The organism is Microbulbifer harenosus (assembly GCF_005771435.1).
Classification (GTDB): domain Bacteria; phylum Pseudomonadota; class Gammaproteobacteria; order Pseudomonadales; family Cellvibrionaceae; genus Microbulbifer; species Microbulbifer harenosus.
Genome location: NZ_VANI01000009.1, coordinates 227763 through 285433, shown reverse-complemented (window position 1 = coordinate 285433; position 57671 = coordinate 227763). Strand labels below are relative to the sequence as shown.

General features: G+C 58.6%; 52 protein-coding genes (2 of these 52 cut by a window edge). 17 read left to right on the top strand and 35 right to left on the bottom strand.

Translation table 11 applies throughout. The features are described from left to right. The 3 genes in view from FDY93_RS09325 to FDY93_RS09315 are tightly spaced (each overlapping or abutting the next) and all read right to left on the bottom strand, a layout consistent with a single transcriptional unit that may run on beyond the window. Positions 1–548, bottom strand: partial view of an efflux RND transporter permease subunit gene (locus FDY93_RS09325; RefSeq protein ID WP_138235452.1) — the 5' portion only. 2617 nt of this gene lie to the left of the window's left edge; the window shows 548 of its 3165 coding nt (coding positions 1–548); it begins with the start codon at positions 546–548; its stop codon lies off the left edge, out of view. After that, positions 545–1861 (bottom strand): efflux RND transporter periplasmic adaptor subunit, encoded by a 1317-nt coding sequence (locus FDY93_RS09320; protein ID WP_240914224.1) that lies wholly within the window; start codon positions 1859–1861, stop codon positions 545–547. The genes FDY93_RS09325 and FDY93_RS09320 overlap by 4 nt, the downstream gene beginning before the upstream one ends. Beyond that, on the bottom strand, positions 1861–3294 hold the full coding sequence (locus tag FDY93_RS09315; protein ID WP_240914342.1) for an efflux transporter outer membrane subunit: 1434 nt from the start codon (positions 3292–3294) through the stop codon (positions 1861–1863). The genes FDY93_RS09320 and FDY93_RS09315 overlap by 1 nt, the downstream gene beginning before the upstream one ends. A 377-nt stretch (positions 3295–3671) precedes the next feature. On the opposite strand from FDY93_RS09315, the gene FDY93_RS09310 reads away from it, so the two are divergent. The 4 genes from FDY93_RS09310 (at position 3672) to FDY93_RS09295 (ending at position 8468) form a co-directional block, all read left to right on the top strand. Continuing rightward, entirely contained in the window at positions 3672–4859 is a 1188-nt protein-coding gene (locus tag FDY93_RS09310; protein WP_138235450.1) for an acyl-CoA dehydrogenase, read from the top strand. Positions 4860–5157: 298 nt separating this feature from the next. Next, positions 5158–5784: a trimeric intracellular cation channel family protein gene (locus FDY93_RS09305; RefSeq protein ID WP_138235449.1), complete on the top strand. Its 627-nt coding sequence runs from the start codon at positions 5158–5160 to the stop codon at positions 5782–5784. 35 nt (positions 5785–5819) lie between these two features. Next, entirely contained in the window at positions 5820–7544 is a 1725-nt protein-coding gene (locus FDY93_RS09300; protein ID WP_246068528.1) for an alpha/beta fold hydrolase, read from the top strand. A 63-nt stretch (positions 7545–7607) separates the two neighbouring features. Beyond that, positions 7608–8468 carry a sulfurtransferase gene (locus tag FDY93_RS09295; RefSeq protein WP_138235448.1) on the top strand — a complete coding sequence of 287 codons (861 nt, stop codon included), beginning with the start codon at positions 7608–7610 and terminating at the stop codon, positions 8466–8468. On the opposite strand, the gene msrA is transcribed toward FDY93_RS09295, so the two are convergent. Both msrA and FDY93_RS09285 read right to left on the bottom strand, forming a co-directional pair. Continuing rightward, positions 8469–9098, bottom strand: coding sequence for a peptide-methionine (S)-S-oxide reductase MsrA (gene msrA / locus FDY93_RS09290; protein WP_138235447.1), 630 nt, complete (start codon positions 9096–9098; stop codon positions 8469–8471). A gap of 93 nt (positions 9099–9191) precedes the next feature. Beyond that, entirely contained in the window at positions 9192–9809 is a 618-nt protein-coding gene (locus tag FDY93_RS09285) for a class I SAM-dependent methyltransferase (protein ID WP_138235446.1), read from the bottom strand. 266 nt (positions 9810–10075) lie between these two features. Here FDY93_RS09285 and FDY93_RS09280 point away from each other — a divergent pair, with 266 nt between their 5' ends. Then, complete coding sequence (locus tag FDY93_RS09280) at positions 10076–11341, top strand: porin (protein ID WP_138235445.1); 1266 nt, start codon at positions 10076–10078, stop codon at positions 11339–11341. Between the two features lie 55 nt (positions 11342–11396). Then, positions 11397–11918, top strand: coding sequence for a J domain-containing protein (locus tag FDY93_RS09275; RefSeq protein WP_246068530.1), 522 nt, complete (start codon positions 11397–11399; stop codon positions 11916–11918). 10 nt (positions 11919–11928) lie between these two features. On the opposite strand, the gene FDY93_RS09270 is transcribed toward FDY93_RS09275, so the two are convergent. Further along, a complete protein-coding gene (locus FDY93_RS09270) occupies positions 11929–12705 on the bottom strand; it encodes a methyltransferase (protein WP_138235443.1) in 777 nt (258 codons plus the stop codon). Between the two features lie 42 nt (positions 12706–12747). Continuing rightward, a complete protein-coding gene (locus FDY93_RS09265) occupies positions 12748–13452 on the bottom strand; it encodes a DUF599 domain-containing protein (RefSeq protein WP_138235521.1) in 705 nt (234 codons plus the stop codon). Positions 13453–13631: 179 nt separating this feature from the next. Between FDY93_RS09265 and FDY93_RS09260 the strand changes: the two genes are divergently transcribed. The 4 genes from FDY93_RS09260 to FDY93_RS09245 all read left to right on the top strand — a co-directional run bounded on the left by FDY93_RS09260 (position 13632) and on the right by FDY93_RS09245 (position 19985). After that, positions 13632–16607, top strand: a complete 2976-nt coding sequence (locus FDY93_RS09260; RefSeq protein ID WP_138235442.1) for an insulinase family protein — start codon at positions 13632–13634, stop codon at positions 16605–16607. A gap of 10 nt (positions 16608–16617) precedes the next feature. Continuing rightward, the gene (cmoA, locus tag FDY93_RS09255; RefSeq protein ID WP_138235441.1) at positions 16618–17358 is read left to right on the top strand and encodes a carboxy-S-adenosyl-L-methionine synthase CmoA; all 741 of its coding nucleotides are present in this window, start codon (positions 16618–16620) and stop codon (positions 17356–17358) included. Positions 17359–17374: 16 nt separating this feature from the next. Next, positions 17375–18352, top strand: a complete 978-nt coding sequence (gene cmoB / locus FDY93_RS09250; protein WP_138235440.1) for a tRNA 5-methoxyuridine(34)/uridine 5-oxyacetic acid(34) synthase CmoB — start codon at positions 17375–17377, stop codon at positions 18350–18352. 247 nt (positions 18353–18599) lie between these two features. Continuing rightward, positions 18600–19985 carry an L-serine ammonia-lyase gene (locus FDY93_RS09245; RefSeq protein ID WP_138235439.1) on the top strand — a complete coding sequence of 462 codons (1386 nt, stop codon included), beginning with the start codon at positions 18600–18602 and terminating at the stop codon, positions 19983–19985. Positions 19986–20003: 18 nt separating this feature from the next. On the opposite strand, the gene FDY93_RS09240 is transcribed toward FDY93_RS09245, so the two are convergent. The 8 genes from FDY93_RS09240 to FDY93_RS09205 form a co-directional block, all read right to left on the bottom strand. Next, positions 20004–20801: a class I SAM-dependent methyltransferase gene (locus FDY93_RS09240; protein ID WP_138235438.1), complete on the bottom strand. Its 798-nt coding sequence runs from the start codon at positions 20799–20801 to the stop codon at positions 20004–20006. A 32-nt stretch (positions 20802–20833) separates the two neighbouring features. Further along, positions 20834–21202: a SpoIIAA family protein gene (locus FDY93_RS09235; RefSeq protein ID WP_138235437.1), complete on the bottom strand. Its 369-nt coding sequence runs from the start codon at positions 21200–21202 to the stop codon at positions 20834–20836. A 122-nt stretch (positions 21203–21324) separates the two neighbouring features. Beyond that, a complete protein-coding gene (locus FDY93_RS09230; RefSeq protein WP_138235436.1) occupies positions 21325–21789 on the bottom strand; it encodes a hypothetical protein in 465 nt (154 codons plus the stop codon). 322 nt (positions 21790–22111) lie between these two features. Continuing rightward, entirely contained in the window at positions 22112–22603 is a 492-nt protein-coding gene (locus tag FDY93_RS09225) for a hypothetical protein (RefSeq protein ID WP_138235435.1), read from the bottom strand. Between the two features lie 156 nt (positions 22604–22759). Continuing rightward, positions 22760–23410 (bottom strand): YiaD family glycine zipper/OmpA-like lipoprotein, encoded by a 651-nt coding sequence (locus FDY93_RS09220; RefSeq protein ID WP_138235434.1) that lies wholly within the window; start codon positions 23408–23410, stop codon positions 22760–22762. A 692-nt stretch (positions 23411–24102) separates the two neighbouring features. Next, positions 24103–24330, bottom strand: a complete 228-nt coding sequence (locus tag FDY93_RS09215; protein ID WP_138235433.1) for a SlyX family protein — start codon at positions 24328–24330, stop codon at positions 24103–24105. A 57-nt stretch (positions 24331–24387) separates the two neighbouring features. Then, the gene (locus FDY93_RS09210) at positions 24388–25533 is read right to left on the bottom strand and encodes a serine hydrolase domain-containing protein (protein WP_138235432.1); all 1146 of its coding nucleotides are present in this window, start codon (positions 25531–25533) and stop codon (positions 24388–24390) included. A gap of 146 nt (positions 25534–25679) precedes the next feature. Beyond that, complete coding sequence (locus FDY93_RS09205; protein ID WP_138235431.1) at positions 25680–26513, bottom strand: ion transporter; 834 nt, start codon at positions 26511–26513, stop codon at positions 25680–25682. A 155-nt stretch (positions 26514–26668) separates the two neighbouring features. Here FDY93_RS09205 and yciH point away from each other — a divergent pair, with 155 nt between their 5' ends. Further along, entirely contained in the window at positions 26669–26992 is a 324-nt protein-coding gene (yciH, locus tag FDY93_RS09200; protein WP_138235430.1) for a stress response translation initiation inhibitor YciH, read from the top strand. A 16-nt stretch (positions 26993–27008) separates the two neighbouring features. Here the strand turns inward: yciH and FDY93_RS09195 are convergent, their stop codons facing one another. Both FDY93_RS09195 and FDY93_RS09190 read right to left on the bottom strand, forming a co-directional pair. After that, complete coding sequence (locus tag FDY93_RS09195; RefSeq protein WP_138235429.1) at positions 27009–29627, bottom strand: hypothetical protein; 2619 nt, start codon at positions 29625–29627, stop codon at positions 27009–27011. A gap of 217 nt (positions 29628–29844) precedes the next feature. Beyond that, positions 29845–31326 (bottom strand): alanine/glycine:cation symporter family protein, encoded by a 1482-nt coding sequence (locus tag FDY93_RS09190; RefSeq protein WP_138235428.1) that lies wholly within the window; start codon positions 31324–31326, stop codon positions 29845–29847. A 218-nt stretch (positions 31327–31544) separates the two neighbouring features. Between FDY93_RS09190 and FDY93_RS09185 the strand changes: the two genes are divergently transcribed. Next, positions 31545–33518 (top strand): S9 family peptidase, encoded by a 1974-nt coding sequence (locus tag FDY93_RS09185; RefSeq protein ID WP_138235427.1) that lies wholly within the window; start codon positions 31545–31547, stop codon positions 33516–33518. Further along, entirely contained in the window at positions 33518–34030 is a 513-nt protein-coding gene (greB, locus tag FDY93_RS09180; RefSeq protein ID WP_138235426.1) for a transcription elongation factor GreB, read from the top strand. Before FDY93_RS09185 ends, greB begins: the two co-directional genes overlap by 1 nt. Before the next feature lie 140 nt (positions 34031–34170). Here greB and FDY93_RS09175 read toward each other — a convergent pair whose 3' ends face one another. From FDY93_RS09175 to FDY93_RS09165, 3 genes are all read right to left on the bottom strand, one after another. Next, on the bottom strand, positions 34171–35019 hold the full coding sequence (locus FDY93_RS09175; protein ID WP_220446144.1) for a helix-turn-helix transcriptional regulator: 849 nt from the start codon (positions 35017–35019) through the stop codon (positions 34171–34173). Between the two features lie 147 nt (positions 35020–35166). Then, on the bottom strand, positions 35167–35724 hold the full coding sequence (locus FDY93_RS09170) for a YbhB/YbcL family Raf kinase inhibitor-like protein (protein ID WP_246068527.1): 558 nt from the start codon (positions 35722–35724) through the stop codon (positions 35167–35169). A 301-nt stretch (positions 35725–36025) separates the two neighbouring features. Next, positions 36026–36670: a nucleotidyltransferase family protein gene (locus FDY93_RS09165; RefSeq protein ID WP_138235425.1), complete on the bottom strand. Its 645-nt coding sequence runs from the start codon at positions 36668–36670 to the stop codon at positions 36026–36028. A 198-nt stretch (positions 36671–36868) separates the two neighbouring features. Here FDY93_RS09165 and FDY93_RS09160 point away from each other — a divergent pair, with 198 nt between their 5' ends. Next, positions 36869–37207 carry a hypothetical protein gene (locus FDY93_RS09160; protein ID WP_138235424.1) on the top strand — a complete coding sequence of 113 codons (339 nt, stop codon included), beginning with the start codon at positions 36869–36871 and terminating at the stop codon, positions 37205–37207. On the opposite strand, the gene FDY93_RS09155 is transcribed toward FDY93_RS09160, so the two are convergent. The 6 genes from FDY93_RS09155 to FDY93_RS09130 all read right to left on the bottom strand — a co-directional run bounded on the left by FDY93_RS09155 (position 37200) and on the right by FDY93_RS09130 (position 43996). Then, positions 37200–38258: an XdhC family protein gene (locus FDY93_RS09155; RefSeq protein WP_138235423.1), complete on the bottom strand. Its 1059-nt coding sequence runs from the start codon at positions 38256–38258 to the stop codon at positions 37200–37202. The genes FDY93_RS09160 and FDY93_RS09155 overlap by 8 nt on opposite strands. Positions 38259–38265: 7 nt before the next feature. Next, the gene (locus FDY93_RS09150) at positions 38266–40494 is read right to left on the bottom strand and encodes a xanthine dehydrogenase family protein molybdopterin-binding subunit (protein WP_138235422.1); all 2229 of its coding nucleotides are present in this window, start codon (positions 40492–40494) and stop codon (positions 38266–38268) included. 13 nt (positions 40495–40507) lie between these two features. Further along, on the bottom strand, positions 40508–40978 hold the full coding sequence (locus FDY93_RS09145) for a (2Fe-2S)-binding protein (protein ID WP_138235421.1): 471 nt from the start codon (positions 40976–40978) through the stop codon (positions 40508–40510). A gap of 181 nt (positions 40979–41159) precedes the next feature. Beyond that, positions 41160–42317, bottom strand: coding sequence for an acyl-CoA dehydrogenase family protein (locus tag FDY93_RS09140; RefSeq protein ID WP_138235420.1), 1158 nt, complete (start codon positions 42315–42317; stop codon positions 41160–41162). Between the two features lie 99 nt (positions 42318–42416). Continuing rightward, the gene (locus FDY93_RS09135) at positions 42417–43349 is read right to left on the bottom strand and encodes a DMT family transporter (RefSeq protein WP_138235419.1); all 933 of its coding nucleotides are present in this window, start codon (positions 43347–43349) and stop codon (positions 42417–42419) included. 143 nt (positions 43350–43492) lie between these two features. Further along, positions 43493–43996 carry an Lrp/AsnC ligand binding domain-containing protein gene (locus tag FDY93_RS09130; RefSeq protein ID WP_105104298.1) on the bottom strand — a complete coding sequence of 168 codons (504 nt, stop codon included), beginning with the start codon at positions 43994–43996 and terminating at the stop codon, positions 43493–43495. Between the two features lie 149 nt (positions 43997–44145). On the opposite strand from FDY93_RS09130, the gene putA reads away from it, so the two are divergent. Then, positions 44146–47319: a bifunctional proline dehydrogenase/L-glutamate gamma-semialdehyde dehydrogenase PutA gene (gene putA, locus FDY93_RS09125; RefSeq protein WP_138235418.1), complete on the top strand. Its 3174-nt coding sequence runs from the start codon at positions 44146–44148 to the stop codon at positions 47317–47319. Between the two features lie 70 nt (positions 47320–47389). Here the strand turns inward: putA and FDY93_RS09120 are convergent, their stop codons facing one another. From FDY93_RS09120 to FDY93_RS09085, 8 genes are all read right to left on the bottom strand, one after another. Further along, positions 47390–49237, bottom strand: coding sequence for a purple acid phosphatase family protein (locus FDY93_RS09120; RefSeq protein WP_138235417.1), 1848 nt, complete (start codon positions 49235–49237; stop codon positions 47390–47392). Positions 49238–49420: 183 nt separating this feature from the next. Next, positions 49421–49816: a glycine zipper family protein gene (locus FDY93_RS09115; protein WP_138235416.1), complete on the bottom strand. Its 396-nt coding sequence runs from the start codon at positions 49814–49816 to the stop codon at positions 49421–49423. A gap of 117 nt (positions 49817–49933) precedes the next feature. Continuing rightward, complete coding sequence (locus FDY93_RS09110; RefSeq protein ID WP_138235415.1) at positions 49934–50239, bottom strand: hypothetical protein; 306 nt, start codon at positions 50237–50239, stop codon at positions 49934–49936. Positions 50240–50382: 143 nt separating this feature from the next. Continuing rightward, positions 50383–51690: an SAM-dependent methyltransferase gene (locus tag FDY93_RS09105; protein WP_138235518.1), complete on the bottom strand. Its 1308-nt coding sequence runs from the start codon at positions 51688–51690 to the stop codon at positions 50383–50385. A gap of 95 nt (positions 51691–51785) precedes the next feature. After that, positions 51786–52574: a DUF1365 domain-containing protein gene (locus FDY93_RS09100; protein ID WP_138235414.1), complete on the bottom strand. Its 789-nt coding sequence runs from the start codon at positions 52572–52574 to the stop codon at positions 51786–51788. Next, complete coding sequence (locus tag FDY93_RS09095) at positions 52574–53836, bottom strand: NAD(P)/FAD-dependent oxidoreductase (RefSeq protein ID WP_138235413.1); 1263 nt, start codon at positions 53834–53836, stop codon at positions 52574–52576. The genes FDY93_RS09100 and FDY93_RS09095 overlap by 1 nt, the downstream gene beginning before the upstream one ends. Continuing rightward, positions 53836–54648: an SDR family NAD(P)-dependent oxidoreductase gene (locus FDY93_RS09090; RefSeq protein ID WP_138235412.1), complete on the bottom strand. Its 813-nt coding sequence runs from the start codon at positions 54646–54648 to the stop codon at positions 53836–53838. Before FDY93_RS09090 ends, FDY93_RS09095 begins: the two co-directional genes overlap by 1 nt. Then, on the bottom strand, positions 54645–55133 hold the full coding sequence (locus FDY93_RS09085; protein WP_138235411.1) for a nuclear transport factor 2 family protein: 489 nt from the start codon (positions 55131–55133) through the stop codon (positions 54645–54647). Before FDY93_RS09085 ends, FDY93_RS09090 begins: the two co-directional genes overlap by 4 nt. A 212-nt stretch (positions 55134–55345) precedes the next feature. On the opposite strand from FDY93_RS09085, the gene FDY93_RS09080 reads away from it, so the two are divergent. Then, complete coding sequence (locus tag FDY93_RS09080; protein WP_246068525.1) at positions 55346–55957, top strand: sigma-70 family RNA polymerase sigma factor; 612 nt, start codon at positions 55346–55348, stop codon at positions 55955–55957. 6 nt (positions 55958–55963) lie between these two features. Further along, positions 55964–56656 carry a ChrR family anti-sigma-E factor gene (locus FDY93_RS09075; RefSeq protein WP_138235409.1) on the top strand — a complete coding sequence of 231 codons (693 nt, stop codon included), beginning with the start codon at positions 55964–55966 and terminating at the stop codon, positions 56654–56656. A 141-nt stretch (positions 56657–56797) separates the two neighbouring features. Here FDY93_RS09075 and FDY93_RS09070 read toward each other — a convergent pair whose 3' ends face one another. After that, positions 56798–57671: the final stretch of an indolepyruvate ferredoxin oxidoreductase family protein gene (locus FDY93_RS09070; RefSeq protein WP_246068524.1), read on the bottom strand. It continues 2699 nt past the right edge of the window; 874 of the gene's 3573 nt are visible here — the last part of the coding sequence; its start codon lies beyond the right edge, outside the window; the stop codon is at positions 56798–56800.

Below are 57671 nucleotides of genomic sequence, written 5' to 3'. Positions count from 1 at the left end.
AGTTTGTCATACACCTGCATGACAAACTCCCTGAGGGTGCGTTCATCCACGTTGCCGTGTACCACGATATCCAGTACATCGCGCTTGCGCTCCGCCAGGCTGACCTGGGGCCGTTCGATATCGGAAGGAAAGGTGCTGACGCGGTCGATGGCCGCCTGCACATCCTGGAACACTTTATTGCCGTCGGCGTCTTCGTCCAGTTCCAGCGTCAGGCTCGCACTGCCCTCCCCGGCACTGCCGCGCAGCTCCTTAATGCCCACAAGACCGGTAATGGCCTGCTCGGCCGGCACCAGCACCCCGCGCTCCACCTCTTCCGGGCTGGCGCCCGGATAAGAAATGTTGACGGTGACCATGTCGAGGCTGAAATCCGGGAATACCTCCTTCTTGATCGAGAAGGAGAAAAACAGACCGCCGATCAGGAATACCAGCATCAGCAGATTGGCGGTGACGTGATTGCGGGTCATCCACGCGATGGCACCGTGGCGGGTATCCACCGGCGGGCGGCGGCGCTTGCCGTCATACGCTTCGATGTCGTGATTGCTGCTCATCCGCGTTCACCGTCGGTGCCGGCCTTGCGGCTTTTCTCACTGGGTTCCGGTAATGGCGGAGGGCTCGACTCTCCCTGATCCTCGGGCGCAGACCTGCGTGGAGACACTTTCTCCTCCGGCAACGCTGACGAACCCGGCTGCCCGGACGGACGGCTGCGCGCTTCTTCCGCGGTGCGCACGGGCATATTTTCCGTCACACTGGTGAGGCGCGTGGTCACCAGGGTTTCACCACCGCGCAGGCCACTTTCCAGAATCGCGTATTCCCCGTCGAAATGGGAAACCTCCACCGGCTGGATATGAATCCTGCCATTCTCCACCACCCAAACCTGGTTGCCGTCCTGCAGTGCCGTCAGCGGAATACGTACCTGCTGGCCCTTGGCGCGGCCGGTAATTTCCACCCGTGCAAGGTCGTTCAGCAACAGCTGCGGATGGGACGGGTTTTCAATGCCCAGCGGATCGTCCAGTTCTACCAGTACCCGCGCCAGACGCCCCTGTTCTTCCAGCACCGGAATCACCCGCACAAAACGCCCCTGACGGAACTCGCCTGAAGGCCACTGGCTGCCACGGATGCGCACCTGCGCTTGCGGCGTATTGAGCTGCGGAAGCTGGCTCGCCGGCACTTCCACTTCGATCTGGAAACGGTCCGCACCGGCGAGGGTATACATCACCGTGCCCGGGGCGACGCGGTCGCCGATATCGACACTGCGGGAAACCAGCAGCGCATTGAAGGGGGCAGAGATACTGGTCAGGCGCAGGTCGCGCTCCGCCAGCCTGAGCTGCGCTGCGGCAGCATCGACGCGGGCGCGCGCGGCGGCCAACTGGGGCTCACGCAGTACCAGCGACTGGTCCGCATCTGGCAGCGAGTCGCCCAACAGCTCGAACTCCTCCTGCGCCACTTTGCGCTGCCCCTGTTCCTGTTGCAGTTCTGCGCGGCGCTCGGCGAGGGTACTGCGCGCAGTCTGCAGCGCAAGCTCGTAGGGTTCGCGTTCGATACGCAGTAACAGCTCGCCTTTTTTCAGGGTAGAGCCGGGTCCCAGATCATAATTGAGCCACTCCACGCGGCCGTCGACCTGCGGCTGCAATTCCACCAGTTCCCGCGCGCTTACCTTGCCCAGAGCGCGCACCGTGAGCGGGAACTGTCCGTACTCGGCGAGGGCCACATCCACGGTCAGTGGTGGTGCCTTCCGCTCCCCCCGCTGCATGGTGGGCTTTTCCCGCAGCAGCCAGCTTGAGAGCAGCGAAGCCAGCACGATCAGCAGCACCGGAATGGCAATGCTCCAGTTGATTTTGTCCAGCAACGGATACTTCGACATCAGTTGTTCTCCGCCCGGTAAACTTCCAGCTCTACCGCCGCGGGCGCGGGCAGATCGTCTGCCGGCAGTCCCCCGGAAAGCGCTCGGTACAGTGTTACCCGGTTTTCCAGCAGTTCGCGGCGCGCTGTCAGCAGCTGCCGCTCGAGAGATTGTTGATTATTGGTGGCGGTCAGTACATTGAGAAAATCCACCGTACCGCGGCCGTAGGCGCGCCGCTGGCGCACAGTGATCTGATCCGCCAGCAGCGAGCGTGTTTCGAGATGCCGCAGGCGTTCGCGAATAGCCTCTTCATTGATCAGCGCTTGCTCCACCTCCGACAGTGACTGCATCACCGTATTGCGAAACGCCGCCCAGCGCTCCTGCTCCACCGCCTTCTGCTGGCGCTCGGCGGCGGCCAGATTGCCGCCATCAAAAATCACACCGTCGATGGCCGCGCTCAGATTCAACAGCCAGTCTTCGGCAATATCCGAAAGCGAACGACCGCCACCGCTGAAAAACAGGCTGAGCGTCAGTGCCGGCAGGCGCTCCGCCCAGGCCTGGTCCGCCAGGTAATGCCCCTGCAGCAACTCGCGCTGGGCGCGGCGCACATCCGGCCTGCGCAGCAGCAACTCCGACGGCACACCCGTGGCGGGCAACGCGGGCAGATCCGGCAGCGCCTCGCGCTGGTGAACAAACGCCGGCAACTCCTCCCCACTGGTGCCGAGCAGTGCGGCCAACTGGGTCAGGAGAATCCGGGCGTCCGCGCGGCTCTGGTCCAGCTCCTGCAGTGACTGCTGCACCAGCTGTCGCTGCTGCAATACGTCCGCCGCTGCGCCGACACCCCCGCCAAATCGCAACTCCAGCGCACGCAGGGTTTTGCGATTGATCTCCAGCTGTTGAGCGAGCAGGCGCTGCTGCCCCCAGGCTTCCTGCAGTTGCATCCAGACCCCGGAGACTTCCGCCACCAGGGTCAGCGCCGCGATCTGCAGGCTGTCCTCCTGGGCCAGGCGCGCCGCCTCCGCCGCGCGCGCGCCACTGCGCACCCGGCCCCACAGATCCACCTCGTAACCGGCGGCAAGGCTACCGCTCCAGCTGTTGCCTTCGTTCTCGGCACCGGAAAAATCAAAGTCATTGGTGGAAGCACGGCGCTGCTCGGTATTTTCCAGGGTACCGGTGAGACGCGGCCAAAAACCGCTGCGCGCCTGGGCCGCGGCGGCATCGGCCTGCTGCAGACGCCAATAGGTGGCCTGTAGGTCGGGATTGGCAGCGAGCGCCATGTTCACCAGCTGATCGAGCTCGTAATCGCCAAAGCTCAACCACCAGCGCTGATCCGGCGCAAGTGAACCCGAAGCACTGAATTGCTGGGGCAACCCGAGAGTCTGTTGTGGCAGCTCAGGTGGCAGCGGCTGGTTGCCGCAGGCAGTCAGGGAAAGCGCGCCCGTCAAGGCACCCACTAAGGTCAACTTCGGCAAAAAGCCCATAATTTCTATTCGAAATAACCGCATTTACCCATTATCGAAATTTCCACCGGGGCGCCAAGGCGTTTTACGTTTGTTTACCTGCCGGCGAGAAAACGACCATCCCGCATAATCCGCTGCAATCCACCCGCAAAAAAGTGATCACATTATCGAAGTCCCGGAACAGGTCGGCTATGATGACCCGGTATTCGAACCGGACGCGGCGCCACTTCGCTTCCGCGGAGCACCTTGCCTTCGCCGGAACCCGAGAGTCGCCGGCCATTTGCCTAAGATTGAACAAAGAGAGATGGGCTGCCCCGAATGCGCGGCGAATGCCCGAAATCCGCAAACCACAAACCGCACGGACCCGAACCATGAGCAAAAACCAGCCTTTGGCGCACTGGGACGATATCCTCCTGCTGGATCGCCAGCTCTCCGACGAAGAACGCATGATCCGCGACACCGCCCGCGAGTACTGCCAATCCAAACTGATGCCGCGGGTGCTCGAAGCCAACCGCCACGAGATTTTTGACCGCGAGATCATGAATGAGATGGGCGAGTTGGGCCTGCTGGGCTCCACCATCGACGGCTACGGCTGTGCCGGCCTCAACTACGTGTCTTACGGCCTGGTGGCGCGCGAGGTGGAGCGCGTCGATTCCGGCTACCGCTCCGCCATGAGCGTGCAATCGAGCCTCGTCATGCACCCGATTTACGCCTACGGCAGCGAAGCCCAGAAAGAGAAATACCTGCCCAGACTCGCCACCGGCGAATGGGTGGGCTGCTTCGGCCTCACCGAACCGGACGCCGGCTCCGACCCCGGCGGGATGAAAACCCGCGCTAAGAAAGTAGACGGCGGCTACCGCCTCAGCGGCTCCAAGATGTGGATCACCAACAGCCCGATTGCCGACGTTTTTGTGGTCTGGGCCAAGGACGACGAAGGCGATATCCGCGGCTTCGTGCTGGAAAAAGGCATGGAAGGTCTGAGCGCGCCGAAGATTGAAGGCAAGTTCTCCCTGCGCGCGTCCATCACCGGCGAAATCGTGATGGACAATGTCTTCGTCTCCGAAGACCACCGTTTCCCCGATATCAAAGGCCTCGGCGGTCCCTTCGGCTGCCTGAACCGCGCGCGCTACGGCATCTCCTGGGGCGCACTCGGGGCCGCCGAATTCTGCTGGCACGCGGCACGCCAGTACGGCCTCGACCGCAAGCAGTTCAACAAGCCGCTGGCCCAGACCCAGCTGTTCCAGAAAAAGCTCGCAGACATGCAGACCGAAATCGCCCTGGGCCTGCAGGGATCACTGCGGGTTGGCCGCCTGATGGACGAACAGAAAACCGGCTTCGACCCCACGATGATCTCGCTGGTGAAACGCAATAACTGCGGTAAGGCCCTCGACATCGCCCGCATCGCCCGCGATATGCACGGCGGCAACGGTATTGCCGATGAATTCCATGTGATCCGCCATGTGATGAACCTGGAAGCGGTGAACACCTACGAGGGGACGCACGATGTGCACGCGCTGATTCTGGGGCGTGCGCAGACTGGATTGCAGGCGTTTTTCTAACATTGCTTGATCAGCACCACTTCGCGTGATGCGAAGGTACTGATACCGGGCGCCGCCTTGTAAGACCTTCCGCGAGAGGGGCCGAAGGCGCCGCGAATACATGGAGCGGCCGGGCCACCTCGCGGAAGAGCCCCCATGGATGGGTTAAGGGGGGGCGCCTAGCCCGTGTCTTACAAGGCGGCGCCCGGTAGCAGTACCGCCACACCGCTCCATTCAAGCCGCCGCGCACTCTGTACCTTCTTCCCAAGTCCCACCATAATCCTCCGCTGACTGTAAACCTACGCGTGAATTCTTCTCCATGGAACAACTGCTGTACTGGTGCGACCTGATCGGCATCGTCGTTTTCGCCTTTACCGGTGTACTGGCGGCCGGTCATAAGCAGATGGACCTGTTCGGCGCGGTGGTTCTCGCCTGCGTGACCGCCGTTGGCGGCGGCACCACCCGCGACATCATTCTGAATGTGCCGGTTTTCTGGCTCACCGACAGCCACTACCTGTGGATCGCCGTGGCCACCGGGATCATCAGCTTCTACCTCATTCGCTACCTGCAGGTGCCCATGCGCCTGCTGATGATCGCCGACGCCGCCGGGCTTGCGGTTTTTGTGGTGATCGGCACCCAGAAAGTCCTAGATCTCGGCCACTCCCCCGCCATCGCCATCGTCATGGGCGTGATGACCGGTACCTTTGGCGGCCTGATCCGCGACATCCTCTGTGGCGACATCCCCCTGCTGCTGCGGCGCGAAATTTATGCCACCGCGGCCTTGAGTGGCGCCGCGGCTCTGGTGATACTGGACGACATCGAGGCTCTGCCGGGCAAAGCCGTCGTGGCGATTGCGATCCTCGTTACCCTGAGTATCCGCCTCGCGGCGCTGCGCTGGAACCTGTCCGCGCCCATTGCCCGCATCGGCCCCAGACCCGGCCCCTGAGCGCCGGGAAACCATCAATCCAGACGTACCCGATTATGCCCACACGCTTTTCAGCAGCCGCCCTGACACTGTTTTTCTCTCTGGTTCTGTTCGCCACCACCGGTTGCGCCCCCGAAGAAAAGTCGGCGCCCCAGAACGTCAGCCGCCTGATTCCAAAACCCTGCTGGTTCGATACCGAGAGCAATTGGCCGACCACCCAGTGCTACATGATGGAAGTGCCGGAAAATCACGCCAAACCCGCCGGGCGCAAGATCCAGTTTCCGGTAGTGCGCTTTTTCGCGAATATTACCGATCCGGATAAAGAACCGCTGCTCCACCTGGGTGCCGGCGGCCCTGGCGCAAGCATGGGACTGGAACCTGAGAATGCCAGCGATTGGCTGTGGGTCAACTACGCCGGCATGAGTGTTGAAGACGGCCGCGACCTGATCGTTATCGACCCCCGCGGTACCGGTATGGCTTCACCAAGGCTTGCCTGCGACGAGTTCATCAAAGACGCCGACCTGGCATTTACCCGCAATCTCAGTACGGACGAAGAATCACGGGTATTCACCTACAGCATGGAGCGCTGCTATAGCCGGCTGAGTGAAACCGCCGATCTCGCCCAGTACAACAGCGCTGCGGTGGCCAAAGACGTCGAAGCCCTGCGCCAGGCGTTGGGCGTTCCCAAACTGAATCTGTACGGCGTGTCCTATGCGAGCCGCTACGCGCTCACCGTCGCGCGGGATTTTCCCGACTCGGTGCGCGCCATGGTGCTGAACAGCGCGGTCTTCCCCAACATTATCTACACCCAGCAACTGCCCCAGGATGTAATCGCTGCCTACCAGCGCGGCATCGACTACTGCAGCAAAGATGCCGAATGCAACAAGCGCTATCCGGATCTGAAGCGCCGCCTGGAGGCCGTGGTGCAGAAGCTGGACGAATCACCACTCACGGTGGACACCGGCAATATTCATCCGAGCAAATCGTACCCCTTCGTGCTCTCCGGTCAGCGCCTGTTGCGAGTTCTGTTCCAGGCGCTGTACAACGAAAATTTCTACAAGGAATTGCCGGCCATCATTCAGGAGCTGGAGTCCGAACAGGCAGAGCTGCTGAAACCCGCCATTGCGAATTTCATGGGTCTGGTGCTCGACCCCAATTTTGGCGACGCCGCCGGTATCAGCCACTTCTGTTACGAGGAAGCGCCTTTTGTGGACTTCGAGCAGGCACGCCAGTCGGCGGCCACCAGCGGCACCCTGGGCGGCTCGGTGCGCTCGGACATCGACATGATGCAGATACAGTGCCGTATCTGGGCCATTCCCTCGGCGGCCCTGATCGAATCCCGCGCCATCAAAACCGAAGTGCCAACCCTGGTGATGCACGGCGCACTGGACCCGGTACTCTCCGCCGAAGACGCCAACACTGCGCGCAAAAAACTGCCGAATCACCAATGGCTATTGTTTCCCCAGCTGGCTCACGATGTTATTTCCGCGAGCGACTGTGCCGAACAGGCGGCCGCCGCATTCCTCAATGAACCACTACAGCCCGTAGCGGAAACGGCGGCCAGCTGCCGCAGGGAAGAACTGGCGCAGCAGGCGGAGCTTGAGAAAAAAATCGCGGAACTGGAAGCAGAGCGCGCAAAACAGGAATTGAACTCAGAAGACGAAACGGCGGTCTCGCCGCGGCCCGAGGAAGAAAAGACAGTTCAGTCCGCAGAAGAAAAAGAAGAGGCGCAACGGCTGCGACAGACACCCGCCGGAAGCCGCTATTCGGAGGCACACTGAGCTGGACAAATCCGGTTCGGGGACTTAATTTGGCCCCATAACGATTAGAAAAAAGCAGTAGCTATGAACTATCAGAGTTTGGTTGAAGCCTCCGAACTGGCACTGTTGCTTGCGCAGCGGGCGCAAGGCAGTGACCAAATCGTCATTCTCGACTGCCGCTACGATCTTGCGGATACCGGAGCCGGAAAGCGGGCGTTTCTCGATGGCCATATACCCGGAGCCCGCTACGCCAGTCTCCATCGGGACCTGTCTGCGCCCTGCGCGCGCTACGGCGGCCGCCACCCCTTCCCCACCGCGCAACAATTTGCAGAATTTGCCCGCGGCGCCGGCATCAGTGCCGAAACCCAGGTTGTTGTCTACGACGATCAGCGCTTCGCCTTTGCCGCGCGCGCCTGGTGGTTGCTGAGATATTTCGGGCACGAGAGAGTCGCCATCCTGAATGGCGGTTTCAGCGGGTGGAAAGCGGCGGGATTGGACATCGAAACCGGTGTGGCAATACCCACCGCAACAGGCAGTTTCTCCGCAACCGCCAACGCTGACCAACTCTTGCATTACGAGGACATCTATCCGCACCTGGAAAATCCGCCCTGGCAACTGGTAGATGCCCGCGATAACAAACGCTACCTGGGCAATGAAGAACCGATCGACCCCATTGCAGGCCATATTCCCGGAGCCGTCAACAAACCCTGGCAGGGTGTGACCGACGACAATGGCTATGTTAAACCCCTGCCCGTGTTGAAAGAGCACTGGCAAAGTATTCCCGCCGACGACGACATCGTGTGCTACTGCGGTTCGGGCGTAACCGCCTGTGTCAATCTGTTTTCACTACAGCTGATCGGACGCAAAGCCCGGCTCTACCCCGGCAGCTGGAGCGACTGGTGCGCACACATCCTGTATCCGCGCACTGAGTCTTCTGATACCTGATCAGCGCAGCAGGCAGGCGCCGGTACCGGCAAGACCACAGTAGCCGCCGGGATTCTTGGCCAGATACTGCTGGTGATCCTCTTCCGCGTAAAAAAACTCCGGCGCGGGGCGAATCTCGGTGGTGATGGCTCCGAACCCTTTTTCCTGAAGCGCCTGCTGAAAGGCCTTTTCTGACGCCTTTGCCTGGGCTAACTGCTCATCGCCGTAGGTGTATATACAGGAGCGGTACTGCGTGCCCAGATCATTGCCCTGGCGCATACCCTGGGTAGGGTCATGCTCTTCCCAGAAGTAACGCAGTAGTTCCTCATAACTGACTTTGGCGGGATCGAATACCACCAGCACCACTTCCGCGTGACCGGTACCGCCACTGCACACTTCGCGGTAATTCGGGTTTGGCGTATGACCACCGGCATACCCGGCGGCAGTGACGTAAACCCCATCCACCTCCCAGAACAGCCGCTCGACACCCCAAAAACACCCCATACCGAATACCGCCTGCTCCAGTCCCGCTGGGAACGGCGGTTTCATCGGATGCCCGGACACAAAGTGTTTCCCGCTGATAGGCATTGCATCCGCGCGGCCCGGCAGGGCATCGTCGGCGGAGGGAATACTGGATTTGTCGTAGTGCATTGCAAACCTCAAATGAAGGGTTGAGAGGAGACTCTTGAAAAACATAGCGCGTGAGCGCTGCCAGGCGCTTGCGCACTAGTGATTCAGCGGTTCCTATGCACAGGCGTGCAGGATGCAGCCTGTAGCCTTGATTGGACGCTGAGTCTGCCACTCGAAATAACCAGCGTCGAGTTTTTCCACCGCACGCTCGGCCAACTGCCGGAACGGCGGCCTTCCCGGATCAACCAGCACAATGCGGTCCACACCGGCACGCAGTGCGCGGCGCGTAAGATTGAAAAGCGGCGCTTCGAGCTTGTCCCAGAAACAGATGTCGGTGCCGATCACCGCATCGAATTCTGCCAGCGCCGCCTGGGTAACCTTTTCGTAACGGCAATGCCAGGTTTTGATTTCCACACCGTTCAGCGCCGCGTGGTACTCCGCAAAGGGGAATACAGAGGGGTCCGCGTCCAGCGAGGTCACCTTCGCGTCAAATGCCTTGGCACAGAAAATTCCACCCAGCCCCCAGCCACATCCCAGATCCAGAACCCGCGCACCTTTGATCAGGGGATTCTTCGTCAGGTAATCCATCGTCAGGCAGGAACTCTTCCAGAACTTGTTACCGTGCAGGCTAGCATCCCCCGCTTCCCGCCGAAGCCGGCGCATGTCCGGATGCGCGTTTTTGCGCACCGTTAGACCAAACATCTGCCGGCTGAGAGAGTTGTTTTCTGCCAAAGCGCGCGCCTCCTCGGTTTAACCATTTTTACGATTGCTAATCTGGCGCTGGATTTTGGCATTTCAAGCCACTGCGCCCGAGCATCTTTCATCCGCGTTGGATGCGGTGTATTCGACCAAAAAAATGCCCGCACTGCCAATCGCGCGCACAAGATCCATTTCTTGCACCCCGGAACAATGGGTTGTTCTACTTTAGCTAGTGAGGAAATTTCTATGCAGCACCGCTGCCCGACGCAATGCGATGCATGCGAGCAAGAGATCAGGGCATGAATAAGAAACTCCACGCGCGACTTCTGGCGGCAGTGAGCATTGCCGCGGCTTCCGGCGCCGGGGCGGTCCCCATCTACCAGTCCAATCAGGTCACACTGTACATGGAGGGGTGGTTCAGCGCGCACATGGTCAACACTTTTGGCGATACCGCAATGCAGAATGGAGCCTCGCGTATCCGCTTTGGCTTGAACGTCCCCGCCTATGACTTATGGGATACTGGCTTCAATCTGGAATGGGGTGTTCGCGCAATCAACTCTGCGCAGACGCTCGTGATACAAGGGGATCAGCAGGCGATGCCAGGCGATGAACTGCAATCGCTTTACCTCCGCCAGGGCCACGCATTTGCAAAGCACCCCACCTGGGGAGAGTTCTCCGCGGGAAAACAATGGGGGGTCTACTACGAGGTTACCTACATTACCGACTGGTATAACGTATCCGGTGGCCTTGCCAGTGGTACTTACGGCCTGAATACGGATGGGGGGCCTGCGGGCACCGGCCGTGCAGACAGTGCCCTGGCGTGGCGCAAGACCTGGAAGTTCGATGCCGGCGAATTCAAGATTGGCCTGCAGTCCGCTGCCCATGTGGCCGATCTGGACATCATGGTGGATGACATTGTCGGCCCCGATACCCTGCTCGTATGTCCACCGGGAGATTGTGAATACGGGCTCAGCCACGGCATCGCTCTGGTATACACGGCCAATGTCGGCGATGGGCTGTTTATCGGCGCAACCTACAACCGTGTCAAACTGGATATCGCCAGCCAGGATGGGCTGATTTTTGATACATCCGACGTCGAACCGGTACTGATCCGGGATGACTACGCGTTTAATGCCAGCAGCAATGACTGGGCCACGGCCCTCGGCATGTACTACGGCAAAGAGGCCTTTGCCAAAGGTTTCTACGGCGCCGTGGTCTTCCAGCGCTCACAAAACAACCAACTGGCACCAGCAGGCTCCGTGGAAGGCATCACCAACTTTTTCGATGCCAGGGGATCGGAGTCTTTCCTCAGCTATACCTGGGGCACCGACAACTGCTATTCGTTCTACGGCGGGCATAACTACCTGGTATCCGACGATCCAGAATTCGACGCAGCGCTTATCCTGGCCGACCGATACAGGCTGGAGCAGTACTATTTGGGCTTCCAGTATCGCTGGAACGAGCGCGTACGTATTTACTTTGAAAATGGCTTTGACGGCAGCAACGCTGTGGCTGCGCAAGAATTTGACAGCTTCAACGCCATCGGCATCCGAATCGACATCTGATACGCTTGCGGCCTGACATCTCTTATCCTTCGCGGAGCAACACACCTTGGGCCGTATGATCCTGCTGATTGCCGTCGGCATTTTTGCCTGGCTGGCAATCCAGAAATTCAAATACACACCGCCGGACAAGCGGCGCAAGTTGCTCGTGCAATGGGTACTGATTGCCCTCGCGCTGGCGGCGGTTTTACTGGCGATCACCGGTCGTCTGCACTGGGTTGGCGCCGCCATTGCCGTGGTTCTGCCGCTCCTCGGTCAGGCATGGCGTACGTTCGGGCGGCACCTGCCGTGGATTGCGCCACTGATTGCCAGGCACGCGCAGGCACGCGCGGAAAAACAGAAATCAACCGATGAAAAGGCGCACAGAGACCACGCTTCTGCCACCGACCGGGAGCCGCAGCTCACGGTGGAAGAAGCCCGCAAGATCCTGAGCGTTTCCGCCCACGCGAGCCGCGAGGAAATCATCGGCGCCCATCGCAAGCTGATCCAGAAATTCCACCCGGATCGCGGTGGCAATGACTATCTTGCATCCCGCATCAATGCTGCGAAGACGCTCCTGCTGAAGCAGCTCGAGCACTGATCCCGTCCCGTCAAGCTCGTCGGCAGAGAAGGTGGACGTAGCGCGCCAGCTGGCGGTAAGGGTCGATGCGGGAGTACAACAGTTCCTTTTCCACAATCGCCTCCGGCGGCAACTTATCGCGCATTTCCGGCGTCATGAAGTCGTGAAAACATCGAATACCACTGTGAGCGACGATATTCAGGCCCGTCTGCCCTACCCAGTCCATCACCGTTTCCGGTAACAGCGGATTCTTCGGTGTCAGGCTGCCGGCGTGCCCGCCCCAGTCACCACTTTCCCTGTTTCGATCCAGCTGCCGCAAACTTCCCCGCTGCAACAGGCGAAACTCCAGGGCACGCCGGTTGTAAAATGTGAGCGACAGGTAGCCGCCGGGTTTCAGGCATTCCGCCAGCGCCTCCAACGCCTGCTGGGGTTGCTCCAGCCATTCCAGCACCGCGTGACACAACAGCAAATCCACCGCCGGGACACGCGGGTCGGAACTCAGTGCCTGCAGAGGCAACTGTAGTGTCTGCGCCGACAGCCCGCGGGCATCGATCTGCTCCTGTGCCAGCGCCAGCATTTCGCCAGAGATATCCGTAACCCATACATCGTGGCCGCGGGCGGCAAGATCCAGAGCGAACTGCCCCTGACCGCCACCGGCATCCACCACACACAGAGGTTTGTTGTCCGCAGGATCGAGCAGTGGCGCCAGATCCCGACCCAGGACCGCCAGCCGGATATCGCCCTTCAGCCCCCCATAGATACGTTTTCTGAAACGCTGGGCGAGGTCGTCAAAATTGCGGTCAGCCACGGGATTGGTGCCGCGAGCCAGACATTCCGAGTATCCCCCGCATCACTTCTCCCGCTTCTGGTCGAGGGAGCGCCCCTCAGCCGCAAGGATCGCCTGCAGAGTTCTGGAGTGGAACTCACGCATATAAAGCACCCAGACCACCGTAGCAAAGCCCGCGACAAACAATACCGGATGAACGAACCACCCCATTACCGCCATTGAAAAGTAGTAACAGCGCAGACCGTAGTTGTAACTATGCCCGGCCTGGTCGATCACCTTGGCCGCACTAATGGCGTAACGGCGACGCTCCTCCCTTGTTACCTCTTCTTCCTCAATCAACGGGGCAGCGCCGAGCAGCACATTGGCGAAAGAGTACTGGCGCAGGGACCAGGTGAAATTGAAGAAGGCGAAGATATAGATCAGGATCAGAACCAGCACCTTGAGTTCAAACTGCTGCACCGTAGTGGGCTGCGCAAATGGCAGACTGCTGAGCACTTCCACCGCAGCACTGTTGGCCGACAGTGCGGTCACCAGACCCGCCAGGATCAGGATACTGGTGGACGCAAAGAAACCGATGACACGCTCCAGATTGCCGAGGATGGCCGCGTCCGGGATACGTACCTCGCGCTCCAGCATGCGCAGCATCCATTCGACCCGATACCACTGCATGGACGACGCCAGACACCAGGCCGTCTTCGCCTTCCTGCGGGCAAACAAGGTGTAGCCCGCCCACGTCAGGCAGAACCCCGCCAGGCTTGCATAATCCATCCAGTTCAACGCGCTTTCCCCTATCAACTACATTTATGGCAACTTTGCCGTACCTGTGAAATCTGCAGAGCGCCGATTGCACAGGCGCCTGTTTACTCATGTCGGAAGTTTCGCATCGGCGGCGCAGGTGTCAACTCAAACCTGTCAACCCTGTCAATTCGCCGCCCCGGAGCGCTAAAATGGCCGCCGTTTCTGCCAGCCGGCGCTACCGGCAACCGCAATTCATTCAATGGAGCCGTCATTTGAGCAACGTACATCCAGCATTCGAGCCGATTACCAGTGCCGAAATTGAATCTCTCGGTGTGCGCGTGGAAGAGTATCGCCACCGCCGCACCGGTGCCCAGCATCTGCATATCGCTGCCGACAATCCGGAAAACGTGTTCCTGGTGGCGCTGCGCACGGTACCGGAAGATTCCACTGGCGTCGCGCATATTCTCGAACATACGGCGCTGTGCGGCAGCGATAAATACCCGGTGCGCGACCCGTTCTTCATGATGATACGGCGTTCTCTCAATACCTTTATGAACGCCTTTACCAGCTCCGACTGGACCGCCTACCCGTTCGCCAGCCAGAACCGCAAGGATTTCGACAACCTGCTGGACGTGTACCTGGACGCGGTATTCTTCGCACGTCTCGATCCATTGGACTTCGCTCAGGAGGGCCATCGCCTGGAATTCGCGGAAGCCAACAACCCGGACAGCGATCTGGTGTTTAAAGGCGTGGTTTTCAATGAGATGAAGGGCGCCATGAGTTCGGTGACGTCCCAGTTGTGGCAAAAGCTGAGCAAATACCTGTTCCCCACCACCACCTACCATTTCAACTCCGGTGGTGAGCCCGCGGATATTCCCGACCTCAGTTATGAAGAGCTGGTGAACTTCTACCGCACCCACTACCACCCCAGCAACGCCATTTTCATGACCTTCGGCAATATCGAGGCGGCGGAGCATCAGGCGATCTTTGAAGAAAAAGCCCTGCACAAGTTCGACCGACATCACGAAACCATCGAGGTAGGCAGAGAAAAACTCTACGTAGCGCCGGTGCGGGTGGAGGAAAATTACCCGCTCTCCAGCGAGGAGGGTCTGGAGGAGAAAACCCATATCGTACTCGGCTGGCTACTGGGCGATGTGACCGATCTTGAAGAGGCAATGACCGCGCACCTGCTCGCCGGTGTGCTGCTGGATAACAGCGCCTCCCCACTGATGCACCTGCTGGAAACCAGCGAACTGGGGCAGTCCCCCTCCCCCCTCTGTGGCCTTGACGACTCCCAGCGCGAGCTGGTGTTCGTGTGCGGTATTGAGGGCAGCGAGCGCGAACGCGCCGATGAGCTGGAAAAGCAGGTGCTCAAGGTACTCGAAGACGTCGCGGAAAACGGCGTGCCCTACGAACAGGTATCCGCCGCCCTGCACCAGCTTGAACTGCAACAGCGCGAAATCGGTGGCGACGGTTACCCCTACGGCCTGCAGCTGATCCTTACTGCATTGACCGGCGCCACCCACCGCGGCGACGCCATTGGCCTGCTCAATATCGACGCCACCCTGGAAAAACTGCGCGAGCAGATCAAAGACCCGAAATTCATCGCCGGCGCCGCTCGCAAACTGCTACTGGAAAACCAGCATCGGGTGCGCCTGGTACTGTCACCAGACCCGGACATGGCCCACCGCGCCGAACAGGCCGAGAAAGCCCGGCTGGCACAGATCAAAGCCGGCCTCGACGACGGTGAAAAACATCAGATCGTGCAGACCGCCAAGGCGCTGGCCGAGCGCCAGTTGCGCAAAGACGATGAATCCATCCTGCCCAAGGTGGGCGTGGAAGATATTCCGCCGGAACTGCCCAAAGTGGAAGGCGAGGAAATCGACCTGGACGGCGCCAAGGTCAGCCGCTACAGCGCCGGCACCAACGGCCTCGTGTACCAGCAGCTGGTCGCCACCCTGCCCGAGTTTACCGAGGAGGAGCGCAACCTGCTCCCCTACTACTGCCAAACCCTGTGCGAGCTCGGTCTCGGCAGCAAGAGCTACCTTGAGGTGCAACAGTGGCAGGCTGCGGTGGCGGGCTCCCTGCACGGATTTACCAGCCACCGCACGGCACTGGACGACCTGCATAGCCAGTCCGGCCATTTCATCCTCTCCGGCAAGGCGCTAGCGGCAAATCAGGCCGCACTGACCGAATTGATGCAGGCGACCATCGAAGACGTGCGCTTTGACGAACTGCCGCGCATCAAGGAACTGCTGTTGCAGACGCTCGCCCGCCGCGAACAGTCCGTGGTGGGCAACGGCCACGCCCTCGCCATGGCCGCCGCCAGCGCCGGCTTCAACCGCGCCGCTGCCGATGGCCACGAATCCGGTGGCCTGCTCGGCCTGCGCCAGCTCAAGGCACTGGTGAAATCCCTGGATTCCAGCGCAGGGCTGGAAACCCTCGCCGGCAAGTTCGGCGCAATCCACCAAAAGATTGCCAATGCCAAACGCCAGTTCCTGCTGATCGGCGAAGACGAGAAGCTGGGCGACTTTACCCAGGCGCTGAAGCCTCTGGTCGCCGGCGGTGCGGAAAGCCACTTTGACGACAACGCGCCTTTCACCCCGCACAAGGTCCAGGAGGTGTGGGTTGCCAACAGCCAGGTTAACTTCTGTGCCAGGGCCTACCCCACGGTGTCCATGTCCCACGCGGATGCCCCGGCGCTCGCGGTGCTCGGCGGCTTCCTGCGCAACGGCTTCCTGCACCGCACCATCCGCGAACAGGGCGGCGCCTACGGCGGCGGTGCCAGCCACGATGTGAACATCGGCGCCTTCCGTTTTTACTCTTACCGCGACCCGCGCATGGCGGAAACCCTGAAGGATTTCGATGCGTCCATCGACTGGCTGCTGAACGAGTCCCACGACGATTCGCAGGTGGAAGAAGCAATCCTCGGCGTAGTAGGCGGTATGGACAAACCCGGCTCCCCCGCGGGTGAAGCCAAGAAAGCCTTCCACTCCAACCTGTACGGTCGTACCCATGCGGTGCGCCAGGAATTCCGCCGCAAGGTTACCGAGGTCACGCGGGAGGACCTGCAGCGGGTGGGCAGGACGTACTTGAAGCCGGAAAAAGCCAGCACCGCGGTGGTGACCGGCAGCCAGGGCCGCGAGGCGGGCCTGGCGCTGAGCCTCCACGAAGAGAAGCTGTGAGTTGCCGGCAGTGAGCAAGAAGGACGACATCTTTGCCAAACCGCTCGGCCAGGTGGCCGGGTTCAGCTTCGACCAGTCGGTGGTGGAAGTCTTTCCGGACATGATCCAGCGCTCGGTGCCCGGCTACACCACCATTGTGGCGATGATCGGCACCCTGGCTGAGCGCTACGCCCAGGCCGGCAGCCGCTGTTACGACCTCGGCAGCTCACTGTGCGCGGCCACCCTCGCCATGCGCCACCGGATCCCGGCGGCGGATTGCGAAATCATCGCGGTGGACAATTCTCCGGCGATGATCGAGCGCGCACGCACCGTACTGGCCGCTGACAGCGGCCAGATCCCGGTGCAGCTGGTGTGCGACGACCTGCAGAATGTCGCCATCGACAACGCCTCAGTGGTGGTGCTGAACTTCACCCTGCAGTTCATTTCCACCGGCGAACGCGAAGCCATTCTGCAGAAAATCCACGACGGCCTGCGCCCGGGCGGCGTACTGATCCTATCGGAAAAGGTCGCCTTCTCCGACGTGGATCACCACGAACTGATGATCGACCTGCACCACTCGTTCAAGGCCGCGAATGGCTACAGCGCGCTGGAAATCGCGCAAAAGCGCAGCGCGCTGGAAAATGTGCTGATCCCGGAAACCCTGCAGGAGCACCGCGCCCGCCTGAAAAATGTAGGGTTCAGCAGCGTCGATGTATGGTTCCAGTGTTTTAATTTTGCCTCGCTGATCGCCATCAAGCGCCGCGACGGCTGACAGACCTTCGTCATCCATGATTGACTACACCCCGCTTTACGCTGGGCTGCAGCATATTCCCGCGCTGCGCCCCTGGCTCGCCACACTGCCGCAACAGATTGCCGAGGGCCTCAGCCCTGCGCGCTGGGGCGATCTGCCGGACTGGCAGGCCGTATTGCAGGCGCTACCGGAGATTGCACCCTCTTCTGTCGACGTTGCAGACGAGGTGCGCATCGGCAGCGCCGCCGACACCAGCAATGAGCTGCGTCAACTGTTGGAATCGCAACTGCGCAAACTGCACCCCTGGCGCAAGGGCCCCTGGACCCTATTCGATATTTTCATCGACACCGAGTGGCGCTCGGACTGGAAGTGGGACCGCGTAGCGCCGCACCTGCACGGTCTCAAAGATCGCCTGGTACTGGATGTGGGCTGTGGCAGCGGTTACCACTGCTGGCGGCAGTATGGTGCCGGCGCGCGGCGGGTCATCGGCATCGATCCCTCCGCCAAATTCGTCGCGCAGTTTTACGCGCTGAAGAAATACCTGGGACTGGAGAAACCGGTGGATGTGTTGCCGGTCGGTATCGAGGCCCTGCCCGCCAACCTGCAGGCCTTCGACACCACGCTGTCGATGGGGGTGCTCTACCACCGCCGCTCGCCGCTGGATCATCTACGCGAACTCAAAGAGACCCTGCGTCCCGGTGGCCAGCTGCTACTGGAAACCCTGGTCGTCGAGGGCGGACTCGGAGACTGCCTGGTACCAGAGGACCGCTACGCGAAAATGCGCAATGTGTTTTTCTTCCCCAGTACCGCCACCTTGGAAAGCTGGCTGCGCAAAACCGGCTTTGTGGATGTGCGCACCGTGGATCTGGATCGCACTCGCCTGGAAGAACAGCGCAGCACCGACTGGATGCACTTTGAATCCCTGGTGGATTTCCTCGATCCGAATGACCACAGCAAGACCATCGAAGGCCACCCGGCCCCCCTGCGCGCGACCCTGACGGCCACCGCGGCGTAACCGGCAGATCGCGACCAACCCTCCCCTTTGATCCGCAATATTCCATGCGCCATGGTGCAGCAAATTAGTCGTTTGTTGCACCAGCTCTAGCGCGCGCCAAATAATATTTTGAATTCCTGCCCGTATGTTGCGCCGCTGATAGGCTTCAGCGAACGTGTCCGCTCTGAGCAACAGGCCCGCGGGCCATATAACTACACTTATAACTGCGCCGGGACTTCCGGCGCGCGACGAGAGACACCCCGCACACATGAGTATCAGTGTTTTCGAGCTGTTCAAAATCGGCGTTGGGCCCTCAAGCTCCCATACTGTTGGCCCCATGGTGGCAGCCAGGCAATTTGTCTGCGACCTGGAAACCCGTGGCGAACTGGTAAAAACCGAGCGCGTCGAAGTACATCTGTACGGTTCCCTCGCCCTCACCGGCATCGGCCACGGCACCGATATGGCGGTGCTGATGGGACTTGAGGGCGAAGCCCCCGACACTATCGATGTGGATCGCATCGACGGACGTCTCACGTATATCGATGAGCACCAGCAATTGATCCTGAACGGCACCCGCGCCATCCATTTTGAGAAGGGGCGCGATCTGCAGTTTCACCGGGATGTATTCCTGCCACAGCACTCTAACGGCATGACCTGCAAGGCCTTCGCCGACGGCGAGCTGCTGTTTCAGCGCAGCTATTTCTCCATCGGCGGCGGCTTTGTGCTGTCGGAAGAGGATTTCCAGAACAAGGACCAGATTGCCACCCTGCTGCCCTATGACTTCAGCTCCGCGCAGGAAATGATGAATGTCTGCGAGCGCCACGGCTGGACCATTGCCGAGCTGGCAATGGAGAACGAGAAGGCATTTCGCAGCGAGCAGGAGGTAAAAGACGGCCTGTGGCACATCTGGGAAGTGATGGACGCCTCCATCCAGCGCGGCTGCCACCAGAAAGGTGTGCTGCCAGGAGGTCTCGGTGTGCGCCGCCGCGCCGAAGAGCACTACCGCGAGCTGTCGAAACAGACCGAAGATGAGCGCCGCCAGGGGCTTGCCATCCTCGACTGGGTGAGCCTGTATGCACTCGCGGTAAACGAGGAAAACGCGGCCCGCGGACGTATTGTCACCGCCCCCACCAACGGCGCCGCTGGCGTGATTCCGGCCACCATCGCCTATTACGTGAACTTCGTGCACGAGGCGGAGAAGCACGGGGACCTGAAAGATCAGGTGGTGGAATTCCTGCTCACTGCGGGCGCCATCGGCATGCTGTTCAAGAAAAACGCGTCCATTTCCGCAGCGGAGGTGGGCTGCCAGGGAGAGATTGGTGTCGCCTGCTCTATGGCGTCCGCCGGCCTTGCGGCGGTCCAGGGCGGCAGCAATCAGCAGATTGAAAACGCCGCGGAGATCGGCATGGAGCACAACCTGGGACTCACCTGCGATCCGATCGGCGGACTGGTGCAGGTGCCCTGTATTGAACGCAACACCATGGGCGCGGTAAAGGCGATCAATGCCGCGCGCCTGGCCCTGCGCGGTACCGGTGCACACATCGTGCCTCTCGACAGTGTGATCGAGACCATGCGCCAGACCGGTATCGACATGCAGAGCAAGTACAAGGAAACGTCACTCGGTGGGCTCGCAGTCAACGCGGTCAACTGCTGAAAAAGCCCAGCCTTTTCGTCACCCCGGCACGCCGTGCCGGGTATAGAGATCGAAGCGGCCGGATTTGCCCTCGAAACGCAGGTTCGGTTTTGCGCCGGCGAGGTCCGGCGCAAGCCGCGGTCTTTTCACCACGGTGCGGTAATAACAGGCCGCGTAGGCTGGCGCCAGCAGCGCATCCGCGTCTTCGTCAGCGCCCACGATTTCGTGAAACGCCACCATGTCTTTTTTCACCCTGGCGCTTTTTTCGCGGCTCGGAAACATGGGATCCAGATAGATCACCGGGATGGACTCCGCCGGTTGTGCTTCAAGCCATTCCACTGCGCTTTCTATGCGCGGTTCCAACACCAGGCGCTGGGCGATGGGGGCGAGTTCAATATCTCTCTCCGCGGCCTCCTGCAGGCGCCTGACGCCATCGGCCAACAGCGCGTGTACCAACGGATTGCGCTCCAACATTCGCACTTCGCAGCCGAGAGACGCCAGCACAAACGCATCCCGCCCGAGGCCCGCGGTGGCATCGACAACGCGCGGATAGAAGCCACTGCGCACACCCACCGCCTTGGCAATCTGCTGCCCCTTACCGCCGCCGTATTTACGCCGGTGTGCAGCAGCGCCAGAGACAAAGTCCACCGCAATCGGACCCGGTGCCTTGCGCCCAGTGGCACAGAGCTGCAGCCGCTCGCCACAACTCAGCACATACGGCTGGTCGTCGATGTATTTTTCATCCACCAGCCCGAGAAACGGTAACTGCAACTGCGCCGCCAGTGCTTCTGCCTGCTCGGAATACGACGGCTCTGCGGCGATGACTGCCAACGGCATAACGGGCTCTTCCTTCGCTCAAAGCGGGGAATTTAACCGGGATAGAGCAGCCATTCCAGTGCGGATTCAGTGTCGTCGGCGGGAAACGGACGCACTTCGGCGCCAACAAAGTGATTTAGCAGCTGCGGCATAAAGCCGAGCAGTGCATTGTCGGAAAGCACCGCGATGCGGTGCACATGGCGGTGCTGGTTGCGGGTAAACACACAGTGAGAAACCAGAGCGGCGAAATTCTGCCAGCCGCGAAAGTGGCGCGCATCGATCAACAGCCCCTGAAGATAACCATGCTGGCAGATAACGGGATCGACCTGCGCTGCGAGTGCGCGAAACTCCGCTGGCTTCAATTCCGCAACCGGGCGGATCTCCAGAATGTCGTGGTGGTGATGCCAACAGTGCTCAATCATCGGCTGTCAGAGTTTTGTTACTGCTCTTTTCAGCCTAGGAAAGAATGCGGCGGCGGGAAAGAAAAAAGGCCGCGAATATTCGCGGCCTTTGGCAGACACCGTTAACGGTAAGCTCCGGGCGCTTACTGCTGCGGCTCCTCTTCGGTTTTGTCTTCGCCGCGGAGCTTGTCTAAGGCATCCTCGGCGGCATCTTTGGTTGCGTCACCGGCATCCTTGATCGCGTCACCGGCGTCTTCGGCGGCATCTTTAATAACGTCACCGGTCTCCTTTGCCGCACCCTCGATCGCATCACCGGCTTCTCTGGCTTCATCGCGCAATGAGTCGGGAGACTGAGGGTCGTCAATGATGGGCGCTACGTCATCGTCATCTGGTGGCATGGTGGACTCTGAGTCTGGCGGCGTAGTGGTGTCCGGTGGAGTAGTGGTATCCGGCATACCCGAGTCGCTGTCTGGTACCGGCTGGGTACTTTCCGCAGGCGGTTTCTCCAGTTTGTCATAGGCGTCGTCCGCACTGTGATCCGTTCTCTTCGCCATAAAATAGCCGATGATCAACAGCAGAATTATCAGTGGTAACAGTAATTTCTTCATATACCCAATGACCCCTGGTCGGTTGTGCAGGATTCAGAACGAGCTGGGCCAACCTCTACCCGTTGCGCCAGTTGACGCGATATTAATTTGCCCTGTCGTTACCGGTCAGCGCCACAACGGATTTCGCAGAATGCGGGATTGCAGAAGAAGTCGGCGCCAATACTGATAAGAATAATCTTCAATTGCCGCACTTCAAGGAACATTGTTCCCGGAATCAAGTATTAATTGCTATTAAACAACCAGCGGATTATTTAGGCGGGATCTATATGGTTGCGCCTTTTGCGGGGAAACAGGCTGATGCAACGCGGGCAGATATGAGCGGTCACCCCTGTAGGTAGCGGTCCAGTTGTACCAGCAGATTCTCCGCCTCGCCATCCGCGACGGCCGCTTCGCAGCTTGTCAGCTGCAGGCGCCCCTCGGTGTCGACACTCGCAAAAATCAGGTATTGCTTGCCCTCGCGGAGCTTTTCTTCACAGTCGTCCAATGTCAGGCGGAACGCCAGCAACCTGGCGGACTCCCCTTTCCAGACTTTCTCCGCCACACCGGAATAGACGTACCCGAGGATCGCCATCATGCCCGGTTCCGACAGCGCATGATCGATCATACGGTGCACGCCGGTGATGCGGACTTTTGCCACCAGCTCGGCCTCGGCAACACGACGTGACACGGCTTCGTCGAGCGGCAGGTCACTGCCACCCTGAGACTTGTCGGACACCGCTGGATGCGCTTCGAGATTGCCCGCGTGCAGCGCGGCATCAGATACGCGCTCATTGGCACAGCCCGCGACGACTGCCACGGCTGCCATCAGTGCCATCCCGCACGCCATACCTGGCCCTGTATAAATAGATGGGCGATTCAACACTTCCCCCTTCGCAATCCCTGCGCTCTACCCTTGGTTTCTTTCCCTGCCATTTTCGCCTGTCACCAAAATCATCAACAAAAAAGGGCGCCGAAGCGCCCTTTGGGTCTGTTACTGCAGCGGCAGCAGTTCAAGCTCCACACGACGGTTGGCCTGACGGCCGGCGTCGCTGTCGTTGCTGGCGATGGGGTAACGCTCACCATAGCCGACCGCCTGCACGCGACCAGCGGCAACACCGCGAGAACCGAAGAAGTTGGCCACGGACTGGGCGCGACGTTCACTCAGGGTCTGGTTGGTAACGTCGGAACCCGTGCTGTCGGTGTGGCCGCTTACACGAATTGCTGTCTTGTCGAATTCTTTCAGCACCAGGACTACGGAGTCCAGAGTGCCGTAGAAATCGGTGCGGATTTCGTAGCCGCTGGTCGGGAAGGTGATGTTGCCCGGCATGATCAGGCGGATATTGTCGCCCTCACGCTGAACCCGTACACCGGTACCTTCCAGCTTCTGGCGCAGTGCCATTTCCTGGCGGTCCATGTAGTAACCGACACCGCCGCCAATGGCTGCGCCACCCAGCGCACCGGTGATGGCGCCTTTCTTGCGATCGCTCTTGCTGGCGGTTGCCGCACCGATGATGGCCCCAGCTACGGCACCAGCACCCGCTCCTTTGGCGGCATTGCTGGTTTTACTTTCCTGTGTGTAGGGGTCCAGAGTGGTACAACCAACCAGTGAGCCCAGGGCAAGAATTGCTACCCATTTTTTCATTTAAGCTTCTCCTAACGCTTTTACTGATAACCGGTAAAAATACGGCGGTTGAATGCAGTATCGCTTCCGAAATCTGACTGGAAGCTGAACCACATTCGCCTTGGGCACGAAGACTATGCGCAAAGTCCTCTAAGGTCTACTGCACAGATCCCAAATTTGACGCCCTCTGCATTTCATTTTGCCTGCCGCGAACAAACCCGGATTTCGTTTCCTTGGGAAACACCCGGCGCCGGTCATTGCCACCGACGGTTGATTTCGGTGTGCCCGCCTGTAATGGGTTCTTCCACAAGATCTGTGGATAACTTTGTGCATGAATGCAATAAAGTCGACCCAAGCCGGCGCCATCTCTTGCCCCCAGCGATTTGCGCACTTTTTGGCCCCAAAGATTTATTCCTTAAAAATCAGTAGGTTACAAGATAATTCGTTTTTCCCGTACCAATTTGGCGGCTCCATACACCACTACCCACAGGCCGCGTGAACATGTGGAAAAAAACTTGTCAAGGCTTGACCGGGGGAGAACGGCAGGATTCCGGGAGATTTCCAGAAACTCGGGTGGAAATACGCGCTGCGGGAAGAGTTTACCCCGTTGCGGTGACAGTTTGGTGATGGCGCCCACGACGAGTTGCCGACATTTTGACCAGCGCCTGACAGAGAGCGGCGAAGACAAAGTGCGCGCCGGCACTGGAAATGATTCAGTAATGAGGTGGTTTTTCGTCCTCCGGCTTCGACCCCTTCTGCAGTTCATAACTGAGGTCCTGGTATTTTTCCGCCACGTCCTTAACCCGCCCCAGCAGGGCGCGAAGCTGCGCGTCCTGCACCGCAATCACATCGTTCAGTTGGGACAGGGTGTCCTCCTGGAATGCCAGGCGGGTTTCCAGTTCATCCACTCGCGCGGCAAGCCGCGTTACTTCATCGCCCATGGTGCTCTACCTGCGTTCAAATCCCGATTGCCGTTTCTGTATTCCGGTGTTCGACACTTACAGCAGTCGGTAAAGACACTGCATGAGCCCCACCGCTCGCTGATCCATAAACAGGCTTTGCCCCATACGCGAAGTGACGTAGCCGAAACCCACCTCCGCCAGCGGATCGGCAAAGCCGATGCTGCCGCCGGCACCGGGGTGGCCGAAGCCCGCGGGACTGCCGAAATAAAGATCCTGGGCCTCCCCAGATCGAATAAAGCCACAGGCGAATGCCACCTCGGCCTGAAGGATGGCATCCTGTCCGCGACTCTGTTCCTCAATGGACGTTCGCAGCAGATCCGCCGGCAGCAGCGCAGGTGCTTCGCTCGCGAGATCGCCGTAGATCGTCGCCAGGTCCCGCGCGCTGAAATGGCCGTTGGCCGCCGGAATCAGTGCACCCCGCCACGACGCCCCATTGGTTCCCATCATCAGGGTGACGGGGTTGGTAAACGCGGTAGCCACCGGGCCCTGCCGATCCTCCTTAATGGAGCGGCCAATGGCGTTATCGCGCAGTTCCGGCAGCGGCTTTTTCAGAGGGCCCACATCGGCAATGCTTGTTGAGCGGTGGCCCACCGCGCCGAAGCCGCCGTCCAATGCCAGGGGTTCCGCCACTCCCTCGCAGTACAATGACATCAGCGACAGGCCACTGGCCTTCTCGATCAGACCACCCAGTGTCCAGCCGTAGAGGAATGGCGCATAGCCCTGCCGCGACCCCGGTGTCCACCAGGGTTCCGTGGCCGCCACTTGCCTTAGTGCCGCCTCCCAGTCATAGATCAGGTCGTCGGCAACTTTTTCCCGAAACGCGATGACTCCGGAGCGGTGACAGAGCAACTGCCGACCGGTGATATCCTGCTTGCCGGCGGCAGCAAATTCCGGCCAATAGTGCGCCACCGGCAGATCCAGATCCAGCCGGCCCGCCGCTACCTGTTGTAGCGCAATGAGGGCGAGCACACCTTTGGAAGAAGAAAACACATTGGTGAGCGTATGCTCTTCGAATGGCCGCGCACCATCGCGATCGGCACTACCGGCCCACAGAGAGGCGACAATCTCTCCCCGCAGCACAGCACAGAAGGATGCCCCCGTATCACCATGATCGCGAAAGTTGCTGGCAAAAGCGTCGTACAGGGCTTCATAGCCCGGTGCGCAGTATCCCTGGATATCCATTGGGAGAAGTCCGGTATCTGAGAGGGTTAGACAGACCGGCACACCTGGGGCGCGACCGGCCAAAACGGGGCGCAAGGATAGCGGATAGCGCAATGACTGTTAAGGAAACGGACAAAGGACTCCCCGAGACCCGGCGATGCGCCTGGTCAGTCACTCGGCGTGGGTTCGAACTCCTCAAGCCGGTAGCCGCAGTGCTTGCAGAATTCGGAGTCTGCATCGTGGCCGGCGCGGCCGCAGTTGTGACAGCGGGCCAGCTGTTTTTCCCGACCCAGCTCGTGTGCCAGTTCCGCGGTGACTATGCCGGTGGGCACGGCAATGATGGAGTAACCGATCAGCATGGTCATGGAGGCGATGGTTTGCCCGAGCGGGGTGTGCGGGGTGATATCCCCGAACCCCACGGTGGTGATGGTGACGATCGTCCAGTAGATACTCTTGGGAATACTGGTAAAGCCGTGCTGCGGTCCTTCGACCACAAACATCACACTGCCAAAGATGATACAAAGTACGAGTACACCAGCATAGAACACCAGTATCCGCCGCCGCGCCTGCCACAGGGAGCGCGCTAGTATGTTGGCGTCTCTCAGGTAACGCACCAGCTTCAGAATCCGGAAGATCCGCAGCACGCGCAGCAAGCGGATCACCATCAGGTAGGTGGCACCGGTGAAAATCAGAGCGAGATAACTCGGTAGAATCGCCAGCAGGTCGACAACACCGTAAAAGCTGAAGATGTACTCCCGCCGGTCCCGGGCACAGTAGATCCGCGTCAGATATTCCACGGTAAACAGGGCGGTAAAAAACCACTCCAAGACGAAAAAAACTTCGCCATAGCGCACCCACCAGCTCTGCACCGATGCCAGCAGCACCAGCGCCACGCTGAGCAGGATGGCCCAGATCAGGACAACGTCAAAAAGTTTACCCGCGGGGGTATCGGTACCGAAGATGACTTCGTTCAGCCACTTGCGGGCTCCAGTCAGCGCCATTCGCTCTTTTCCTTCTTGGCGGATGCATACTCGGACATTCTAGCCGAACCCGGCTCCGAAACCTCAATCTGCGCGCCCTTGGTCTGATCCCCTCTTTATCGAAATCCCGCGCTTCGCTATCCTTGCCCGCCCATCATCGACGTACCAGCAGCCCCATGAGCGACAAAAACCGACTCGTCTATTCCACTGACCGCGGCCGCATCAAAGAGGAACCGCCTAGTGAGAGACGCCACCAGGGCGACGGCTATGTGCGCATCCAGCGCGAGACCAAGGGCCGCAAGGGCAAGGGCGTGACCTGTGTGCGCGGCGTGGAGGGTACCGACAGCGAGCTCAAGCTGCTATTGGCGGAGCTAAAAAAGCGCTGTGGGTGCGGCGGTGCGCTGAAGGACGGCGTGATCGAAATCCAGGGCGACAAGCGCGATGAGATTAAGCTGCTGCTGGAGTCCAAAAACTACAAGGTAAAGCTGGCCGGGGGTTGATCCCGGCCTTCTCAACTCAAATGACCGCTGCCAGGCGCAGCGGCTTGATGTCGCGGCGCTTTTCTTCTGCCAGACACAATCCCAACAGGCGCGCGAGCAGTAACTGATATCCCTCGTGCACCACCGCACTCGCGTGTTTGCAGCGCAATTCCAGCGCCTGCAACTGGCTAATGAGTTCTCCTGACCGGCTGTGGCCGGTGATGACAACCTCTCCTTCCCCGCAGGCGGCCAGTTTCTGCAGCAGATCGTCACTCAGCAGGCCCTCGTTGTGCGTGGCAACCTGATAAACCTGGCGGATCTGTTGTACCGCCAGAGGTGGATATTTCTGCAGCAGCGCCGCGGGCAGCTCACCGACGGCGTGCTGCTCGATCATTTCGCACACCAGATCGCCAGTGCGTTCCAGGGCGCAGAGCGGCTCCCGCAGCTGCTCAAACAGGGCGAGTTTTGCCAGCAGCGCGCCAGCCGTATTGCGCTCCGGCGTATCCATACCCACTACCGTTTTGCGTATGCGCTGGAGGAACATGGCATGTATCTGCCCTCGTTGCTGCTGACACTCCTGGATGCGCACCCGGTTGTGTTTGCGGGTTTCGTCCGCGGCTGCGGGCGTGGTACCGGTGAGATGATATTTGCGCGGGTCGATACGCACGTTGGCGCGCACCAGCGCCGCCCCCAGTTGGATGCGCGCGCCGTGCAATTGCAGTTGTCCGTGGCGCTGCTCCAATTCCTGTAAGTCCACCAGGCGGGCGCGCAACCAGTCGATGGTCTGCTGCAGGTCCAGCTCCGCCAGCTCTGCATTGGCTGGTCCACTATTGGGTAGGAATTCCCGCGGAATCACCCGGTTGAAATACTCTGTCAGTGTCTGTTGAGCCTCCTCGACCTCCCGGCTGGCGGTGAGCAGCAGATGATTCTCCACCGCGCGGCAACTGTCGTCCGCCCCCACACGGCTGACTCTGATACACAGTCCATCGAAGTCCAAGAACAGCTTCGGAAAGGAAAAGTCACCGCGCGCCAGCAGAGGGTTGAAACCGCGCTCCTCAACCGCGGCAATGCGCTCGTGCCCGGCGGGCTCCGCCGGGCTCCAGCAGTCGGTGGTCTCACCCATCGACATTTCGATACTGGCCCGGGTTTGCTCATCGAGATTGGCACGCAACCAACGCACCGCTTGCGGGACATTGGCCAGACGCTTGCCCACCAATTGCGCCTCGCGGTTGATTTCTCCACACACCAGATCCGCATGTAATAACTGGTTCCAGCGCTCAGCAAAATCGGCAAACCCATCGCTGCCGATGATCTGCGCGGCAGCGCAGTCTGCACGGGTCTCCAGACGCCGGGCCAGGGGTCCACTGGCGGCGCGATGCAGCCTGAGCAGACGATCGGTAACCGGCACCAGCGCCAGCCCGCAACTGGCCAGCAAGCGGTGCAGCGGTTGAAGAACTTTTGCGGTTCCCGCCCCGGCGCTGAGCAAGGTCAGTTCCTGCTCCATCGCCTCCTGCATCTGCTGCAGTCGCTGCACTGGCGTCAGCGCGAGGTCGCTGGCAAGCCTGCTCCAGCGCCCGTGAAAGCCGCACATGGATCTGGCGATCAGCGCCAGCACGTCACTGGCTCTCAAACTGGCCACTGCGGCGAGCCCGAGACTCAGCCTCGGTTGCCCGGCCGTGTCCTTCCTCACGCGAATTTCCGCCCCGGGCGTCACCTCCACCAGCGCGCCGGTAGTGGCACTAGCGGCCGAGAGGTTGCGCGGCCCCGCCAGCCTGCCGGTAATTCCCAAGCCGACCTTTTGTTGCAGTATCTCGAGCAGCAGAAACAGCCCTGGCGCCTCTTGCTTGCGCAACCGCTCACCGGCCACGCCATCCACTGGAGAAACCACGGGAAAGAAATAGGGAATAGGCAAAAGCGCCGCAAACACACCGAGCAGCACTAGCTTAACCAGCACGCCCGCCATCGTGGCGAAACCGAAAGAGCCCTCAAGAATGGCCGCCGGTATCGCCCACAGTGCCAACCCCACGTAATACACGCACAGGCCAAACATCAAGCAGAAAAGCGCCGGCACCAACGCCGCGCCGAGCATACCCGGCAGTATGGCCAAGCGGCCGGCATTCACGTTAACTTCGGGCGCGCTCTCCGGGAGAAACAGCGCTTCCAGTTGGGCGCGGGCACTCGCCATTGCGCCCGTGTCACCGCCAGGAAGCTTCTCACGGGATACCTGAACGCGCGGCCGGTTGGCTGGCAGGTCTTGCGAAGACAGGCTGCCCCCTGCTTTTTTCGTATCCGCCGATGACGTATCGACTGGCCCGGCGGGAGGTGCCGCGACCTGAGCCGTTTCTGCCACCTCCGGATTCAACTTCGCCTTGCGCTGGCGGGCAAACTGCAGTCGGGCAAGGATTGCGCGGTTGTCGAACTTGCCCGCCGGATGCACCTCGATTTTCAGGCCGATCTGCTGCAGCTGTGTGCGATACTGCACCACCTGCGCTGGAGTCAGTTGATCTTTGATCACCCAGCCCTTAACAAACAGTTTGCGCGCCTGCTCGGTCTTGATAGAGAACGCACTAGCCATCTGCTGCAATACCTCCGCCGGCGATTTGGCACGGAGAGTTTTACCCGCAGAAACAATCTGGAATTTTTGCTGGGCTGACATCGGGAGCTCACTGCACAGGGCTTGCTGGATATAGGAAGGCGTGAGAGTAAAAGATTCCCCTTGAGCGGTGTGCGCACTGGTTCTCAGACAGCCGGCCAGTCAACGGCGAATGACAAAATGGCAACGGGCATCACAAGGTGATCGCTAACGCCATCGCATCCGGAACCCGATACCACGTCACGGGAAGTGATTGACGGCAAAGACTGCGCCTCTTCAATCAGGGTTTGGACTCCGGTGTCCAGACCTCAATCTCTACCCCGTGTATCGGATGCTGGCGGGCGTCGAATACCGGCTCTGCAATCCCATTGCGTCGCTGTGTCTCGTAATCCGCGAATACGCGAATTGCCACACCGGAGAGCAGTAGAATGGCCAGTAGATTGGCAGACGCCATAAACCCCATAGACATATCAGCCATATTCCACAGCAGCGCAAAGTTGTCGGAACTACCGCTATACGCTACCCAGGCCCCGAACAGGATGAAACAAAGGTACAGCGCCCGGTAACAGAAAATCGACGTGCGGGTATGCCAGAGGTAAAAGATATTGGTTTCCGCGTAGTAGTAGTTGGCGATGAGGGACGTAAAGGCAAAAAACAGCAGTGCTATCGCCACAAAGCTGTTTCCCCAGGGGCCCACCTCACTGGCCAGCGCCGTCTGGGTCAGGGTTACCCCTTCTGTGGCGCTGCTCAGTTCCACATTGCTCAGCAGAATAATCGCTGCAGTAGCAGTACAAATCATGAACGTGTCGAGAAATACCGACGCCATCTGCACATAGCCCTGCACTACCGGGTGTTTTACATCTGCCGCCGCGCCAACATTGGGAGACGATCCCATCCCGGCTTCATTGGAAAACAGCCCGCGCTTAATACCGTTGGCCACCACCGCACCAAAGGTGCCTGCCCCTATTTCCTGCAAGCCGAAAGCACTGCGGAAAATTAATCCGAACACCTCCGGCATACGGGTGAGGTTGATCGCCACAATATACAGGGCGACGGCGATGTAACAGAGCGCCATAACCGGGACTACAACGCCTGCAAAGCGACCGATGGATTGGATGCCGCCGAACACCACCAGCGCTGCCACCAGCGCAATCGCCGCACCGATCAGCAATGGATTGATCCCCCACGCCGCATGTATCGCTTCCGCCATGGCGTTGGCCTGAACAGCGTTGAAAAAAAATCCGAAACAGAAAATCAGGAACACGGAATACACCACGGACAACCACTTCCACTTCTTGCCCAGCCCTTTATCGATGTAATACGCGGGGCCGCCGCGAAAGGTTCCGTGAACTTCCCCCCGCTCCTTAAACGTCTGCGCAAGAGTGTTTTCGATAAAACTGGTGGCCATGCCCACCAGCGCCACCATCCACATCCAGAAAATGGCACCAGGACCGCCAGTGGTAATGGCCACCGCGACACCGGCAATATTGCCGGTACCCACCCGCGCTGCGGCACTGGTGGCAAATGCCTGAAATGAGGACACGGAATCATCGTGTTCCTTGCGAAAACTCCGCGCCATTACATTGACCATATGGCCAAAGGCGCGGATCTGCACAAACCCGGTGCGCACCGTGAAATACACTCCGGCAGGTAACAGCGCCGCAATCAGGATACCCAGCCACCAGATACCACCGATGCCACCCCAGGCAATGTGGTTGCCGACATTGATTACCGAGCTCAACCCATCAAGTAACGCCTGCATGTCCCGCTCCCTGCCCTGCTCTTCTCCGTGCTCGCGTGTGCGGTGTGCCGCCGTAAAAGATTAGCAGCCGCATTTTGCGAAGCGGGTATCTTTTGTTCAGACTGAAACCAGGCCGGGGAACGCATAAATACCGTCCGCCCATTGTTATCACTAAACGCGGGCGTAAAATGCGTCCTTAGAAAATCCACTTCCGATCACCAGAGACGTTGACCGCCGCTATGCCCAACACTTCGCCACAGAAACAAATCGCGCCCTACGGCAGCTGGGCCTCAAATATCAGCGCCGACCTGCTCACCGCTGGCAATGTGCGCCTGAGTGAAGCGCGTCTGTTTGACGGTAAAGCCTACTGGCTGGAGTCCCGCCCCGCGGAAAAAGGCCGCTCGGTGCTGGTGGAATACGACCTCGACAGTGAAAAGCCTGCGCCCAGGGATCTTATCCCCGCGCCACTCGGCGCCCGCACCAAGGCGCACGAATACGGTGGCGGCGTCTACACCGTTGGCAACGGGTATGTCTATTTTGTGCTCGCCGCCGACCAGCGCATCTACCGCATCGCCCCGGGCAGTGATATCCCCGAACCCGTCACACCGGCTGGCCCCTGGCACTTCGCCGACCTGCAGCTGGACCAGCGCAGAAACCGCCTGATCTGCGTGCAGGAAGAAGAAAGTGAATCCGGATGCGAGGCCGTCGCGCGCCTGATCGCCATTGCGCTTGATCGCGAGCAGGGAGAGGAGTTCGGCAGAATCACCGTGCTCGCTGAGGGCGCGGATTTCTATTCCAATCCGGCACTGAGTCCGGATGGACTGCAGCTGAGCTTTCTGCAGTGGCACCACCCGGACATGCCCTGGGACGCCACCGAATTGATGTTGGCTGAACTGGATGAAACCGGCGCAGTTGCCAAAGCCCGCCACATTGCCGGCGGCAACCGGGAATCCATTTTTCAGCCCCAATGGTCTCCGAGCGGCCAGTTGTACTACATCTCCGATAAAAACAACTGGTGGAATATTTATCTCGCAGGCAGCGACCAACCCCTGTGGGATCTCGACGCCGAATTCGCTACCCCGCAGTGGGTATTCGGGATGTCCACCTACGGTTTTCTCGATGATGCGCGAATCTTCTGCACCTTCACCCGGAGCGGCCGCTGGCAGCTGGCGCTGTTGGACCTGAACACCAGTCAACCGCAGCTGCTCGAGCACAGTGGCTGCGACTTTGAAAGCATCCACTGTACCGGCGACCGCGCCCTCTTCATCAGCAGCGGTACCGCGGACTTTCCATCTGTGGTGATGTACCAGGCCGACAGCAACCGTTTCACCACCATTGCCAGCAGCAGTGCCGCGCCAGTGGAAACCAGCTGGTTTTCCCGTGCACAAACCATCGTATTTGAACATAAGGATCGCGTGGTACACGCCTTTTACTACCCACCCTGCAGCCCTACCTACACTGCGCCAGAAGGTGAAAAACCGCCGCTGATTGTGTTCGGCCACGGTGGCCCAACGGGCGCCACCTCAGCCGGACTCAACCTCAAGGTGCAGTACTGGACCAGCCGCGGTTTCGCCATCCTCGATGTCAACTACTCCGGCAGCACCGGCTACGGTCGCAAATACCGCGACCGCCTGCAGGGCCAATGGGGAATCCTCGATGTGGAAGACGTGTGTGCCGGCGCGGAATACCTGGTGCAACAGGGCCTCGCCGATCCAGAGCGTTTGCTGATCAAAGGGGGCAGCGCCGGCGGTTATACCGTGTTGGCGGCACTGACCTTCCACGACACCTTTTCCGCCGGAGCCAGCCACTACGGTATCGGCGACCTGACCACGCTTGCCCGCGACACCCACAAATTCGAATCCCGCTATCTGGACAAACTGGTCGGCCCCTGGCCCGAAGCAGAGGCTGTGTACCGCGCCCGCTCGCCGATTAATCACATTGAGCAATTGGATTGCCCGGTGATCTTCTTCCAGGGTATGGAAGACAAAGTGGTACCGCCGGACCAGGCAGAAACCATGGTGGCCGCACTGCGTACCCGTGGTATTCCGGTGGCCTACATCACCTTCGAAGATGAGGGCCACGGCTTTCGCGGCGCCGACAGCATTAAGCTGGCGCTTGAAGGTGAACTGGAGTTTTACAGCCGGATATTCGGTTTTCCGCTGCCCACCCCGGGAACGGGAATCAAGATCGACAATCTGCGGGAGGTCTGCTGATGGGGCGCTGGAGACCGCCGCGGCCTCGCGGTTCGCGCTACATCACACCGGAAGGCGCGCGCCGCATGCGTGCGGAAGTAAAGCAATTATGGGAAGTGGAACGGCCGCGCGTTACACAGGCAGTCAGCGATGCCGCCAAATTGGGGGACCGCAGCGAAAATGCTGACTACATCTACGGCAAGAAAAGACTGCGGGAAATCGACAGCCGGGTGCGCTTCCTCACCAAGCGCCTGGAAGAAATTACCGTGGTCGACCGTATTCCCGACGACCGGGAAAAAATATTCTTCGGCGCCTGGGTGACTCTGGAAGACGAGCATGGTGTAGAAGTGAAATACCGCATCGTTGGCCCGGATGAATTCAACGTTAAGGAAGGCCTGATTTCCATGGACTCCCCTGTCGCCCGCGCCCTGCTCGGCAAGCGACTGGATGATGAAATTGAGATCCAGCAAATGGAGCAGAGGGTTACTTACTACATTGTAGAGATTGAATACCCCTCCCCCAGTGCTGGCTAACAGCGACATATTTCATATGTATTCTTCCTTCTAGATTGGCAACAAAATGTGGTTGCATCTGAGTGGCGACCACATGAGCACTGACTATATTAGAAGGAACTGGCAGCGCCCAGCACCCACAAAACCGTCAAGTTTTCGCCCTAATCCATCTTACGAGTCTTTCTCAAATCACTCGGTGTCATGCCGAACAGCATTTTGAATTGGTCAGTAAAGCGCGATTGAGATTGGTACCCACAACGTTCTGCGATAAGTCCGATAGGCTCGATAGTGCTTTGAACCAAATGCAGCCCAAAGCCAAGTTTGGTTCTATTTTTAATGTCCTGCACACTGGTTTTTTCGGCCTTCAACTTGCGCCGCAATGTCGATTCACTCATACACAGCAAGGTACATAGGCGCTCTACGCCCCAATCATCAGCAATATTCTGATTAATAATTTCATACACTTGGTGACTTAAGCTCGGCGGCTCGGCGATGCCACATACTTCTTCGTGACCAGACAAATAAATAAGATTCAAAAGTTCTTGTTTACGAAACTTCAGCGCACCTTTGGGCACTTGGGTCGAAAACTCAATGAATTGTGCAAGAGCGATACTCAACGGCTTGTTGATCTCGCCCAGAAAGTACCTTTTAGTACTTTTCGGTTTATGCCTGAACTGACTAAAATCCGCGTAGTCAAATTCCAGCAGCACAGCAAAATATCCATCATTCCTGCTACTCGGAATATTTCTCATATCCACATCGGGACTATTGGAGAGAAAGACAAAGCTGCCGGCAGGACACTTTTCCCGCTCCTTTCCTAGTAGCTTGGTACCACCGAGGATAAAGATTAACAGCGGCCTGATGACTGGCACATTGGCCAAACGCTGTTCTTTGACCGAAGAATAGACAGAAAAAGGTAAATCAGAGTGAGTATCGACGGCACCTTTGGCCAGCTCCTTTAGTTTTTCATACGAGAGGCATGCTTGAGAATTTAGATTAACTGAAACCACAGCGCTTCCTATTCATCCATTGGCATAACGTCCACCAGCCTTTATTGATTATTAATCAAATCGGAGGCGTCTTAAGTTTTACACATTCTAACAGTATTTAAGACGCCAAATTTAGTCTGCGCTACAAACATACCAGATGACGGCCGATCACTTGCGCTCGTACAAAGCCTCAATTTTTGCTGTAGCCAGCGAGTGAGCTTTAACCATGTAGCCAGTCAATGCGCCAGAAGCCCCTTCAGGCAGCGTCAACTTTTTCGACAGCGCATACAGAGTAAATTGATAACGGTGTACACCGTGACCTTTTGGTGGGCAAGCGCCTCCGAAGCCTTTAGCACCGTAGTCATTGGTGATATTGATGCTGCCCGCAGGTAACAAGTTCTTTCCCGGGTCGCCGGCACCGGCATCAAGATTATTTACCGAAGCAGGAATGTTGACGAGTTGCCAGTGCCACCATCCGCTTCCAGTGGGCGCATCCGGATCGTATACCATCAACGCATAGGCTCCGGTACCTTCCGGCGCTCCACTCCAGGAAAGTTGCGGAGATTTATTGCCACCACTACATCCGAAGCCCTGAAATTCATGCTGTTTCGGCATGAATTCACCATTGGAGATGTCTTTGCTATCCAAAGTGAATGTCCCAGCCAAAGCAGTACCGGACAGAAAGATCGACAGCGACAAAGTCAGTTTAATAATCGAACGACGCACAGGAAGTCTCCAACTGTGATTTAAAAAATGAATTTACATGTTCTGCGACTCGAAAATTAGCGACAAAACCGCTAAATTTTCGCCCTGATCCGTCAATCAGCGGTATTTAAAGCCGGGGCCCCGAACGGCACCACTACAAGCAGACCAAGAAGAAAAGCGGAATTTTGCAATCCGGAGAGCTTCCGCTTCAAGAAGTCGCTGACATCGTTGGCGCTGAGCAACCTATTACATCTGTGCGATCGAATACCCGGAAATTTCAATGGGAGATTAAACTGCTCTCATTTTGAGATAGGCGCTATTTTCACACAGATTTATACAAAGCTGCTGGCGCTATCCGCACCCAGTCCTCGAGATCTTTTTGCGTATCAATATCGACCGACGCTTCCGGCATATTGTATTCGGAGACAGGGACATCCGAACTGTAAAGGAGCCGCTTGGCACCTCGGTCATTCGTGAGGGATTTCAGCTGCTGGAAACTGTTTTTTGCGAAAATTGCCGGTACGCCGCGGCGGCCGGCATAGTAACCGCAAGCGATGTTATTCCATTCAAACTGATCAATCAGGGCTTCAATATCATTGGCGGTAATCGCAACCTGGTCAGCCAACAAAATTAAAATCCCATCAAAATCGCGCTCCAACTGCGATACGCCTGCGGCAATCGAGTGTCCCAAGCCATTTTTCCAGGCCGGGTTGTAAATCAGTGTTACGTCGGTCAAGTCTCCATCCCTCTGCGCCTGAACGATCGAGGTGTGCCAGGCACCGGTAACCACACAGGTATGCGACACCAAATGCCGCACCTGCTTGACCATTCTCTGCACCAGAGAGGTTCCATGAACGGTCGCCAGCGGCTTGCAACCACCGAATCTCCGTCCCTCTCCGGCCGCCATGATCATGGCGGCAATAGATCGGGATTTGATCGCTTCCGACGTCATCGGCATATCCATCATGAGAACTGATATTTAGGTTCTGGTTTCGGTGCTGGCAGTACCGGTTCCAGCCAAGTGAAATTTCCGGCGCGTTTTAGATCTAGTGACTGCTCGGTTACAAATAATGTCACCGGATTCATGGCAAAGCCCCCATCACATATAGGTTGGTGAGGTCTCAACCGCTAGGATGCGCCGCTCATTTTCATTGGGGGGAACACCATGTCAGTAGGACAACAGATCTATCACGCTATCGAACTCTTTGCGCCGCACGCACCTCATCGGGAGAGGTTCTGCACATCGCTGACCAAGGCACTGACCGATAATGGCTCCACGTCAATGGCGGCAAAGCGAATTGCATCCGTGATCGCGGATGCGCTCAGCGAACCCTGCGAGGACTTTCACCTCGCCATGGCCCACCTGATTGCCTTTCACCCACCGCTGATGATCGCGATGGAAGGTGATCTGGCCGCCGTTCACGCCATGCATCGCTATATGTCGTTCTTTCTCGATATGGAAGCAGCTGACACAGGGCCGCAAGCCCAGTACGCGATCAACTGAAGACGGTTTGCATGGAGCGCGGTGGCGTATCAGATGCAAGTACGCCACTCATTGAGCGGCCACTGCCCTGGTTTAGCGCGGCCTGACACTCCGCCAGAATCGACAGGGCAATGGTTTCCGGCAGATCGGCACCGATTTGCAACCCGGCTGGGCCAGCGATCACTGGAGAATGCTTATCCGGATTTATTCCCGCCTCCGCAATTACCTGTTCGCGGCGTTTGCGCGGCCCAAGCAGCGCGAGATAACGGAGTGACTCGCCGTGTAACATCAATAACGCGCGGGCATCCAGCGCGATATTATGGCTCATCAACACGGCGGCGTTGACCTTGCAACTGCGCACAAATTCCGGCAAATGCTCCGCCGGAACGCTCAACAGTTCATCCGCGTCGGGGAAGTATTCTCTCCGCGCATTAGCCGGTCGCGGATCCCACACACTGATGCGCCAACCCAGCTGATGTCCGATAGCGGCCAGAGGTCGCGCGTCAATGCCACCACCGACGATCAACAGATGGGGCGGCGGCGTGATGCCGGTACACAGCCAGTGACTCTCGTCCTCTTGCACCAGCTGTGCCTTAACCTGGAACGATTCGATACTGACGGCATCATTGTCCATAAAGCGCGATTGTGCCGCGCCGTTTTTCTCGGGGACACACTGATAGTAGTAACCGGAGCGGAACTCCTGCAGCGCAGTGTAAACCCGATCCAATTCCAGGTAGCCATTTTCACGATGCACCGGCTGCAGCAGAATGTGTACGGTACCACCGCAGCCAATGCCCAACTGGAACGACAGATCATCTTCGTCGCTGCCATCATAGGTCAGAGTTACCGCGCGACCACTTTGCATCACGCGGCGGGCCTGTTGGTGAATATCCGACTCCAGGCAACCGCCACTCAGCATCCCGAGCTGGTGTCCATCGGCACTAAACAGCATCATCGCGCCCGCCTTGCGGTAGCATGGGCCCTCGGTTTTGTACACGGTGCCCAGTACCCAGCCGCAGAAATCGCGCAATGGGTACCAGGACTTCAAGAGCGCAAGCAGATGGTTCGACATGGATAAGTCAGACCTTGATCGGCAATGAGTAGTAGCGCTTGCCGGTGACAGCCGCCAACGCATTGGCTACTGCCGGTGCAATCGGCGGTACTCCCGGCTCACCGACGCCGGTAGGCGGCGCCGCGGAGGGCACGATATGCACCTCCACCTCGGGCATCTGGTTAATGCGCAATACCTGATAATTGTGGAAGTTGGACTCGACGACCTTGCCATCCTTGAGGGTAATCGCACTCACCAGCGCAGGGGCCAAACCAAAGCCGATGCCACCCTCCATCTGCGCGCGGATCACATCCGGGTTGATCGGCACACCGCAGTCCACCGCGCACACCACCCGCTCGACTTTGAACTTACCGTCATCCGCCACGGATACTTCCGCCACCTGGGCCACATAGGAATTAAACGACTCATGCACGGCGACACCACGACCCCAACCTTTCGGCAGCGCCTTACCCCAACCGGCTTTATCCGCAGCCAGTTTCAGCACACCCTGCCAGCGCGGGTGGTCAGCCAATAACTTCATACGCAGGTCCACCGGGTCCTGCCCTGCTTTCACGGCCAGTTCGTCGATAAAGGTTTCCGTGGAATAGGCCGTGTGGGTGTGGCCCACGGAGCGCCACCAGAGTACCGGGACCTGCTCTTCGGTGGAGGTAACTTCGACACGCAGGTTGGGAATGGCGTAAGGAAGTGTGCTCGCGCCCTCGACCGATGAATGATCGACGCCATTCTTGATCCCCTGCCCAAACGGCGTACCCGTTAGAATGGACTGCCCCACAATGTGCTGTTCCCAGCCGACAATATTGCCCTCCGCATCCAGACCGCCACGCACCCGGTGTACGTATGCCGGGCGAAAATAACCCGCCTGCATATCGTCTTCGCGGGACCACACCAGTTTGATCGGGGTACCCATTTTTGCTTTGGCGATGTGCACCGCCTCTACAAGATAATCAGACACCGGATTGGCGCGACGGCCGAAGCTGCCGCCGGCAAACAGCATATTCAGTTTTACCTTTTCCACCGGCAGCCCCAGCAACTTACCGATGTTCATCTGGTCTATCGACTGGAACTGCTCGCCGTTCCAGATTTCGCAGCTGTCCTTGTTGACCAGTGCCACACAGTTCATCGGCTCCATGGCCGCGTGCGCGAGATAGGGAAATTCGTAAGTGGCCTCAATGACGGTTTTGGCACTGTCCAACGCATCGCCTACGCTACCGTGATCGTGCGCCACACCACCGCGTTTTTTCGAGATCTCACGGTATTCCGCCATTATCTGGTCGGTGCTTTTGTCCATCGCCCGGGATTCATCCCATTCAATGTTGAGCTTGTCGCGCGCGACTTTTGCACTCCAGTAGTCCTTCGCAACCACGGCAATACCGGTGGGAATTTGGATCACGTCCACCACGCGGTTGGAAGCCTTGGCTTCCTTTGCATCGAAGCTTTTCACTTTTGTCCCAAAGCGCGGCGGGTGGGCAACCACTGCGGTGAGCATGCCCTCCAGCCACACATCCTGGGTATAGATCGCGGTGCCGTCGGTCTTGCCCACATCCTTGCGCGGCATCGACGTACCGATATAGGTAAATTCCTCAGGCTCCTTGAGGCGGATTGATTTTTCATCCGGCACTGGCAAGGTGGCTGCGAGTTCTGCGAGCTCACCGAAAGTCGCCTTTCTGCCGCTGCCCGCATGACTCAACACGCCCTTGTTAACACTGATCTCCGCTGTCGGTAGATTCCAGCGTTGCGCCGCGGCCGCCACCAGCATGGCTTTGGCTGTGGCACCGGCAATGCGCATCTGCTGATACGAGTTGGCGATGGCGGAGCTGCCGCCGGTACCCTGCATTGGGCCCCAGTACAGATTGTTGTAGCGTTTGCCATCGGCGGGGGCGCCAACGGCATCGATCTGCTCCCAGTCAGCGTCCAGTTCTTCGGCCACCAGCGTGGCAAGGCCGGTGTAAGTGCCCTGCCCCATTTCCACATGTTTGATGACCACCGCCACACGGTTATCGGTCCCGATACGCACAAAGGCGTTGGGAGCGAAAGCCTCGCCTTCTGCAGCAGTCACTCCTGTAGGAAGCATTTTCGCCAGCGTTCCCGGGCTGCTGACAGCCAGAGTCAGGCCGGCGCCAATGCCGCCGATGACCTTGAGAAAATGTCTGCGACTCTCCTGCGGACTTGCTAAGCCGTCAATTTCCTGAAAGCTCCTTGCCAGTTCTGCACGGGTTTCGTTATTAATCCAGCGCATGATCCCCTCCCTTTCAGACCAGTTGTTTCGACGCTTCTTTGATGGCACCGCGAATTCGCTGGTAGGTATTGCAGCGGCAGATATTACCGGACATCGCGGAATCAATATCCGCATCGGTAGGTTTCGGATTCTTTTCCAGCAGCGCAATGGCGGACATGATCTGCCCCGACTGACAATAGCCGCACTGGACTACCTGCCCGTCATCCCAGGCCTGTTGCACAGCCCTGCTCACGGGAGAAGCCGCGGATGAGGAAACGCCTTCGATGGTGGTGATTTTTTTGCCCGCCGCCAGCTGTACCGGCGTGGAACAGGAGCGGATCGGCTGGCCGTCCATATGCACTGTACAGGCGCCGCACATGGCCATACCACAGCCGAACTTGGTACCCGTCATTTCCAGGTAGTCGCGGATCACCCACAACAGCGGTGTATCCGGTGTGGTGTCGACCTGATGTTCGGCACCATTGACATTGAGCGTGATCGACATGGTATTCCCCTCGTTATTGATTGTCCCGGTAACGAATCCTTGTGAAGGACCAAATTACACGATTTGACCTGACAATAAATACCACGTGCTCTCGAAAATCTACTTTATTAGTTCGGCCGTAGAAGTTCGCGCCAATTAATGCGACGGTCAGCATTTCCTGCCCGTCGCACACATTAATCTTTCAGCGCACCCCCTCCAGCAGATGCCGCGCGATAATCAGGCGCTGAATCTCGCTGGTACCCTCATAGATAGTAGTGATGCGAACATCCCGCGCCATCCGCTCCAGTGGAAACTCCCTGGTATAGCCCACACCGCCGTGCATCTGGAGCGCCACATAGCAGGCCTCGTTGGCTTTTTCCGATGCGTAGAGCTTCGCCATGGAAGCCGCAGGGCCGAAGTGTAAACCGGCATCTTTCTGCCAGGCCGCTTGCAACAACAAGAGTCGCGCCGCCTCCAACTCGGTGTATTTGTCTGCGAGTTGCCACTGCAGCCCCTGAAATTGGGCCAGCGGCTTGCCGAACTGCTCGCGCTCCTGCAGATAAATGCGCGCGCAGTCCAGAGCTTCAAGGCCAATGCCCAATGCTAACGAACCGATGCCGATGCGCCCGCCCGCCAGTTCGCCGGCGGCGATGCGGAAGCCGCGGTTCTCTTCGCCCAGCATGCTGCTCGCGGGGATGCGGCAATCCTCAAACGCCACCTCATTGGTGACAGACGCTTTCTGCCCCATTTTTTCTTCCGCCTTGCCGATCACCAGCCCGGGAGTGCCAGCCTCGACCAGGAAGCAGGAGATCCCCTTGCCTTTCGGTGCCGAGGAATCGGTTACTGCCCACACCACAAACACACCGGCAAACTCGGCGCTGCTGATAAACAGCTTGCTGCCGTTCAGCACATAGTCGCCGCCGTCCTTGACCGCACGGGTGCGCATGGCGGCGGCGTCGGAACCGGAACTGGGTTCGGTCAGGCAGAAGGAGCCAGCAGCGTATTCGCCGCTGCAGATTTTCGGCAGGAAATACTCTTTCTGTGCATCGGTACCCATCGCCTGGATCACTTCCGCCACCATGTTGGTGACCGAGGTAGTGGTGGCGGTGGAAGCGCAGCCGCGGGCAATTTCGGTGATAGCGAGGCTGAAGGCGATGGTGCCGGCACCGGTGCCGCCGTATTCGGGGTCGATGTTGATGCCCATGAAACCGAGCTCCGCCAGCTCCTTGAGTTTCTGCAGAAACAGTGGGCGGTTGCCAGTCTTGTCCAGCTCCGCGGCGATCGGCTTCAATTCGCTTTCGGCAAACTGGCGCGCGGCCTCCTGAATCATCTGTTGTTCTTCGGTCAGTGCAAAATTCATGGTGTTTTCTCGCTCATACTCGCCTTCCAAACCATGTGGTAAACACTGTGGCAAAGGCTGTTTATTGTTGTATCGATGACGGTGGTTTCGTAGTTTCGCTCACCGGGATGCTTGCCACCGGAACAGCAAGTGGCGCAGCGCACCCTGCTGGATCGCCACGCCCAGCAGAATCAGACCGAGGCCCGCAATGGTAGCCACGTGTATGCTTTCTCCCACCAGCAGTGCGATCAGCAATAGCGACAGCGGTGGTGACAAATAAATGAAATTGCTGATGCGCGCGGTATTGTCGCAACTGAGCAGCGCCCCCTGCCACAGCAGGAAGGCGATACCCATTTCAAACAGGCCCACATACAGAGCCCCCAGCCAGCCTTCCACTGGCGGCGATTGCCAGCCACCCTGCCACATAACAGCAGCGAACAGCCACGGCAGGCCGCAACAGAATGTCAGCAACAGATTCACTGCAGCATTGCCGCCGATACGGGTATTCAGCAACCAGTAACAGGACCAGATCACGGTACTGAACAGCGCCAGTGCCACACCGAATGGCTGATCAAACTGCAGGGAAAAAGGATCGCCTTTGGTGGCAATCACCAGTACGCCGATATAGCACACGAGCCCTGCCAGCAGATCTTGCCTGCGCAGCTTCTGTTTTAATAGAGGAACGGACAACAGGGCCAATACCACGCCCCAGGTGTAGTTCAACGGCTGTGCCTGCTGTGCGGGCAACAGCGCGTAGGCATTGAACAGGACAAGGTAGTAGAGGAACGGGTTGCAAAAGCCGAGGGCGAGATACCATTTGTAATTGGCACGCCAACTGGTGCGCAGCTCCGGTAATCGGCGCTGCCAGCAGATCACCGCGAACATAAACAGGGTGGAGACCACTGAGGCAATGGTCACCAGCTGCAGTGGAGAAAGATATTGCAGCGAGAGCTTGAAGGCACTAGCAACAGTGGACCAGCAGAGCACGGCTGCCAGCGCCAGAACCGTCGCCCGGCGATTGCCTTGCATTATGGAAGCGGATTGCTCAGTCATTTTTTGAAACCGCCAGACAGAACCGCTGAGTCATACGGCTAGGGATTTACCCGAACAAAAATTTATTCGGCCAATTATTTATTCAGCTATAAACGAAAGATGGCAGGCGCCCGGCACCTGCCATCTTTTCCCAACATACCCTGTCAGCGCTTGCCGCTTTTGGGCTCCGGGTCGGGAACCGCCACCGAGGTATCGGTTTTCACTTCCTCCATCACTACATAGGTGTGGGTTTCGCGCACACCGGGAACGGAGGCCAGCTTTTCGCCGAGGAATTGGCGGTAACCGAGCATATCCTTAATGCGGATTTTTACCAGGTAGTCGAAACCACCAGCCACCATATGGCACTCCTGCACTTCCTCTAAGCCGGACACGTGCTTATTGAACGCTTCCAGCGATTCGGTCGCGGTATCGGTAAGAGACACCTGGATGTACACCACCAGGCCCGCGTGTACCTTCAACGGGTCGAGCAGCGCTACGTAGTCCTTAATGAAGCCCTCGCGCTCGAGCCGCTTCACGCGTTCGAGGCAGGGTGTGGGGCTGAGGTTGACGCGACGGGCCAGCTCCACATTGGGAAGGCGGCCTGCTCGCTGCAGAATCCGCAGTATCTGACGGTCGATACGATCCAGATCTTCCAACTTACGAGACATGACAAAATACCCTACTGGTGATCAAGCAAATACGCCCTATATTTAACCACACTCTTTTCTAAAATGGCGATTAATTCTGGGACTCTTACCACATAATCTGGGTTTTTATCCTGCACCCATTTGTATCAGGGAGTTTTGAGGAAAAATCTATGCCAACTCACTTCGCCGGCCCATTGACCGAAGAGTTGAAAAAAGCGCGCCAGAAAGCCCGCCAATACCTGCATGCCGACGAAAACCAGTGCGTCAGCGAACTGCTGGCGGCCCCCCGCCCGGGTGAGGCCCTGCGCGAGAAGATCCTCGCCACCGCCAGCCAACTGGTGGTGAAGTCCCGCGAGCAGCGCAGCAAGCGCGGTACTTTAGATGCCTTTCTGCAGCAGTTTGGTCTCTCCAATAAGGAGGGGGTGGCGCTGATGTGCCTGGCGGAGTCCCTGTTGCGGGTGCCGGATGCCGACACCGCCGACAAGCTGATCGCAGAAAAGGTGCACTCCGGCAACTGGTCCAGTCACCGTGGCCAGTCTGACTCCCTGTTCGTGAACGCCTCCACCTGGGGGCTGATGCTGACCGGCAGCATCGTGGAACTGGACCCGGACATCACCGAAAAGCCGTCCCACTGGATGAAGAAACTGGTCAGTCGCATGGGCGAGCCGATGGTGCGCACCTCCATGATGCAGGCCATGAAGATCATGGGCGGGCAGTATGTGCTCGGCCGCACCATCAAGGAAGCCCTGAAGCGCGGCCCCGCCGAAAACAAGCCCGGCACCCGCTTCTCCTTCGATATGCTTGGCGAAGGCGCGCGCACCATGGCGGACGCCCAGCGCTACTTCGACTCCTACATGATGGCCATCGAGGCCATCGGCGCCGACAACCTCAAGAAGAGCGAAGGCCAGCGCAACGTGGTGGAGGCAAACGGCATTTCCATCAAGCTCTCCGCCCTGCACCCGCGCTACAGCGAGCTGCAGCGCGAGCGCGTGATGAACGAGCTGTTGCCGAAAGTCATCGAGCTGTGCGCGGCTGCCGCCAAATACCAGATGGGCCTCAATATCGATGCCGAGGAAGCGGACCGTCTGGATATCTCCCTGGATATTTTTGAAGCCCTGGCGCGCGCGCCGGAGCTGCGCGACTGGCAGGGTCTCGGTTTTGTGCTGCAGGCCTACCAGAAGCGCGCCCCACACGTGGCGGATTGGCTGATTGCGCTCGGCCGCGATACCGGCCGCAAACTGATGGTACGCCTGGTCAAGGGCGCCTACTGGGACAGCGAGATCAAACATGCCCAGCAGATGGGCCTGTCCGATTACCCGGTATACACCCGCAAGTGCCACACCGATCTCTCCTATCAGGTCTGCGCGCGCAAGCTGCTGGACGCGAACGATGCGATCTATCCGCAGTTCGCCACCCACAATGCCTATACCGTGGGCCTGATCCTGGAAATGGCTGGCAACCGTACCGACTACGAATTCCAGCGCCTGCACGGCATGGGCCACCTGCTTTACGATCAGATCGAAGCGGTACACGGCAAACGCGCGCCGGTGCGGGTTTACGCCCCAGTGGGTGCGCACCGCGACCTGCTGCCCTACCTGGTGCGTCGCCTGCTGGAAAACGGGGCCAACAGCTCCTTCGTCAACCGCTTTATGGACGAGAAGACCCCGGTCAACGTGCTGGTGCAGGACACCTTGAAGCTGAGCGAAGCCTGCAACCCCTACCGCCATCCGGAAATCCCGGTGCCGGCGGATATCTACATCGGCCATGAGACACTGCCGCGGAAAAACTCCCACGGTTTTGAACTCACCGACCCGATTGCCTTCGCCCCACTGAAACAGATGGTGGAAGCGTCTGCAGGCAAAACCTGGAGCGGCGGCCCCATCGTGGACGGCATTGCTGGCAAGGCGGACCTGGCGGTGCTCAACCCGGCCACCGGCGAGGTGGTGGGCCACACCGCCAACACCGATGCCGCGCTGATCGACAAGGCGTTTACCTCCGCTGCCGAGCACCAGCGCGCCTGGAACCGTCTGGGCGGCGAAGCCCGAGCAAAAATCCTCGACAAGGTCGCGGACCTCTACGAGCAGCATCTGAACGAACTGGTGGCGATGATCTGCCGCGAGGCCGGCCGCACCCTGAACGACGGCATCAGCGAAGTGCGCGAAGCAGTGGACTTCTGCCGCTACTACGCCAACGGCGCGCGCCAGCACTTCGGCGAGCCCACCATTCTTCCCGGACCCACGGGCGAGAGTAATGAACTGAGCCTGTGCGGGCGCGGTGTGTTCGTGTGTATCAGTCCATGGAACTTCCCGCTGGCGATTTTCACCGGCCAGGTGGTTGCGGCGTTGGCCGCTGGTAACGCGGTACTCGCCAAGCCCGCGGAGCAGACCCCGCTGATCGCCGCGCGCGCAGTACAGCTGATGCACGAGGCCGGTATTCCACAGAAAGTACTGCACCTGATCACCGGCACCGGTGCCGCCATCGGCAAGCCGCTGCTGGATCACCCGCGGGTTGCCGGTGTGGCCTTTACCGGCTCCACCGAAACCGCCAAGCACATCAATATGCAGCTGGCCGCGAAAGATGGCCCCATCGTGCCGCTGATCGCCGAAACCGGTGGCCAGAACGTGATGATCGTGGACTCCACCGCGCTGCCAGAACAGGTAGTGGACGACGTGATCCAATCCGCGTTCCTGAGCGCCGGTCAGCGCTGCTCCGCCCTGCGTGTTCTGTGTGTGCAGGACGTGATCGCGGACAACCTGCTGAACATGCTGAAAGGCGCCTGTGAAGAACTGGTGCTGGGCGACCCGTCAAAACTGGAAACCGACATCGGCCCGGTGATCGACGAGAAAGCCCTCGGTCTGTTGGAGAAGCACCGCGAACGTATGAGTTCGGAGGCGAACCCCCTGTTCGCGTTCGACGAAAACAAGCGCCCGCAGCACGGCACCTTCTTCGGCCCGCAAGTGGTAGAGATCACCGACATCAATCTGCTAAAGCGCGAAGTGTTCGGTCCGTTCCTGCATGTGGTGCGCTTCAAGGCAGAAGAGCTGGAAGACGTGATCCACAGCATCAACGCCACCGGCTACGGCCTCACCTTCGGCCTGCATTCGCGTATCGAAGGCCGCGCCGGTGCCATCTTCAAGCGCATTGATGCGGGCAACTGCTACATCAACCGCGATATGGTGGGTGCGGTTGTGGGCGTGAACCCGTTCGGCGGTATGGGCCTCTCCGGCACCGGCCCCAAAGCCGGCGGCCCGCACTACCTGTTCCGCTTTGCCAACGAGAAGACCAAGACGGTCAACACCGTGGCAACCGGCGGCAACACGCAGTTGTTTACCCTGGGGCAGTAATCGCCTCACAAAAAGAAGCCCGGGAAATTCCCGGGCTTCTTTTTTTGCGCGACGAAAATACGTCTATGGATTATCGCCGCGCTTGTGTGTTTACCGGTTTGCGCAGTGCAAACTGGTCGATCACATTTCCGTTGTCGTCGATGGCGCGATACTTCAGTGAGCCGGAGAGTGGGTCCACGTCAATCACCTGATAGGTGCGGGTATTCACCGCACCAAAGGCGGCGAACTCCGGCAACTCCTGCTCGTACATTTTGGTCCCGGACACTGCCACCAGATAAATAGTGCCCTGCTCGTCCGCCACCACCGGCTCGTTACCGCGCATGGGAACGGTGCGCATATACGCGTGGTCGTGGCCCTGGAACGCGATGTCCACGTGATGCTTGTCGAAGATCGGCCCCCACACGTCGCGGATCGGCTTGTTGTCCCTGCCCTCGCGGGAGGCATAGAACGGATGGTGATAGATCACCACTTTCCAGCGCGCCTCGCTCTCGCCCAGCACCCGATCCAACCACTCCGCCTGCAGCTCCGGTTCCACCAGGTGATAGTTGGAATCCATCACTACGACGAGCAAATCCTGATAGGTCACGTGATAGGTGCGGCCGGCATCCAGTTGCTCACTGCCGTTCGCCGGCAGCGCAAACTGCTTGAGATACAACGTGGGATGTCCGCCGTGACTGTCGTGATTACCCAGCGCCGGCACCACCATGGAGCGGTCGAAAACGGAACTGCCCTCGTGGAAAAACTGATCCCAGTTGTCCTGTTCCTGGCCGTGGTCGATGAGGTCTCCGGCAATCATGTAAAAGCGCGCGTGCGGGAATTCGAAATCTGCCTGGCGGATCAACTGCCCCCACTGATCCAGACCGTTCTGGGGATCGCCCAGATAGACAAAAGAAAACGGCTCGACAGGAGAACTCGCCGCGGTGCGGAATTCTCGTGGTGAAGTCCAGCTCTTGCCGTCATCGGTACTGACGGCATAGAGGTAGTCCGTGGCCGGCTGCAGGTCCCTCAGCACAACGCGATGCAGTCGCACCACCGGGTCATTCACCACCTGACGGCTGTGCAATTCTGTGTAGGTCGCGTTTTTGCGTTGACCGGCACGGTTACCGCGCGCGAGGAAGCGGTTTTTCGGGGCCACCCACAACCGGCTTTTTTCCACACTGTTGTCGGTGCGCCACTGTACCGTGGCGGATGTTGCCGGGTCGCCCTGCCAGGTCAACTGCAGATGGTCCGGCCGCGATGACGAGGGATAGCGGGTTTCGCGGAAGTAACCCACAAAGCGCGATACCAGCTCCCAGCTCTCGTAGCTGCGCAACACCGGCAGGCCAACCAGCGCCTGCGGCAAAGTGTTGAAGTAGTCGTTATCGTCGATAAACGGCAGGCCGCCGACTTCCGCGATCTGCACGTCCACACCTTCAATCAGCGGAGTGATGGTAACCGGTGCTTTTCCATCCAGCGCACCGGCAAACACCAGATAGGGCTTCAACTCACCGGACAGACTGGGCACACCCAAATTCACCTGCCCCGCTTCCACCTGCTTCGACCATACATGGTATGGGTCTTCTTCATCCACGATGAAGTCGAGTTCTGTTCTCCGCGAGAATTTTTGATCCTTAAGCCAGAACGGCGTTTCCCCGTAAGAAGCATCGAAGGCGACATAAATAACGGCCGGGCGATCAACGCGAAAATGGGAAAAGCTGGTTCCCAAATAATCCCGCTCATCCCGGGTAAGAAACTTGGCAGCAGAGTCCGCGGTCAACGCAATGCGTTTTTCTGGTGACAGGTCTTCGGACATACGGGCAATAATGTGTGAAACCCTTTCCTCAAGATCCCGGTGAACGTTGCCGGACGCATCGGCAGCGGCAATCCCGCAAAAGCAGAGCAGCAGTAAGGTAAGTGTCAGGTTGGAAAATAATCGCATGGAACCCCCTGTAAATGACCCGGGGATTCTAAAGGCATAGTTTTTTTATAGGCTTCAGTAAGATGAATTTTTTATGACAAACGGATTACAGCATCACCGCAAAAAAAAGCCGGAGGGTTACTCCGGCCAAGCCAAGTCCTGTGAGAGTTGCCGAATAGCACTTGGAGTTAATTCAATACACGGCTAGTTCAGCACACGATAGCCGCGTCCACGCAGGCAGTTACGGGTGATGTAACTCGCTTCCGCGCCAGAACTGCCCACCCCACTGACGCCACCGAGCAAGGCACCGGCTCCGGCACCCGCGAGAGCGGCACTACTGGTATCGCCAATGATCGCGCCGAGGGCGCCACCCAGTAGAGCACCACCAGCAGCCCTGGTGACACCGCGACGACCGGCATCGTTGCGCGCGGCGGTAGACAGACCTCGGCAGTCAGCGAGATCCAACTGATACTGACGCATGTTGACGCCGTAGGTATCAATCACGATGTTGCCGGCACCAGGCACCTGCTCCTGCTGGTAGGCACATCCAAATAGGGTTGCTGCGCTCAGGCCCACAGCGGCCAGGATATTCAGTCTCATTGGCGCTCATCACCACATTGTCGCCTGCTTCAACTGTAGGTTTAGACGACATTTTGGTTATGTGCCAACGGCATGGAAGAATTTTCGCCGAGTCGAGCTCACCTGCTGACTGCCTGTTCAGGCGATGCGTAGCGGGGCATTGGCGGGCTCGCCCCTGAGGCACAGATGCTCCGCTGCCGCCACCCCGCCATCGCAAGCCATTGCACGCGCGCGTAAACGAACCACCTGGCCGTGCGGCGGCGAGGCAAAATTGAACTCGATATCATCGACCAGAAAGTATTCGCAGTATTGCAACGCAGCAGAGTCACTTCCGCCTGCTCCGACACTCCTCGCCAGCCCGATCACAGCCGCCTGCTGCACAACCGCTTCCGGGACAACGCACGCCGATGTGGAGATGGCAATGGCTGCAATCGCGTGAATCATATTCAATACCTCAGGCAGGGTAACCTGGCCAATTTCATCGCCCCCACAAGGAACAGCAACCACAATAGTGAAAGCAGCGCGAGGGTCAGCCAGAGAGGTTCCTTCAGTGCCACGAAACCACCGATGGCGGCACTCAGAAATAACTAAGCGGCCCACCGAAAGCGTGGTTTTGCAAAGGTAAACTGAGCTGTGCTGATAACACGTTCAAGGAAGCCGCCCTCGCAATAGCAGAAATAGAAATCCCACATATTGATGAATCGCTGATCAAAACCCTGATGGCGGATTTCCTCAAGATTCTCGAAAAATGCACCGCGCCAAGCCGCCAATGTCTTGGCGTAATCAAATGTAATGTCATCCAGGCCGACAATCTGCATATCCGTATCTTCGGCAATATGTTTGGCAATGATGTGATTGGAAGGCAGGCAGCCACCCGGGAAAATATAGCGTTGGATGAAATCGACACTGCTTTTGTAGCTGTCGAAGCGCTGGTCCTGAATCGTGATCGCCTGCATCACCATGATGCCGTCCGGTTTGAGCAGGCGGCTGCAGCGGGAAAAGAACTCGCGATAGTACTCGTGCCCGACCGCTTCAATCATCTCTATGGAGACAAGCTTGTCGAACTGTCCTTCGGCGTCGCTGTCGAGCTCACGATAATCCTGCAACAGCAGGGTAACCCGATCCTCCAGACCCTCGCGTTTCACCCAGGCTTGTGCGTACTCGTACTGCTCTTTCGAGATAGTGATGCTGGTTACACGACAACCGTGGTGCTTGGCGGCATAAATCGCCATACCACCCCAGCCTGTGCCAATTTCCAGAAGATGGTCCGAAGACTGCAGTCTCAGCTTGCGACAGATACGCGCAAGTTTGAACTGGGATGCCTCGGCCAGGCTCGCGTTCACACTGGGAAATACCGCGGATGAGTAGAGCATGCTCTGGTCGAGAAACAGACGGAAGAAGTTATTGCCAAGATCGTAATGGGCAGCAATATTCTTGCGCGCTCCCCGGATGGAGTTGGCATTCAGGCGGTGCAATCCTTTCAGCAGGAATTTCGAAACAGAACTCCAACGGGAGTCCAGCTGTTCCAACACAGCCATATTGACCACGAACAAACGAATGACCTGCACCAGGTCAGGTGTATGCCAGGCGCCGTCCATGTAAGCCTCACCGGAACCGATGGATCCGTTGAGCAGCACCTGCGTATAGGCAGAAAGCTCGCGCACGTGGATATGGGCTTCGATATCGGAGCTGCCCGGTGCCTGACCGAAATGATGCACGGTATTACCACCTAGGGCCTGATTCCGCACGCCCTGTATACCGTGGTCTGATACTCGCGTTTCGTGAATATACAGAGTGCCCACGGTAATGTCCGCCAGGCGGTGCAATACCAGCTTTCGAGCAAGCCGGTCAAACCAGCTCTCGGCTCCGCTGTCGGCCTCAAGCCCGGAAACCATTGCAACCGACTGCAGGTTTACCCTACCCCGCGAGTAGGGATGTGCACTGCTCATCGCCGTTTGAACTGCTGACTTCATATCCTGTTGACTCCGTCTTATGAATGCTTCTTGCGCGGGCGACTAGCCGACGCGCCCAGCGTATTACCCGGATGGGAAAACAGCGGCACGCGTTTGACAAACAACTTGAGCGCCTGCCAATAAATGGCACTGATGACTTTTACGGTAAACAACGGGAACTGGATCAGCTTGTTTCGCAATACGGAAGTGGTTATTTCCTCGCGCGCAAGACTCATGCAGGCATCGAACACGCAGTTTCCGGCTTCGATCGAGCGGATACTGACAGTGAGGCGGTCACCGGGCGTAGTGCTTCGCCACTGGTACACCTGATCCAGAGGCATAAACGGAGAGACGTGCAGAGTTTTCTGAAAACAGGTTTTCTGGACCCTGTTGCGATTCCGCTCCCCCAATGCCAACACGTACCCGTGTCGTTCATTCCAGGGGGTATTGTGGACGTCTACCAGAAGCGCCTCCACGGCGCTCCCCGTACGATCAAAACAGTAGTAAATACTGATGGGATTCATGTTGTAGCCGAAGTAACGCCAGTTGGCGAGAAAGGCAATGGGTCCCTCGGGACGACAGCCACCCTCCTCTTCCACACGATCCCGCACCGCCTGATCCAGTGGTACATCCGGATTACCGAAAAAATCTTCCCGTCGATATTGCGCCGGCGCCCAGCGACTTTCAGACCAGAGCGCTGTCTGCGCGAGGATTAGCGGCAGCTCATCCAGAAACGCATACACCATGAATCCGCGGTAGCGAAAACTGTGGTTCCGCGGAGCGAAGCGTCTGTGCTGGATCCAGCCAGTGTAAATACCACTGCGCACTAGAACTCGACTCCCAGACCGCGTGCCACGCGCATCGCACTTACCACCCCGTCTTCATGAAAGCCGTTAGCCCAGTAGGCCCCACAAAACCAGGTTCGCCTTACACCGTTGATTTCGCCCCAACGGCGCTGCGCCCTGTTGCCTTCGGCGGAAAACTGCGGATGGTCATACTCGAAGCGCTGCAGAATCTTTTGCGGGTCAATGGCGCTGTCGGCGTTGAGGGTTACGCAATAGGTGTGCTCGCTCTTCAGGCGCTGAAGGATGTTCATGTTGTAGGTGAGCACCGGCAGCGTGTCATGCGCCCCTTGAAGACGATAGTTCCAGCTCGCCCAGGCGGCCCTGCGTGTGGGCAGCAGGCTGGTGTCGGTATGCAACACCACGGAATTTTTTTCGTACGGTATCTGACCCAGCACTTCCCGCTCCGCGGCATTCGAGTCCAGTAACATGTTCAAGGCCTGGTCTGAATGACACGCCAGCACCACCTCGTCAAAAGATTCACACTGATCACCGCCCTGAGCACCCTGGAAGCGCAATTCCACCCCCTGCTCCAGGCGGCGGACACCTGTTACCGGTGTGGAGAGGTGTATTCGATCGCGAAACCCCGCTGTGAGTGGGCCGATATAGTTGCGGGAGCCGCCCTTGATCACCCGCCATTGAGGTCGGTTAAACAGATTCAGCAGGCCGTGGTTGTAGAAAAAACGAATGAAAAAATGGACGGAAAAGTCCAACATCCGCGCCATGCTCGCGGACCAGATGGCGGAGCCCATCGGCACCAGATAGCGATAGGCGAATTCGCTGGAATACTGGTTGCTGGTCAGATAACTGCCCAGTGTCATTTCCTCATCAAGTACACCCTGTTTCCAGTCTGCGACCGCGTCGCGGTTAAAGCGCACGATATCCCTGAGCATACGCCAGTGGCCGCCATCAAGCAGATTGCGACGCTGCGCAAAGAGTGAATTGACGCTGTTGCCGGCATACTCGAACTGCTCCAGTGGCGACACTACACTGAAGCCCATGTCCGTGGGCTGGGACTCCACCCCGAGTTGCGCCATCAACTTGATGAAGTTGGGGTATGTCCAGTCGTTGAATACGATGAAGCCCGTATCCACCGCTAGCCTGTCGCCGCCGTGCTCGACATCAACGGTGGCCGTGTGTCCTCCCAGCCTGTCCCCCGCTTCAAACAGAGTGATCTGGTGCTTCTGTTGCAGCAGATAGGCCGCAGTAAGGCCGGAAATTCCGCTTCCGACAATAGCGATACGCATCAGGCGCTCCTCAACTTTCTGATTCTGGTGATACGTGGCGCACACAGTCTGTGCCACACAGGCTTCAAGACCCCGAGTATCCGCAGTGGCCAGCTAAGGCGACGGGGAAAATCGATGGTGGAACCACTCCCTGAAAGCCCACGCAGGATACGATCCGCCGCCTGCTCGGGACTCATCAATAACGGCATTGCAAAGTCATTGCTTTTCGTCAGCGGTGTGTCGATGAATCCCGGACGGACAAGTACCGTGCGCAGCCGCACGCGGCACGTATCCGCTCGCACCGATTCCATGAAATAACTGAGCGCGGCCTTGGAGGCCCCGTAAGCCTCGGCCCGGGGAAAACCCACGACGGAAGAGAGGCTGCCAACGGCGGCAAAGACCGGTGCCCGGCTGTTTGCGAGCAGGGGAAGCGACTGGTGCAGGGTGCTCACAACCCCGAAAAAATTGACATCAAATACCCGCCGATACATGTGTACGTCCAGCTCGAGGTTGTCTTCGTACTCGCAGATCCCCGCACAGGCGATCACCAGATCGAGCTGGTCGGTGATCTCCGCGAGTTCCCGCCCGGCCTGCGCCATGGAGACGTCGTCACTAACATCACAGGTGAGCACCTTGACCAATTTCGGCGACGGCTGCTGAATTTTGAGCAACGCGTCCCGGTTGCGACCGCTGATAATTACAAAGTGCCCATCGGCAGCCAGCCTGCGCACCAACGCCGCACCAATTCCCGAGCTGGCACCGGTTATCCAAACCATCTTTTTGCAAGTTTGTGCCCGCTCTTTCTGCGTTGACGTTACATTCTGCCAGCTCATCTCATTTCCTCCCCACGGGAGGGCGTCGCGGCGGACATCGGCGCACGCCGGCTTCCGCTCGCCAGCCGGCCCTTGACCAGATTCACGACCGCGCCGAGTACCGGAATCTGTTCGTAGACCATCGCTCCGAGATCGTAGATGTCCTCATGTTCGAGCACCCGTTCCGCAGTCGGATCTATGGTGAGTAGTGAGGCACCGCGCAACGACAGCAACTTGCCGCCGGCCAGCTTCGGATGGCGGTAGTGCATGGTCCACCACAGCGAGGCTCTGTCAGCGCTTGCCAGCGTCTGATCAAACACAAAGCGGCATTCACTCAGATTGGCGGCCATACCGGCGAAGTAATCCTCAACTGCCGGGAGGCCACGCAGCGTATGGATCGGGTCGCGAAAGATGACACTCTCCGCATAAACATCGCGCAATTGTCGGGGATCCATGGCGAGAAAATCCCCGTAAAGATCTTCGAGTTTCTCTAATAGCGGCGCCATTCAAGGCCCCTCCTCATTAAACCCAGTACTTTGGCTGCATACGCTGTCAGCCGGGTATTGGATTACATGACCACCAGTTCACACTCATGCACTGAGCAGGGAGGGCAGAGGAGAGATGCACAAGTGATCCGAATGCGTTCACGCTGCGTAAAGTAAGGCGCGACTGTGATACCGGGCGAACAAAGAGAGCGAATCGTATTACCATGGCGGCAATGGAATCAGGAAAAGGTGGCCTGAAGGCAATGCAGTCTTCCCCGCAAACACGAGACGACGAGTGGAGTACCCTGCTGGTAAAAGTTGGGGTATCGCGGGATCGCGTGGCATTTGAGAAGCTCTTCAACCACTTTGCGCCGCTGATCAAGGGGTTCCAGTTCAGTCGCGGTGGGCAGAGTTCGGCGCCGGAAGCCGCCGATGAACTGGTTCAGGAGGTGATGTTCCGGGTATGGCGCAAGGCGCCAAGTTTCGATCCGACCGTCTCCTCAGCCAGCACCTGGGTATTCACCATTATGCGCAATTGCCGAATTGATGCGTTGCGCCGCAACAGTCGCCAACCGGATACCGATGACAGCCTGGAAGTGGATGACATCTGGGATGAACGCTTTGACAACCAGCCTTTGGTCTATCTACAGCAATCCCGAGTTCAGATTACCGTAGAAGCGGGTCTCAGCAGTCTGCCTCCGGAACAGAGTCACGTCATTGAAAAAGCCTATATGGAGGGAAAATCTCACAGTGAGATCTCTGCGGAGCTGGGGCTGCCATTGGGGACCGTCAAATCCCGAGTGCGCCTGGCATTAAAGAAACTGCAGAGCACACTTGTCAGGTAGGTAACCATGATTCAACACCATCCCGACAACAACATGCTGCTGGAATACGCCAGTGGCAGCCTTAACTGGGCACACAGCCTGGTGGTGTCCGCGCACCTGCAGCTTTGCCCCAAGTGCGCGGCACAGTTGAAGTTGCTAAACAGCATTGGCGGCGCATTGCTGGAGTCCGCGGTACCGCCCGCAAATCACACCGATGATACCGAGAGTGCTTTTTCACGGCTGATGGGCAGGATCGATACAAATGAAAACGTGGTGGATCGCGTGGTGGAGGACGCTAAGAATCCATCCCCTTCACGGGAACCGGTCTTCTCCAGTTTGCCTCCAGTGGTGAAAAAACTGATGCAGCGCAATCCCGTGCTGAAGTGGCGCCGACTGTCCAAGGGACTGCGGGAGGCGCGGTTGAAGACCGGCCAATCCCGTCACGAAGTGGCATTCCATCGCATTGCGCCCGGTAATAAAGTGGCCGAGCACGATCACCGCGGCAAGGAGATCACCATGGTGCTATACGGAAGTTTTTCCGATGCGGACGGAGTCTATTCACGGGGCGATTTTCTGGTGCGGGAACCCGGTGAGGTCCACCGCCCTACCGCCACCCTGGATCAGGAGTGTCTCTGCCTTTCCGTAGTGGAGGCGCCGGTGGCGCTCACTGGATTCCTGGGCAAGCTTGTGAACCCTTTTCTGTCCATAAAGCCGCAATAACGTCTACCTCGCGGCCGTTATCCAGAGGCCCGGAAAGCCCGGAGTTATCCGTAATACTGTTCACTTAAGCAGCTCTGTGGCGGTGCCGCTACCGGGTGAACAGCATTACGCAGTAATCCGGGCATTGCATTTATTGATAACCTAGCGCGCGCCGGCAATCACACCACTTCCCACATTGGGACTACCGCCTTTCTTAAAGCGCTCCTTGAGCAACTCCCAGCGCTCGCGAATCGCCGCCATTTTTTCTGCCCGCACATGGCCGTAACCACGCACCTGCTGCGGCAGTGCCAGCAGTTCAGCCGCCAGCTCAGCATTGGCAATGCTCAGATTCCCAGCCACCGCGGTCACCACGTCGCGCACTTCCCGGGCCCAGCGGCGCTCCTCGCGACGCTCCGCGGTATAGCCGAACACATCAAAGATACCGCCGCGCAATACTTTGCCTTTGGCCAGTATCGGTAACACTTTTGCCAGCCATGGGCCGAGTGTAATTTTACGGATTTTGCCGCTGGCGTCCGGTCGGGCAATCAGTGGCGGCGCCATCAGGAAACGGATTTTGTAGTCACCGGCGAATGTTTCACGCAACTGTTGCCTGAACGACGCTCCGCTGTACAGACGCGCCACCTCGTACTCGTCTTTATAGGCCATGGCTTTGAACAGGCTTCGCGCGGCGATACGGGTGAGGCTCCCGGTACTTTCCTGAAGACGATTTTCCGCCCGCTCAAGCGCAGTGATCGCCGTGGTAAATTGTCGCGCGTAGCCGGCGCCCTGGTATTCAATAAGCTCATTGGCCAGTCGTGTCACCAGTTGTTCAGTAGTTTCCAGCGGCTCAGCAATGTGTACGGCCTGAGCCGGATTCACCAGTTGATCAAGCGCAGCGGCATCGACCGCAAGCAGGCGACCGGCGCGGAACGCGCGAAGGTTATTTTCTACGGCAACGCCATTCAGGGTAACCGCGCGCTCCACGGCATTCTGTGAAACAGGAAGCAACCCGCGCTGGCAGGCGTAACCGAGCATC

What these genes read in the sequence shown, in the direction of transcription:
- FDY93_RS09225 (WP_138235435.1), bottom strand. Translation starts at nt 22,603, where the DNA reads ATGGCACTGATGGCAGCCGTGGCAGTCGTCGCGGGCTGTGCCAATGAG.
- yciH (WP_138235430.1), top strand. Translation starts at nt 26,669, where the DNA reads ATGAGCGACAAAAACCGACTCGTCTATTCCACTGACCGCGGCCGCATC.
- FDY93_RS09115 (WP_138235416.1), bottom strand. Translation starts at nt 49,816, where the DNA reads ATGAGACTGAATATCCTGGCCGCTGTGGGCCTGAGCGCAGCAACCCTA.
- FDY93_RS09205 (WP_138235431.1), bottom strand. Translation starts at nt 26,513, where the DNA reads ATGGCGCTGACTGGAGCCCGCAAGTGGCTGAACGAAGTCATCTTCGGT.
- FDY93_RS09265 (WP_138235521.1), bottom strand. Translation starts at nt 13,452, where the DNA reads ATGGATTATGCAAGCCTGGCGGGGTTCTGCCTGACGTGGGCGGGCTAC.
- FDY93_RS09165 (WP_138235425.1), bottom strand. Translation starts at nt 36,670, where the DNA reads ATGATGGATATGCCGATGACGTCGGAAGCGATCAAATCCCGATCTATT.
- FDY93_RS09220 (WP_138235434.1), bottom strand. Translation starts at nt 23,410, where the DNA reads ATGAAAAAATGGGTAGCAATTCTTGCCCTGGGCTCACTGGTTGGTTGT.
- FDY93_RS09275 (WP_246068530.1), top strand. Translation starts at nt 11,397, where the DNA reads ATGATCCTGCTGATTGCCGTCGGCATTTTTGCCTGGCTGGCAATCCAG.
- FDY93_RS09260 (WP_138235442.1), top strand. Translation starts at nt 13,632, where the DNA reads ATGGCCGCCGTTTCTGCCAGCCGGCGCTACCGGCAACCGCAATTCATT.
- FDY93_RS09085 (WP_138235411.1), bottom strand. Translation starts at nt 55,133, where the DNA reads ATGGCGCCGCTATTAGAGAAACTCGAAGATCTTTACGGGGATTTTCTC.
- FDY93_RS09310 (WP_138235450.1), top strand. Translation starts at nt 3,672, where the DNA reads ATGAGCAAAAACCAGCCTTTGGCGCACTGGGACGATATCCTCCTGCTG.
- FDY93_RS09245 (WP_138235439.1), top strand. Translation starts at nt 18,600, where the DNA reads ATGAGTATCAGTGTTTTCGAGCTGTTCAAAATCGGCGTTGGGCCCTCA.
- FDY93_RS09150 (WP_138235422.1), bottom strand. Translation starts at nt 40,494, where the DNA reads ATGCGCTGGATTAATAACGAAACCCGTGCAGAACTGGCAAGGAGCTTT.
- FDY93_RS09130 (WP_105104298.1), bottom strand. Translation starts at nt 43,996, where the DNA reads ATGTCTCGTAAGTTGGAAGATCTGGATCGTATCGACCGTCAGATACTG.
- FDY93_RS09195 (WP_138235429.1), bottom strand. Translation starts at nt 29,627, where the DNA reads ATGTCAGCCCAGCAAAAATTCCAGATTGTTTCTGCGGGTAAAACTCTC.
- FDY93_RS09155 (WP_138235423.1), bottom strand. Translation starts at nt 38,258, where the DNA reads ATGTCGAACCATCTGCTTGCGCTCTTGAAGTCCTGGTACCCATTGCGC.
- FDY93_RS09095 (WP_138235413.1), bottom strand. Translation starts at nt 53,836, where the DNA reads ATGCGTATCGCTATTGTCGGAAGCGGAATTTCCGGCCTTACTGCGGCC.
- FDY93_RS09160 (WP_138235424.1), top strand. Translation starts at nt 36,869, where the DNA reads ATGTCAGTAGGACAACAGATCTATCACGCTATCGAACTCTTTGCGCCG.
- FDY93_RS09300 (WP_246068528.1), top strand. Translation starts at nt 5,820, where the DNA reads ATGCCCACACGCTTTTCAGCAGCCGCCCTGACACTGTTTTTCTCTCTG.
- FDY93_RS09110 (WP_138235415.1), bottom strand. Translation starts at nt 50,239, where the DNA reads ATGATTCACGCGATTGCAGCCATTGCCATCTCCACATCGGCGTGCGTT.
- FDY93_RS09190 (WP_138235428.1), bottom strand. Translation starts at nt 31,326, where the DNA reads ATGCAGGCGTTACTTGATGGGTTGAGCTCGGTAATCAATGTCGGCAAC.
- FDY93_RS09295 (WP_138235448.1), top strand. Translation starts at nt 7,608, where the DNA reads ATGAACTATCAGAGTTTGGTTGAAGCCTCCGAACTGGCACTGTTGCTT.
- FDY93_RS09080 (WP_246068525.1), top strand. Translation starts at nt 55,346, where the DNA reads ATGGAATCAGGAAAAGGTGGCCTGAAGGCAATGCAGTCTTCCCCGCAA.
- FDY93_RS09215 (WP_138235433.1), bottom strand. Translation starts at nt 24,330, where the DNA reads ATGGGCGATGAAGTAACGCGGCTTGCCGCGCGAGTGGATGAACTGGAA.
- FDY93_RS09210 (WP_138235432.1), bottom strand. Translation starts at nt 25,533, where the DNA reads ATGGATATCCAGGGATACTGCGCACCGGGCTATGAAGCCCTGTACGAC.
- greB (WP_138235426.1), top strand. Translation starts at nt 33,518, where the DNA reads ATGGGGCGCTGGAGACCGCCGCGGCCTCGCGGTTCGCGCTACATCACA.
- FDY93_RS09145 (WP_138235421.1), bottom strand. Translation starts at nt 40,978, where the DNA reads ATGTCGATCACGCTCAATGTCAATGGTGCCGAACATCAGGTCGACACC.
- FDY93_RS09075 (WP_138235409.1), top strand. Translation starts at nt 55,964, where the DNA reads ATGATTCAACACCATCCCGACAACAACATGCTGCTGGAATACGCCAGT.
- FDY93_RS09140 (WP_138235420.1), bottom strand. Translation starts at nt 42,317, where the DNA reads ATGAATTTTGCACTGACCGAAGAACAACAGATGATTCAGGAGGCCGCG.
- FDY93_RS09230 (WP_138235436.1), bottom strand. Translation starts at nt 21,789, where the DNA reads ATGAAGAAATTACTGTTACCACTGATAATTCTGCTGTTGATCATCGGC.
- FDY93_RS09305 (WP_138235449.1), top strand. Translation starts at nt 5,158, where the DNA reads ATGGAACAACTGCTGTACTGGTGCGACCTGATCGGCATCGTCGTTTTC.
- FDY93_RS09235 (WP_138235437.1), bottom strand. Translation starts at nt 21,202, where the DNA reads ATGATTGAGCACTGTTGGCATCACCACCACGACATTCTGGAGATCCGC.
- FDY93_RS09090 (WP_138235412.1), bottom strand. Translation starts at nt 54,648, where the DNA reads ATGAGCTGGCAGAATGTAACGTCAACGCAGAAAGAGCGGGCACAAACT.
- FDY93_RS09280 (WP_138235445.1), top strand. Translation starts at nt 10,076, where the DNA reads ATGAATAAGAAACTCCACGCGCGACTTCTGGCGGCAGTGAGCATTGCC.
- FDY93_RS09105 (WP_138235518.1), bottom strand. Translation starts at nt 51,690, where the DNA reads ATGGTTTCCGGGCTTGAGGCCGACAGCGGAGCCGAGAGCTGGTTTGAC.
- msrA (WP_138235447.1), bottom strand. Translation starts at nt 9,098, where the DNA reads ATGCACTACGACAAATCCAGTATTCCCTCCGCCGACGATGCCCTGCCG.
- cmoB (WP_138235440.1), top strand. Translation starts at nt 17,375, where the DNA reads ATGATTGACTACACCCCGCTTTACGCTGGGCTGCAGCATATTCCCGCG.
- FDY93_RS09320 (WP_240914224.1), bottom strand. Translation starts at nt 1,861, where the DNA reads ATGTCGAAGTATCCGTTGCTGGACAAAATCAACTGGAGCATTGCCATT.
- putA (WP_138235418.1), top strand. Translation starts at nt 44,146, where the DNA reads ATGCCAACTCACTTCGCCGGCCCATTGACCGAAGAGTTGAAAAAAGCG.
- FDY93_RS09120 (WP_138235417.1), bottom strand. Translation starts at nt 49,237, where the DNA reads ATGCGATTATTTTCCAACCTGACACTTACCTTACTGCTGCTCTGCTTT.
- FDY93_RS09135 (WP_138235419.1), bottom strand. Translation starts at nt 43,349, where the DNA reads ATGACTGAGCAATCCGCTTCCATAATGCAAGGCAATCGCCGGGCGACG.
- FDY93_RS09240 (WP_138235438.1), bottom strand. Translation starts at nt 20,801, where the DNA reads ATGCCGTTGGCAGTCATCGCCGCAGAGCCGTCGTATTCCGAGCAGGCA.
- FDY93_RS09185 (WP_138235427.1), top strand. Translation starts at nt 31,545, where the DNA reads ATGCCCAACACTTCGCCACAGAAACAAATCGCGCCCTACGGCAGCTGG.